The sequence below is a fragment of the Leptolyngbya sp. FACHB-8 genome, from assembly GCF_014695575.1.
In the GTDB taxonomy this organism is placed as follows: domain Bacteria; phylum Cyanobacteriota; class Cyanobacteriia; order Elainellales; family Elainellaceae; genus Vacuolonema.
The window spans coordinates 1-57,671 of sequence record NZ_JACJOO010000049.1 but is presented as its reverse complement, the minus strand read 5'-3'; the positions used below and the strand labels follow the sequence as shown (position 1 = coordinate 57,671).

The following is a 57,671-nucleotide window of genomic DNA, read 5'->3' as shown; positions in this document are numbered from 1 at the left end:
ACCATCCCACCTGAGTAGGTACGGACCAGCCGACTCGCCACATCCTGCAATCCCATAAAATGAAGAGCTTCTCGAATACGGGCATCGCGCGATCGCCGTGGAAGGTCGTACAGTTTTGCAAAGATGAGTAGGTTTTCGTAGCCGGATAGTGTGCCATCCGCCGAAAGCGCCTGTGGCACATACCCAATCAGGCGACGCACCTGGCTTGCCTGCCGAGCGATATCAAATCCAGCAATACTGGCCCGTCCAGCGCTGGGCGGCAGCAGGGTTGTAAGCATTTTAATGACAGTACTTTTACCCGCTCCATTAGGGCCTAATAACCCAAAAACTTCTCCTGCCTGAACAGAGAGATTGAGACCGTTGACAGCCGTAAATTTATCAAAGGTACGGGTTAAGTCGTACGTTTGCAACATTGTGGGTGTAGTTGCAAGAGATATTTCTGGGGTGCCATTGCACCGGGATGGTGTAGTCATAGTAAATTTTCTAGCTTTATCACGGCAGTTCCGGTTGTATAGCTACTGCCCTGGACTTCTCCAAACACGTTTGAAGCGATCTCACGATTTTGAGAACAGGCTGAACGAGCACAAGCAGACTTTCCACTGAGCAGAGCGCCTCATAGGAGCTACTGCCAGCCTATTCAATCTGAACCAGCCAATAATGTTCTGCTTAAGTTGCCAAGCAGATAGTTAGCCAAGCTAACTAATACTTTGCCATACTTTTAGAAAGGTGGAATACTTCTTTAGGTTCAATGTCAATTTCCATCCCTCTGGCTTACCTGTCGTCCTGCGTTTATGGCTTCCCCATCCCCCAGTCCAATTACTCCTGAGAACTGTGCAGCTGAACTCATGGAAACCATCCATCCCATCATGCAGTTCATCCGCACTGAAATGCGTAGCCAACGAGAGCCGTCCCTCTCAGTCCCCCAGTTTCGACTGCTACGATTTCTCAGCCGCCATCCGGCTTCTTCGTTATCGGAGGTGGCCGAGCACCTGGGCGTGACACGAGCTACTGCATCCGCCATGACCGATCGCTTAGTGAAGCGGGGGCTGGTCGATCGGGCCGAAGATCCCCAGGAGCGGAGACAGGTGATGCTCAAGCTCACAGGTACGGGACAAAAACAGTTAGATCAAATGCGGAATATGACCCGGCTCAAAATCTCTGAGTTGATGGGTGGGCTGACATCCGAGGAACTCGCCAGTGTATCAAAAGGATTAAAGATTTTAGGAAACCTGTTTGAGGAGCCCAGTGACAAAAACTGACACCGATACCAAAGCAAGAGAAACGGCATTGCATAAAGAGAATAATATCATCCTCTTTATGCAATGCCTGGGTAAATAGCTAATCTTGACCGGTTGATCCAAGCTACTGAAGGCTTCAGCCCGACCACCTGCAGCGGTTTCAACAGAAGGGGCCGTGTTGCTGTTCTTGAATGTGGCAGGCCAATCTGTGATAAATGCTTGGCATTTAAGCAGTAGAAGGACCCAGAGGAGAGGGGCACTTTGCGCCCTTCTCCTCTGGGTCCTAAAACACATTTGCAATCTACTGAACTTTAGTAGATCGCAGATTCTCTAGAAAATATCGTCCTGCGTGTTGATCGTTTCATTCGAGTTGGTAAGTTCAAATACTTGCGTTCAATCTTTTGCGCATCGTGTATACCGAATTAGCGATACCCAGTTGCGGCTGTAGATTGAATTTGGCTAAATTATACAAGTTCTATATCTAAGCAACTGGAAGGGCACACTTGACGGAAGAATCTGAGCCTTCAGTGAGTAAAGAATTGTTGCCAATGGAGAATAGCCAGGCTGGGACATCAACAGTGTTTGAAGTTTCAGGGGTAGCACAAGCTGACAAACCTCTGCCAGAAGTTCCATACTATGAAGCTGTTGAAGCATTACTTAGAAAGCCCACGCCACAGGGGTGGGGCGACCAAGCAAATTCCATTAAGTTACCGAAGCGAACGATTGAATCTTGCTCCCAGTATCACGGCCAATTGGTCGACAATGTTCTATTTCATCCATTTGTTGAAGCAGTTCATATAGCTTTTAGTGATCATCGTCCCTTGTGCTTATCACCGGATATGATTTGGCTGCTAATAAGTCAGGGATTAGCAAACCACATCAATAACAACACGGAACAACTCAGACACCAATTTGTCAAACATCAGGGCAAGGTCAAGATCAAAATTCAGCAGAATGGTTTCGTCAAGGGATCGCCAAAAAATCCTTGGAGCGAAGTCTTTAAAGAATTTTCAGAAGCAATTCGACAACACATTGGAGACGAAACTCATGAATTACTCATTCCCACTTTTTCAACAACTGGTTTAGTTGAGAGAGCAGTATCAGAAATTGTTTTATTGGATGCAGTACAGTCCTATTTCGACTATGAGTTGGATACGAGCTGTGGAATTCCTAAAATAAAACTTGAAGGTACTGTTGCAGACTGGCAAGAGTTACGGCAACGAACAGAAAAACTCGCTCAGTTTAACCTGCACTGGTGGGTTGACCCACTGATTCCAATTTTGGAACAATTTATTAGAGCCGCACAAGGTAATCCAGATCAAAATTTTTGGCAAGTAATATATAAGAGGACTTGAATGAGTGGAGGAGCTCGTATAACAGGCTGGATTACCGCCTTCTTTCCGTATTTGAAGGATCAACAAACCGGCAAGATTAGCCGACGAAATTATTGGCTAACTGAAGGTGGAGAAAGACTACAAAAGCTTTTATACCTTGATGATCCTGAGGAATATTTTTTGGGAATAACAACCAACGAGTTTCCAGGTAGTTTGGCAAAAGCTCCCTTTCTCTGGCAATGCTCCCGTTGGTGGTACTTAACATCTTCTTACAAAATGGAGTTCCTTGGTGGATTTGCCGGTGTCAAACAAGATCGAACTACTCTTTTCTTGCGCCCTGAAATTGGATGGGCAGTCCGTGAAGCAACTACTCCATAGCTTGAGATTTATTTCTCTTTTATCACCCTGGCTCCAGAAAAATGTTATCAGCCATCCGGGAAAATAAGAGAAGAAGTAGGAATACTAAATAACAGAACAGGTATAGAAAATAGATACAAAATGAATGCTTGCGAGATGCCTGAGAGCTTTATATGGCAATCATTCTATTCTTCTCAAATTGGTGCTGCCTTACCATGCCTACCACAAAAATTTGAGGTTTAGAAAAAAATTTTGTCTGCCAAGCTGGTAAAGGAGAGATATCCGGCAATAGCCAATCAATCCATCAACGTACCTGAGGCGGGTGGTGCAGTTCAAGGTACTGGATCTATCGGGTTACGGGAAACTCGACTGATCTAGTAGGATTTATACAGAATGGAGGAGGGTTAAATCTCAATAGTTCTGTCTCTGAGTATGTTTCCCCTCAGATTACGTCGTTGACCTAAAAGACGGGTTGAACGAAGTTAATTTTTCGTGCACTTAGCGCACAAAGAATTAACTTCGTTCAAGACTGCCAATAAGCAACTCATACAGTTCTTTTACTTCCGAGAGTGACTGATGTATCCAGAAATTATCGTGGCGATCGCCCTTCTCATCCCCCGTCCTCTATCACTCCCTATGGGGCCAACAACTCAAGTTAGCGCCCCTGCGAATCTTTTAACAACGACAAAAGCTCAGGTCAGCACGCAGCGCTTCTCTATCACGTATCCCGACCATTGGATGATTACCCAACAGAGTACCGATTTTCTCATCATTTTTAATCAACCCCTCATCCCCGGTGGTGGATACGCTCCGCCCTACATGATCAAGACCGATATTGGTATTCAGCCCTTTCCCATGGAAGAGTCACTTCGCGGTCGTGAATCTGGGGAAAGGATGCCCTCAGAATTTGGAGAAACCCCTGTATCCCGCCGGATGGAAACAGTGGTCGTCAACGAAAGAGAAGCCGTACGTGTTTGGCAAGATGGCGGTGAAACGTTTAGAAATATAGTTATAACCTACATCCCCGTGAGCGATCGGGAAACAGCATATTTGAGTAGCTTTTATAACGTCCAAAACCAGGCCGCAGAAGCCGCTATTCTTCAAGTTCACAACTCATTTGAGTTTCTAAAATAATGCACTTCTTAGGAGATTTCTGCATAAGAATTTACCCGTGATGTGGATGCTTGCCCACTAAGCGGGCAAGCATCCACATCACGGAGGTAATTTTATTACTGGAAATCTCCTTATGCCAGGATCTCTAACAACGCAGACATTAATTCAATATATTGATAATGCCTTCGCAGACAAAATGTTCAACTTGGCTTTAACCAACTTTTTCCTGAGTCTTGAGTAAAGGAATTTCTAGTAAGCGAAATGGAGGCTGCTCAGGAAAATGCTTCTTTAACAATGGCATAGCAACGTTATAGACTGGAATGTTTTGGCTGGTTCGTCCCTCTATATACCCATGGTGAGCATGGCCATGTAATGCAGCCGCAACCGAAAAGCGATTTAAGGGATCTTCTAAACGACTAGAGCCTAAAAATGGCACGATATCACAGGGTTCTCCCTCAACCGTCTCTTGAATGGGAGAATAGTGCAACACCGCAACCTTTTGCTCCGTGTCCAACTTCGCTAAGGCAGACTCAAGCTTGAGAGCTTCTTCTGCGGCTTCATGCACAAATTGTTTAACAAGTTCTTCACCCCAAGGTTGTAGCATTCGGGAACCAAACCCTCCAGCAAAGCCTTTCACGCCAGCAAAGCCGATTCCAGCAACCTCACATGCCTCCCCATCCAGCGGCTTGATTCCCGCTTCTGCCAAAATTTGCCGTACTTCTTCTGGCCGACCCGATTCATAGTCATGGTTGCCCAAAACGGCCAGAGTTGGAATGGTTGTCGTCGCTAATTCGTTAATTAGGACGTGTACCTCTTCTGCTAGTCCATAGTCAGTCAAATCACCGCAGAGCAGTAATACGTCGGCCTGCTCATTAGCTTTAGCAAATAGAGGCTGTAATACTCCCTGTGAGGTAGTAGTGCAATGAATGTCGCCAACGGCCGCAATACGAACGACATCTTTCGTAGTTGACATATTGCCTCTCCCTGATCTTCTCTATCAACATCATGGGCCGCCAATAGATGGCTTCCCTGCCTCGTTGGGTACATTTTGGCCATGGTTTGTACAGCAATTGATGGTACAAGTTCTTCATTCTCAAGCCATTCATTAAAAGTTTTTGATAAATTGCTAAAATTCGTTCTTTAGGCCGATGAATTATAGATAGCGATTGCCCACCATAGAGAGTTATTGAAGTTCTAGTAAATCGTTAGAGTAGTCGTCAAAAAACTAAGTATGGTATTTTCTCAACCCAAACTCGCCCCGGAAACTCGTGAGTTTTATTGTCAAGCTCTGAATATTTTGAATCAAGCACAGATGCCATTTCTCATTGGTGGTGCTTATGCTTTTGAGTGTTATACAGGAATTTCCCGGCATACAAAAGATTTAGACATTTTTGCCCGTCCCAGTGATGTGCAATCTATTCTAGATGTCTTTGCTCAGGCAGGTTACCAGACAGATATTGCTGTATCACATTGGCTAGCAAAAGCTTATTGTGGTGAAAATTTTGTTGATATTATTTCTAACTCTGCCCACGGTTGCCTTCCTGTTAGTGATGCCTGGTTTGAGCATGCCGTTTCCGATGAGGTGTTTGGCATTCCAGCAAAAATTTGTGCGCCAGAAGAAATAATTTGGTCAAAGGCGTATGTCATGGCACGCGATCGCTTTGATGGAGCGGATATTGCTCATCTAATTCTGGCCTGTGGCGATCGCATAGACTGGTCAAGATTAGTCACTCAGTTTGGCGATCACTGGCGAGTTCTGTTTAGCCATCTTGTATTGTTTGGGTTTATCTACCCAGGAGAGCGATCACGTATTCCAGCATGGGTGATGCAACAGCTAAGCCAGAAAATTGCAGAGGAAAGCAGCCACAACGGAACATCCGAGAAACTTTGTCAGGGTCCATTGCTTGCTCCCCTCCAATATCGAACAGATGTGGAGCAATGGAATTACGAAGATGCGCGACTACAACCAAGAGGAAATTTAACGAAAGCAAACGTAGTGGAGTGGATTGAACACTTGCAGCAAGAGAAAGATACCAGTGAAACTTGTGAGGTATAATCCTCCATCCTTTCATCCATCCTCTCTGTATTCAGCACTTCAGGGATTATTCACTTCAAAGGTTAATTTCCCATACTTTTAATGCATGGGAAATTAACCTTTTGCAGTTGGTCCGTGAATCCATAACCTTAAATACAAAACTCAAAATAAGTAGGGGGTTGCAATTAAATAGGAGACCGAAAGGTTATACCGTCATGAAGCGGTTGACCCAACCTTTTGGATCTTAGTTTAATTCGGCTGAGCTACTTATGGTGCTGCTCTGAAGCGGACAGCACAGTATTTTGAGTTTTGTGTTTAATTGAGTTGAGCCTATTACTCCGCGTATAGAATAATAGAAGGGGATACCGTTGGAAGCCGAACAGCTAGCTAAACAAGGATCTGCATTAAACTTCCGCCACACAAGATCCTCACATCCTTCCCTCTAAAATTAATCCATAATAGATTATGGACAACGTATGAATTGCGATCGCGTTCCTTCACACAAGGATATAGGCAGCCGTCCTGACATGCTCCAGATTTTCCTCACGCCACAGCATCCATGCACACGGTCTGTTCCGATTCGTTGCTGTACCGCCACAACGACTAAACTCTTTCATTAATTTCCGTGGATTCACAGATTCAATTTTCTGTCGCCTGTGCGTAACAATTTTCTCTCTCGTATAAAACTACCCTCATGATCCGTTAAGGGCTTGAAACAACGGAGTAATCAGCAAGGGTGATACAGCTGAGTTATTACGATCAATGACATATACCACTAGAACGTGATGCAGCAATCATCCAAGGGGTATGTTGAAGGTATAGATGGGTGAAAGGTAAAGCTACCAACTTGAGACAGCTTCAGGCGATCTAGAAAAGCAGACTAGAGAACCAATCCTCCACAGGGTCCTTCTAGTGGAGCTAACGACAGCGAAGGTAGTAGAAATTAATCATTGCATCTTTTAACCCTCTGCGGCTGGTTATACACCTGCTATTGTGCTGCATCAGGCCGCTACAAGGATTCACTCTGCCAGAGAATTTCATCATGCCTGTCCTATTACCTCATAACGAGATTCTGCGATTGAAAGCATTGGAGCGGTACCAGATTCTTGATACCGATGTAGAACAAGCATTTGATGAGTTGGCCTCTCTAGCAGCACAAATTTGTGCTACCCCAGTTGCTCTGATTAGTCTGGTAGATCAGAAACGGCAATGGTTCAAGTCCAAAATAGGACTATCCGTTTCAGAAACAAGCCGAGACTTAGCATTTTGCGCCCATGCAATTCTGGATGATAAGCCTTTCATTGTAGAAGATGCGGCAGCAGACGAACGGTTTTCGAGTAACTGCTTAGTCACAGGTGCCCCACATATCCGGTTTTATGCTGGGATACCTCTGGTGACTCCTGACAACTACCGGCTAGGAACAATTTGCGTCATTGACTGGGTGCCTCGGCAGCTGAATGCTGAGCAATTAGCAACCCTTCAAGTTCTTAGCCGCCAGGTGGTCAATTTGTTAGAGTCACGATGTCACTTGGCTGAGCGCCAGCGCGTGGAATCTCTGCTAATGGAACAAAATCGAATTCTAGAGATGATTGCAACGGGTGCTCCTCTCGTGGATGTGCTCAATACGCTCATTGGGGCGATCGAGAGTAAGTCTGCTGGAATGATTGGCTCAATTTTATTGCTTAACTCCCAAGGAACCCACTTACGGCACGGAACGGCTCCTAATTTACCAAAAGGCTATTTTCAAAGTATCTCTGATTTAGAAATCGGGGCCAACAGTAGAACCTGTGGTCGAGCCGCATTTTTAAGAGAAGTGGTGATTGCCTCAGATATTGCTAGTGATAGCCGCTGGGAGCAGTTCCGGGATTTGGCGCTTTCCTATGAATTGAGATCCTGTTGGTCTACCCCTATTTTTTCTTCTACGGGTCAAGTGCTCGGTACGTTTGCCATGTACTATCGAGAACCTCGTAGCCCTAATGCTTTTGAAGAAGAATTGATTGGGATGGCAGGTCGCCTCGCAGGAATTGCGATCGAACGTCAGCAAGCCCAGGAGAGATTACAACAGGATCTGATTCAACGAAAACAGATCGAATCAGCATTGAAAGAGTCATTGCGAGACTTAACAGGTGTCAAGTTTGCGCTAGATCAGTCTGCAATTGTAGCTGTTACTGATGTAAAAGGAATTATTACCTACGTTAACGATAAATTCTGTGAAATCTCGAAATATACTCGGGAAGAATTGATTGGACAGAGCCACTGTCTCATTAATTCCAGTTATCATTCCAAAGAATTCTTTCAGCAGATGTGGTTCACGATTTCCAAGGGTGAGGTGTGGAGGGATGAGATTAAAAACCGGGCGAAAGACGGCAGTTTCTATTGGGTAGACACCACGATTGTTCCATCTTTTGATGTTGAAGGTAAGCCTTGTCAGTTTGTCGCGATTCGCCATGACATTACGGCACGTAAGCAAGCTGAAGAGTCATTGCGGGAGAGTAAGGAGCGATTACACTTTATCCTGCAAAATATGCCGGTCATGCTTGATGCAATGGATGATGAATGGAATATTGTTTTTTGGAACCGGGAATGTGAGAGGGTTACAGGTTACAGTGCTGATGAAGTCATCAAAAATCCAAAGTTGATGGAATTGGCCTATCCAGACGCAGCTTATCGCGAACAGATGATGGCTCAATGGGTGGAACAAGGGAACAACTATCGCAACTGGGAATGGGACATTACCTGTAAGGATGGAAGCATCCGAACGATCGCCTGGTCAAATATTTCTGAGCAGTTTCCAATTCCGGGATGGGCCACTTGGGGAATTGGTGTCGATGTGACAGAACGCAAACAGGCAGAAGCCGCCCTGCTGCAACAGGCCGAACGAGAGCGGTTAGTCAGCACGATTGCTCAGCGCATTCGTCAGTCACTCAATCTTCACCAAATTCTAGACACAACAGTATCCGAGGTTCGCCAGTTGCTTCAGGCTGACCGCGTGTTAACCTATCGAGTTAGCTCAGTCGGGATGAGGTGTGTTACGAATGAGGCCGTTGCCCCTGAGCACTTGCCGCTGATAGATCAAGTCCTGTCAGAAGACATTCTTCCACCCAAGTGGCTTGAACTCTATCGGCAAGGACAAGTTCGTGCCATTACGGATATTGAACAAGATGACCTTGCTCCTTGTTTGATAGAAACCTTACGAAATCTCGGTGTGCGAGCCAAGCTTGTTGTACCCATTCTTTACAGAGAAGCGTTGTGGGGCTTGCTGATTGTTCATCAGTGTGAGCAACCACGAGAATGGCAGCCATTAGAAATTGAACTGTTAAAACAGCTATCGACGCAAGTGGCGATCGCCATTCACCAGTCAGAACTCTACCAGCAAACCCAGATTGAATTAGCTGAACGTAAGCGAGCTGAACAAAAAGTTCGAGAGCAGGCAGCCCTGCTGGATGTCACCACTGATGCAATTCTGGTCCGGGATCTCAATAATCAAATTATCTTTTGGAATAAAGGGGCAGAACGGCTTTATGGCTGGCTAGCCTCAGAAGTCTGCGGTAAAAAAGCGACTGAGTTTCTATACCGGGAAGTACCCATTCATACAGACGAGATTCACCAGGCTGTGCTGCGGCAGGGGATGTGGCAGGGCGAATTACATCAATGGACAAAAGCAGAACAGGAAGTAATCGTTGAAAGCCGTTGGACATTAGTTCGTGACGCAGATGGAGAAGCAAATGCCATTTTGATGGTTAATACAGACATTACCCAAAAGAAACAGCTAGAACGCCAGTTTCTCCGGGCTCAACGGATGGAGAGCATTGGTACGCTAGCGGGAGGGATCGCCCATGATCTCAATAATGTGCTATCGCCCATTCTGATGTCTGTACCACTACTAGAAATGCAGCTGCGTGACCCCAATGATTTGAAAAGCCGACAGTGGTTGGATATCGTTGAAAACAGCGCCCGACGTGGAGGCAACCTGGTGAAGCAGGTATTATCCTTCGCCCGTGGCATTGAAGGAGAGCGATCGCTGTTAGAAGTGAAGCACCTCATCTGGGAAATTCGAGAAATCGCTGAAGAAACCTTTCCCAAATCCATTAATTTCTCCACGAACCTTTCACGGGATATTGGTCTTATCTATGGAGATGCGACCCAGTTGCACCAGATTCTCATGAATCTTTGTGTGAATGCTCGTGATGCCATGCCGGGGGGAGGTACTTTACAAATCAGCGCTCAAAATGTAGAGCTTGAAGAACGGGATACTCAGTTGCATATCGATGCCAAAGTTGGGCCTTATGTCGAGATCACCGTGTCAGATACGGGAATGGGCATTCCGGAGGATGTCATTGATCGTATTTTTGACCCGTTCTTTACAACAAAAGAAATGGGCAAGGGCACGGGGCTAGGGCTTTCGACAGTCATGAGTATTACCAAGAGCCATAATGGATTTGTGCTGGTTTCCAGCCGAGCCGGTGTAGGTACAGAGTTCAAGGTCTATTTGCCTGCCTTAATGGAGGGCGAGCACCTAAAAACACCAGACACAAATCTGCTGCTTGGGTCTGGTCAACTTGTACTGGTGGTTGATGATGAAGAGGCAATTCGAGAGATCACCAAAACAACCTTAGAAGACAGTGGATATCGTGTACTGACAGCAAGTAATGGCTTAGAAGCTATTTCTCTCTATGTTCGACATCAGCATGAAATTCAGGTTGCTCTAATTGATATGATGATGCCGTCTATGGATGGTGAGGATACCATTCGCACCTTAAAAGTAATGGATGCGCAGTTCAAAGTTATTGCAACTAGTGGATTGTATACCTCTGATCAATTAGTTGAACTACACATTGAACAGTTTTTGCAAAAGCCGTTCACAACGCAAGACTTGCTATCAGCCCTTTACCAAACACTGGTGTAGCCCATAAACCTCAAAGGGCTGTGCCGCCTACTTCGAGAAATGTAAACTTCTGTATTTACATGTTCAGGGAAAACACGTGTTGTGAATACTGAAAGGGGAAGCTATAGCTGTTTTAGACAGTTTGTTTACGCAAACTGAACTGGGTATAGAGCCTCAAGCATTCCACCAAAAGTGTTTTTTGTGGGCGATCGCGATATGACTAACCCAAACATGAAGGGGCAACCGACTGGTAAAGAGTATTTACTGAATCAAATCAGCATCCGTATCGGTCAGTTTCTTAACCTGCAAGATGTTTTAGAAACAACTGTTACAGAGGTTCAGGCTCTTTTAGAAGTTGATCGCGTTAAGGTTTATCAATTTGATACAGATGGTAGCGGTGCTGTTGTTGCAGAAGCGATCCAGCACAACCGACTCCCCTCGCTGTTAGGGTTACATTTCCCTGCAGAAGACATTCCGCCACAAGCGAGAGAGTTGTTTGTTAAGGCGAAGCAACGGGTAATTGTGGATGTTGCTTCCCAGCGTAAAACCCTGAACCAGTTTAAATCTGTACGATCGCTCGACCAACCCGTACAGGGGGATGTTCGTTACTTAGCCGTCGATCCCTGCCACTTGCAGTATTTGACTGCGATGGGAGTGGCCTCTTCCATTTCGTTACCGATTCTCTACCAGAATCAACTCTGGGGATTGCTGGTCGCTCATCACAGCGAGCCACAATCCTTTAAAGAATCGCAATTACAGACTGTGCAGTTATTGGTAGATCAGCTGCCTATTGCGATCGCTCAGGCAGATCTGATGCAACAGGCACAGCAACAGGCCCTACATGAAGCAGCTCTAAATCAACTCAATCAACTACTCAACGGACCTCAAGATAAGACAGGCATGTGGCAAACTGCCTTAGAGCAAATCAGCCACACCCTATCTGCTATTGGTGGCAGGCTGTACATCACGGCCAGCCCAACAGGTCAAGCGATGCAACTGTACACATGGGGAGAGCAGCCTACCCAGGCGTACCTGGAAACTTCGCCGTTCTGGCAAGCCTTAATCGACTGGCAGGGCGTATTGGCAACCAGCCATCGTCAAGTCACCGAAGTAAGCCACACAACCGAAGTCACGAGTGCAGCCTCCCTTCACGGAAGGACATCAGAAGTTAGCTATACCGGAGCAACATACACCTATCAACTTCAAGATTTACAGAAGGATGCTCGTCTGCAAGCTCTGGTTGATGCCTGTGAACCCACATCAATCCGCTCGCTGCTGATCATCCCACTTCAGTATCAACAGTATGTTGGCTGTCTTACCCTGTTTCGGGCTGAGATTGAAACAGAGCGGTTATGGGCAGGACGTTCCAACCCCGACGAGCGCAATGTCCTACCGCGTCAGTCGTTTGAGGCATGGCGTGAAATTAAATCGGGACAAGTAGACCTGTGGACACCCGCCCAAATTAAGCTGGCACAATCCTACGGGTTGCATCTATATATTACGGTTTTGCAACAGCGGGTGGCAGACCTACTGCATCACCATGCTTCCCACGATTTGCTAACCGGATTACCTAACCGATTGCTATTTGACGAATTACTGTCTCTGGCACTGGTCAACATTCATCATCAGGGCAACATGTTAGCGGTGATGATGCTGGATTTAGATCGGTTTAAGACAATCAATGACACGCTGGGTCACATTACAGGCGATCGCCTCCTACAAGCCGTAACGCAACGGCTGCGGGATTGTTTGCGCGATAGCCATACCCTTGCCCGCTGGGGAGACGATGAATTTACGGTATTGTTACCCCAGATCTGTTCAGCAGAAGATGCCATTCAGGTTGCACAGCAAATTCTGGATACACTCAAAGTTCCCTTTCAAATCGATACCCACGAGTTGCACATTACCGCCAGTATTGGCATTGCCCTGGCTCCCTATGATGGGGAGGATGTTGGAACATTACTCAAATGTGCCGACATGACGCTCCATCGAACTAAACAGCAGGGCAAAAACAGTTATCTGCTCTATACACCGACGATGAATCGGCGATCGCTCGAAGGCTTATTGCTAGGCAATCATCTTTATAAAGCCCTGGGTCGGCAGGAATTGTTGTTGCATTACCAACCCCAAATTGACTTGAAAGCCGGAAAAGTCGTGGGAATGGAAGCACTACTCCGGTGGCAACATCCTGAAATGGGAATGATTCCGCCAACGCAGTTTATCCCATTTGCTGAAGAAACGGGCTTAATTTGTGACATTGGCGAATGGGTTTTACGCACTGCTTGTACACAAAATCGTCAATGGCAAGAGGCGGGGCTTCCCCCCTTACGCATTTCGGTCAATCTATCAGTACGTCAATTCCAGCAACCCAATTTAGTGCAAACAATCGCCAGAACTCTACAAGAAACTGGGTTGGAGCCGCACTATCTTGAATTAGAAATCACTGAAAGTTTGATCATGCAAGATGTAGAGCTTGCAGTGGCAATTTTGCGGGACTTGCAGCGATTGGGCATTCACATTGCCATGGATGATTTTGGTACAGGATATTCATCGCTCAGTGCGTTGATGCATCTACCAGTTAATACACTTAAGATTGATCAGTCCTTCATTCAGAATTTAAACAAACACACCAGTAATCGAGCAATCATTTCATCGGTCATTGCCCTTGGACATGGGCTGCACCTGAAACTCATTGCTGAAGGCGTTGAGACGGTAGAACAACTAGAATTTTTACGGCAAAATCACTGTGATGTCGTGCAGGGTTATTTATTCAGCAAACCGTTGACAACGGATGGGGCAACGCAGCTGCTTTATAAGAAAGCAGCACCATCCCAGATGGAGTTACCCCGACCCACTCAACCCGTGACAGCAACTTTTCCCATTCCCCCTAATGAAGCTCAGCGATTGGCTGTTCTATCTAGATATCAGGTACTGGATACACCACCGGAAGCCACGTTTAACCAACTGACCCACCTGGCTGCACAGATATGCCAGACCCCCATGGCCTGGATTAGCCTCGTGGATGAACAACGCCAATGGTTCAAATCTATTCAAGGTTTAGAACTCACGGAAACGGCTCGTACTGATGCTTTTTGTGCCCATACCATTCTGAAGCGTGATCTGCTGCTTGTACCCGATACACAAGTAGATCCACGATTCAAGCACTACCCGGTGGTAACAAAGAAACCTCATCTGCGGTTTTATGCGGGTGCCCCCTTAGTGAATGCAGAGGGTTTCATATTGGGGGCATTATGCGTTGCAGACTCTACACCACGGATTTTGACATCGGAGCAGCAGGAATCGCTCAGAGTGTTAGCAGAGCAAGTCATGACCCAATTGGAACTGCGACGACATCTACTGGACCAGCAACAACGACAGGAACTGTTGCCACAGTCAGCAATAGCAGCCACACAACCTGCAATGGCAATCTCTTACCAATATCGTGAAGCGCTAACGGAGCAAATGCAGTTAGCTCAATTGGTCATGGAAATTGGAGAAATCCTAAATCGCAATGAGCCAATATTCACGTTACTACAAGCCTGTGCAACGACGCTCACTCACCATTTGAATGCAGCATTTGTTGGATTTTGGATGCGCCATCCTACAACAGATGTGTTGGAACTACAAGCCAGTGATGGAACACCAGCTCTGGATTCGATTCGTTTGTTTAAAGCAGACTGGATTGCGGAACAGGGGCAACCCTTCCAGACCAATCGTTTGCTGGAGCATCTGCCGCTATCCGATCGCCCCACAGCAATACAAGAGCAATTGGTTGCCTTCACGGGGTATCCGTTAGTGCTCGATCACGAAACCACTGGTGTACTATCCCTATTTCTGCGTCAACCCCTACCACAGGCTATCATCGCGCAGTTAGGAGCGATCGCCCGGAGTATTTCCCACGCGGTTGAACGCCAACGGACAGAAACGTTGCTGCAACAGCAGGCAGAACGAGAAAGATTAGTCACTGCGATCGCTCAGCGCATTCGCCAGTCGCTGGATCTGGATGAAATCTTGAATACAACTGTGCATGAGGTACGGCATTTTTTACAAACAGATCGGGTGATCGTCTTTCGGTTCAAACCTGATTGGAGCGGTGTAGTCACAATGGAATCTGTGGCAGAAGGTTATCCCAGGATTTTGAGAACAGTGATTGATGAACCCTGTTTTCGAAATGCTTATGTGCCACAGTATCAACAGGGACGCGTACGAGCCATTGAAGACATTTACAACGCGGGTCTACATGAGTGTCATATCAACTTATTGGCCGAACATGGGGTTCGTGCCAATCTGGTGGTTCCCATTCTGCAAGGCGATAACCTGTGGGGTCTGCTGATCGCTCACCAGTGCAGTGGTCCCCGCCACTGGAAAGAGCTGGAGATTAGCTTGCTCAATCAATTGGCAACCCAGGTAGCGATCGCCATTCAACAATCGGAGTTATATCAACAGGTCCAACGATTGGCAATGGTGGATGGGTTAACCCAGGTGGCCAACCGTCGCCACTTTGATCATCACCTGGATCAAGTCTGGCAGCGCATGAGTCTGATCGGGTCACCGTTATCTCTCATTTTATGTGACATCGACTTCTTCAAACTTTACAACGATACCTATGGCCACCCTGCTGGGGATGAGTGCTTGCAGCAGGTTGCCGCAGCGATCAAGCACACCGCTAATCGGGAAGACGATTTCGTTGCGCGGTATGGGGGAGAAGAGTTCGCCATTATTCTGTCGAATACGACAGCTGAGGGAGCATTTAAGGTGGCTGAACGCATTCGTACTGCGGTGAAAGCACTCCAGCTTAAGCACCAACAATCTTCTATTGGGGTAGTCAGCCTGAGTCTGGGTATTGCGACTGTCACACCCCATGAAAAATCGTCACCTCCTCGATTGATCACCGTTGCAGATCAAGCACTTTATCAAGCAAAACAACAAGGACGCGATCGCGTAATCTCAGCTCCTGGCTAACTCAATTGTGCGTCACGAAACCAGTACGCTGAGGCGGAAGTCCACCACTTATGTTTTGTGTGAGGTGCTTCGCACCTCACACAAAACATAGGTTGCGTTAAGCCGCAGTCTACTAGGAAGTGGCTGGACGCAGTAAATGAATAACGGCTTGTACTAACCTTTCGGGTTCGACCGGTTTTGAAATATGGGTTTGAAACCCAGCAGTTAACGCTTGCTGCTGATTAATCTCTCCGGCATAGGCTGTGAGGGCGATCGCCGGAATATTTCCACCCTGCTCAGGGAGCCACCTTCTGATTTGCCGAATTAAGGTGTACCCATCCATCTCCGGCATACCAATATCGCAGAGCAGCAGATCGGGTACCGATTGGTTGAGCAGAGACAATGCTTGCATTCCTGAAGCCGCCGTTATGACCTGCGCACCAGATTGGGTTAAAACGAATGATGCTAATTCCCGCATGTCTGCGTCGTCATCGACGACTAATATTTGAATATCGGTTAAGTCTGCTCCGGCTTCTGAGGGCTTATCTGAAGAAGACTGTTCCTGCCCAACCAGGTTAAGTGGTAATCGAACAGTAAATGTTGCTCCTAAATTTTGCCCCGGGCTCTCGGCCGAAACCGTTCCTCCATGCAGTTCGGTAATCTGACGTACGATCGCCAACCCTAATCCCAATCCACCAAATTTTCGGGTGGTGGTACCATCCTCCTGACGGAAGTAATCAAACACATAGGGTAAGAAATCGGCACTGATTCCTCTGCCCGTGTCTTTAATCTGAATTTGAGCGTACATGCCAGTTTGCTCAAGCTTAACCGACACGTGCCCTCCGGGTTGCGTAAACTTTACGGCATTCGAAAGCAAATTCCAAAAAACCTGCTGCAGACGGTTCGTATCACCGAGAATACTTCCAGCAACTGGATTCAGCGTGGTTTGAAGTTGAATACGTTTTGCTTCAGCCGCCAGACGTACCGTTTCTAAAGCCGCTTCAATGGTCGTGACTAAATTCACAGGCGCAATATTCAGGGTCATCTTGCCCTGGAGAATGCGGGAAACGTCCAACAGATCTTCAATGAGCTGGGCTTGTAGCTTCGCATTGCGCTCAATGGTTTCTAACGCTTGCTCTGTTTTCGTTGCATCTAGTCGCTTCCTGCGTAACATATTGGTCCAACCCAGGATTGGATTGAGGGGCGATCGCAACTCATGGGACAACACCGCTAAAAACTCATCCTTAATACGGTTAGCTGATTCCGCCTTGGCGCGATCGCGTTGCGCAGTTTGGTAGAGCTGGGCATTCTCAATCGCTAAGGAAGCACGATGCGCTAATTCTTCGGCAAATTGCACATCTACTGGCGTATATCGCCGTCCAGATTCAGCCGAAATAAAGGAAATGACACCCATAATTCGGGCCTGAATACGCAGGGGAACACACATAAAAGAACTGAAACCGACCTGTCGCAAAATTTCTAAATGCTCTGGGTCATGGGCAGCATGTACCAACATTTCGTCGGGAATTTCTGGCACAAAATCCGATTGCCCCGTGCGCAATGTCAGTGCGGCACCTCGCTCCGCATTGGGATCTAACGGGTACTTCTCGCGAATTTGATGAGCCCATGCCAGCTTATCAGGATTAATATGGGCGACCGCAATTTGGTCGATAGTGCCATCTTCCTCAACAATATGGACCGTACACCAATCAGCTAATTCCGGCACCGTCAGCTGCGCAACTTGCTCCAACGTCGTCTGGTAATCCAGAGAGGATGCCAGCACTGCGCTGGCTTCGGAGAGGAAACGTTGCGTTCGTTCTAACCGGATACGCTCTGTCACATCGACCACGTATACCAGCACGCCTTCGACTTGATGATTTGCAGTTACTGTTGGCAGATAGTAGACGTTGTAGTAACCGGGACGGCGATCGTTACGCCCCGGTATATTGACCGCAAAACTAGGCGAGATGAAAGGTTCCCCGGTAGTATAAATCCGATGAAAAATTTCAACCAATCCGGAGTCAGAGTGACCAAAAAGATCCGCAATCGAAACGCCCAAGTGTTGCTCACGGGTTAACCCGTTAATCTCTGCCAGGGCTTCGTTGATAGCCACAAATCGCTGTTGAGCATCCAGCAAAGCCAGCCCGATAGGAGACGTTTCAAAGATGTTTGCGAGTTGCTGCTGAGCCACTTCTCTTTGCGATCGCGCTATGCGTTCGCGCTCCAGCAGTTGTTCTCGTTCCTGTTCTGCTTGCTTGCGTTCTGTGATGTCGATGACCGCACCAATGGAGTGCTTGGGGTGCCCCTGAGTATCATAGGTAAACTGCCCTCGTGCTCCAACCCAACGGAGCGAACCATCTGGCCAGAGCATCCGGTATTCGTGCTGATATTCAGTTCGTTCGTCCATCGCATGCTGGAGTTTTGCCTCCGTTTCAGCCAGGTCATCGGGATGAACACGGCTGGCCCAGATTTTATAACTCGGTTCACATTCATTGGGTTGCAGACCAAGAACCGTGAAATATCCCTCTGACCATCGTGTTGTTCCCGTTTGAACGTCCCAATCCCAGGTACCCATGCGTCCAATGCGCAGGGCTAGCTGCAAGCGTGATTCACTTTCGCGCAATTGTTCCTCTACGCGCGATCGCTCCACTGCCAGCCAGGTTTTCTCGGCAATGCGTTCCATTAATACGACATCTTCTACCGTCCACTGACGAGCAGCCATGTGGTGCAATACCATCAATGCAACAAATTTTCCTGCTTTCACCAAAGGAACGCACAATAGCGATTTTGTTTGAATTGCATCAAAAGCCGCTGCCCCTGATCCGACCGTGCGAGGGTCTTGATCCACATCATCCACAGCAACAGTTTTACCTTGCTTCAATTCTGCGATGATATCAGGCCCAAACGAATTCATATGATGGCTACCAACGATACTGATAGCTCCATTGCAGTAATCACGATCGACCATCACATATTCTTGTGTAGAATCAATTTCACCATAAGTACAGCGGGTGACATTGAAGTATTCTCCCGTAGCACAAACGACCTGCCACATGATTTCTTTTGAGTCTTGAATGGCACGCATCGTATCATTCAACTCAATTAAAAACTTTTGCTGTCTTTCTTTCCGTTGAAGTTCTTCTAATAATTGCTCAATTTGCTGCCTTGCTTTTACTTGCGCTGTAACTTCAAAGTTGTAGATTAATACACCCTGAATGTTTCCCTCAACATCTCGCCAAGCTGGGAAATTGCAGGTAAAAAATGCTTCTTCCAACACGCCATCACCGTTCCGATCCCAACATACCGGTGATTCCTCTCGAACAAAGGTTTCTCCCGTTTGATAGACCTGCTTCAGCACATCAAAATAAATAGGTCCTTCCAGATCTGGAAAAGCTTCCTGAATCGGCTTACCAATCATGTCAGAAGTCTGACCAGTGATTTGCAGATACGTGGGATTAGCAAATTCATACACCAGATCAGGCCCTTTAACAATGCCAATCATGGCAGGGAACTGCATCAGAATGTCATATAATCGCTTGCGTTCGTTTTCTGCCTCTAGCCTTGCTAAACGTTCTCGTTCTAGCAATTGAGCACGTTCTGCTTCAATCTGCTTACGCTCCGTTACATCCACCGAAACGCCCAGCATTCGCACTCCACGCCCCATGTCATCCAGATAAATCCGCCCCTGGCTGTTGAGCCAACGTACAGTACCATCTGGGCTCATCACTCGATATTCTTGCGAGTAAGATGTGTCTCCTCCGGCCATGGCCCGTTCGACTGCTTGTAACACCCGCAGGCGATCGTCTGGATGGATCACCGCAACAAAATCTTCTCCTGTACCTTCTTGTATGCCCCAGATCTGTTGCGCATTTGCAGAAACAACCATCCAATTGCTCTGCAAATCCATATCCCACACCATCATATGAGCAGCTGTAAGTGCCAGACGCAAACGTTCTTCGCTTTCTCGTAAGGCTTCTTCAACCTGTTTATAATCTGTCACATCACGAGCAATTCCTAACACTGTTTCAACAGAGCCATCGTCGGTGAATTCAGGAACAATACGTGCTTGATACCACCGTATTTCTTGAAGAGTGGGAAACTGAAATTCAATGGTTCGTTCTTGTCCACTATCAAATACTTGCTGAACACTGTCATGCCAGAGGCAGTAGATCTGCTCGGGCATTCCTAATTCAGCATGGGTTTTACCCATAAACTGATCGGCTGGAATGCCTGTCACTCTCTCTACAGAGGGGCTAACATATACGTGGCGAAACTTTGTATCAATACGGCTAATAATGTCTGGCGCATTTTCAGCCACCATCTTGTAGTGTTGCTCTCGCTGCTGTAGCGCTGATTCCAGACGTTTGCGTTCAGTGAGATCAATGAGGAAACCCACGCCTAAATCATCGGGGCCTCCCAAATAAGCAGTTCCAATCAGAACAGGAATGCGGCTACCATCTTTACGGATGTACTCTTTCTCAAATGGTACATGGTAACCCACTTGTTCCATTTCGGCCATCGCCTGCTGATCTAAATGCCGAAATTCAGGTGGGGTAATCTCAAGAAAATTAACGGCCCCCGACACAACTTCTTCCCGGGTATACCCTAAAGTATTGAGCCAGGTATTATTGACTTCCAAAATATTGCCTTGAAAATCACCAATAATGATGCCAATAAAATTTGCGTTTAATAGTGCCTGCAACCGAAAGTCATTTTCATGTAAAACTTGTTCTATAGATCGCTGCTCGGTCACATCATGGAAGACCGCTACTGCTGCGACAGTTTGCCCCTGGTGATCGAGGATGGGAACCGAGTTAACGGTGATGAAAACAGGACTACCGTCACTGTGGCAAATTTCCATCTCTTCATCGGTAATAACCTCACCGGTTTTTAGCGATCGCACCAAAGGATGCTCATCCGGTGTATAAATCTCTCCATCTGGGTGAAACGCTTCGAATGGAACAGTAGCAACATCACTTTCAAGCTCTAATAATTCTTTATAGCTGTACCCCGTGATTTGTTTAGCTTGTTCATTCGCCAGCATTAGCTTGCCAGACTTCGCATCGGCAATTAAGACACCCACAGGCATCTGTTCTAAAACAGCTTCAAGCAAAGGATTGTCTGGTAGAGCCATTAATGGTTGCTGTTGACTGCGTAAAGCTGCGATTTCATGCTGTTGCTCAAGAATTTGATGTTGAAGTAACGCAATTTGGGAATACAGCCCATCAGCATCATTAGAATGTTCAGCACCGAGACTGCGAGCAAAGTGCTCAATCACTTCAGACCGAGAAATTCCCCGTTTTTGGGCCTCCTGATCAAGCGATCGCTGGGCAGTACGGGTGAGTGATACACCCACCCGATATTTTGTCTCGGAATTCCAGTTGTTCACAAACTTTCCGGCAGCATCGCGTCTCATGAAGCGTTAATCCGTATGCATAAACGGGTATCTCCATTCAAGCGAAGTTCACAATGAATGAGAATCTACCTTAAGATGGAGGCTTCAACCTAACTTCGTACTCTAGCAATATTTGCAAACTTTATGTCGAAAGGTACAAGCTATCCAGTGATAGTTGTGTATAAATCTCTCGGTACATGACAAAACTTCCAGAACCCATAATTGGGGGTGTTCTAGACCTGTGGATGGGATGTGGTAGAAGGGGCACGAAGTGCCCCTTCTACCACATCCCATCCACAGCTTTACAGCGCTTTGCAAACGCTTGAAACATAACCGACCCGAGTCTATCCAAATGTCCATGCTTCCTGCCAGTTCTCAGGAATTCCTTCGGATAATAACATTGTGATTTGCTCGCAATAGAGCTGAGCCGTTTGGTCAGTGGGATGAATTGATAAAACTTTCTCAAAACAAGCTTTAGCTTCTGTAAAGACGCGATGGCGATAATACAAAATACCCTGTTCAAAGTGAGGCAATGTTTGTTGTTTCAACTCGCGGATTGTTTCAGTTTCAGCATCTAATACTTCATAAACGGCGACTGCCTCTGTTCGTCCCTTCACCAAGGCATTTGCCAAAAAGCGAATTTGGTAGGTCTCAGGATTGCTAAGGTGATCGACGGTTTGTCCGGTAATCAGCATGGAGCTTCCGTACACTTTGGTCAACCCCTCTAAGCGGGCTGTCACATTCACATTATCTGAAAATGCATCGCCTTGAATGCGGTGGTTTTCTCCAACCATGCCCAGCATCATGGGGCCCACATGAATACCAATACCGACGTGAATGGGTTGTTTACCTTTTGCCTGACGCTGATCATTGTATTCTTGCACCCGTTGTTGTTTGGCGATTCCTGCGGCAATCGCATCATCAGCACCATCCGGGAAAACCGCCATCATGCCATCTCCCAAGAACTTCACAATAATGCCGTAGTGATTGCGAATTTCGGGGCTTACTCGCTTTAGATAAGCATTGATAAAATTAAAGTTTTCGCGAGGTGTCATCCCTTCAGAAATGGTGGTAAATGAGCGAATATCGCTAAACATAACAGCCATGGTTTTGCTAACAAAATCCCCCAGTTGCACATCAATCACGCTGTCTTTACGCAGAAATCGCAAATATTCATCTGGGAAAAATCGTGCCAGAGAATCTTTCAGTCGCTCCAATTCTGCTTCGCGCACTTTTACCGTTTTGACCATCTGGGTAAACACCCGTGCCAGTTGCCCAAGTTCATCTTTACGAGCAGAAACATCGTCTAGCTGGGTGTCTTCAAATATGTTTTGCTCAACAGCAGAAGCTGCATTTGTAATTTTATTCACCTGTTGAATGTAGAGAGCCTGTTGCTCATTTTCCTCGCGGAGTAGAGCTTCAGCTTCCTGCCGTTTGAGCAAGTTATTATAGGCTTTGGAGTGGTAACGAATTCGAGCCAGCAACTCAACGCGATCGGGCAGTTTCACTAAATAATCATTCGCCCCATATTCAAAAGCTTGCGCTTTGATAACAGGGTCTTCCTCACTGGACAAAACGATTAGAGGAACTTGATAGGTAGGGGCATCAAGCGATCGCAACAAACGCACCAATAAAAGCCCATCTATCTGCGGCATCATCAGGTCTTGCAAAATCACCGTGGGTTGGCAAGACTTTGCCACTTTGATAGTTTGCAGAGGATTATTACAGTAATGAAAGGTGATATCCCTTTCGTTAACCAGCATTTTCCGTACCGCTTCCGCGATGATAGTTTGATCGTCAATCAGCAGGACCGTAATGGGGTCGTTCATAGTTTGGAGGATACGTGTAGCAAATACTCGGCAATCTCCTTAGGATTGCAAACAGCCACTGCTGCGTCTAATTCAACAGCTGTTTTAGGCATTCCATACACGACACTACTCACCTTATCTTGGGCGATCGTATACCAACCCCGTTGGCGAAGCTGGCTGAGCCCCTCTGCACCATCCCGCCCCATTCCAGTTAACAGCATCGCCGTTCCCTGCAGACGCCAATGGCGGGCCAGGCTCTTGAAGAAAACATCGACGGAGGGGCGGTAGGGATAGTCGCTGGGTTCTTTCACATAAGCGAGGGTACGGTTTCGCTGTAGGCATAGATGGTCGTTGCTACAGGCGACAAGAGCCGTTCCTGAGGTGGGGCGATCGCCAGTAACCGCTTTTCTAACGGTGAGAGCCGTTTGATGACCCAGCCATTCAATCAAACCTTCTGCAAACTGAGCGTCTACGTGCTGAACGATAACAATCGCCGCATCAAAGTCCGCAGGAAGAGGGGCGAGAATTGTGGCGAGGGCTTTAGGGCCACCTGTGGAGGCTCCAATGGCGACCAGGAGGGGGGTGGAGAAAAGGGTGGATGGGCGGATCGGCGGATCGGTAGATGGATGGATGGGTGGAGATTTGGAATTCAGAGGGTTGGCTAAGTCACTGGGGGAGCGATCGAGTGATCGAGTGCGACGTTGTGTCGCTAAGTGATGCGTAAGGGGGAAGGAGGAAGGAGACACCGAGTGGCGGGTAAGTTTCTCGATGGTAGCAATTTTGTGGAGAAGGATTTGCGCCGATTCTGGGTCGCCCTGAGTTCCAAGAGTGGGAGTGTTGACCGCATCGAGCGCACCGCAACTCATAGCTTCAAACACCTTGGCAGCATTTTGTTTGACATCGACAGTGACCACCAATATAGCGCAAGGAGTCTTCTGCATGATCTGTCGAGTCGCTTCAATGCCATCCATTTCAGGCATGATCAGATCCATCAGGATCAGATCAGGAGTATCTTGAGCACATTTGGTAACAGCCTCGATACCGTTTTTTGCCACCCAAACGACCTGGTGCTCAGCAACGGTTAATAACACCCGTCGCATTGCTTCGATCGCTAGCACCATGTCATTGACAATTGCAATTCTCATGCCACATTACCATCGTTCAGGAAGTCCATCTGCCCAGCTCATAACTTGCACTGTTCAAACCCAAAACTTAGAATTCTGCTTTTGCCGTCGCTGAGCAACCATAAATCTTGGATTGTGGGAATGTAGGGTACTCATTTTATTCACCCACTAAATCAGCAACGGCTCGAATTAACGTGTCATCGTGAAAACTATTCTTTGTAAGATAGTAGTCGGCTCCTGCTTCCAGTCCTTGAATGCGATCATCCTCGCGATCGCGATAGGAAACCACAATGACGGGAATTGACTGTAAGCGCGAATGTTTTTTGATTTCTTTAATTAAGTCAATACCGTTCATCCGGGGCATATCAATATCACTAATGACCAAATCATAGGGATAAGAGCGAACAGCATTCCAGCCTTCCATCCCATCAACAGCCACATCTACCACGTAACCATGATTCTGTAACAGTTTACGTTCCATTTCCCGTACAGTAATTGAGTCATCCACCACCAGCACCCGTTTTGCATCGTTACCTTTGCGCGATCGCGTTTCCCCTGTCTTTGCTAGCCGCCCATCGACCAGCAATGTGTTGAGCGATCGCAACAAATCAGACACATCCAAAATCAAAATCAGCGACCCATCTCCCATCAGTGCCGCCGCCGCCACATCTTGTACGTTGCCTAAGCGTGGATCAAGGGGACGCACCACTAACTCACGTTCCCCCAGACAACGATCGACCGCTAGACCATAAGTGGCCGATTGATCACTGATAATCACGACCCATAAGGGATCCGGCACGGCAGTAGGTGGTGGCAAATCTAGAACATGATAGAGGGGAAGAAGACCAACGTTTTGGTGCTCCAGGGTAAAATATTGTCGATTCTCAACGGTGAAAATATCTTCTTGCTTCACCGTGACAATATGGTCAATGCGCGACAGGGGAAAAGCATAAATTTCTCCCCCAACTTCTATAAGTAGTGTCCGGACGACGGAGAGGGTTAGTGGCAACTGAAAATGAAAACTGGTGCCCTTTCCTGGCTGAGATGTCATCCGCACAGTACCACCCACTTCCTGAGCCATGCTTTTCACAATATCCAGCCCAACACCTCGCCCAGACAGTTCCGTTACTTGTTGGGAGAGGGAGAATCCAGGTAGAAACAGGAACTCCATAAGCTCCGCATCTGACAGTTTTTCGGCTATTTCAGGAGTCGTAAGCTGACGGGCGATGGCTTGCTCTCGAAGCCGTTGGATATCAATTCCCGCACCATCGTCTGTGGCTGTGATAGCTAGCATGCCGCCTCGATGGACCGCTTCCAGGCGAATCCTTCCTTCCGGGGGTTTCCCTGCGGCAATGCGGGCTTCGGGTAACTCAATACCGTGACCAATTGCATTTCGAAGAATATGCGTGATGGGGGCTTCTAGCTTGCTGAGAATGTCGCGATCGACGGATGTAGACTTGCCAACGATTTCTAATCGAGCTTGTTTATCTAGACTACGAGCCAGATCACGCACCATGCGCGAGAAGTTTTGCACACCTTCCTCAAAAGGCCGCATGTGCGAGGTAATAACTTCTCGATACAGGCGATCGGATAGATGAGTGGTACGACGAATAAACTCTTCCAGATCCGAGAGGCGATCGCTCAACAAAGCGCGACACTGCTGCTCCTGACGACGCACCATTTCAAATAAGGCTTGGTCAGCCTGTCGAAAATGAGGTAAAGCTTGTTGTTCCAGTACTTCCAGACTGGTAGCTAGCTCGATTTGATGCGATCGCACCTGCATCAAGGCATCCGCAAAAGCAGGCAGTGCATTGGCTTCAATCAGTGCTTCTCCCGCCAGCCCCATAATCCGGTTCAGGTTATCTGCGCCAACCCGCACAACCCGCTGAGCTCCCTTAGAGGCATCATAGGCAAGTTGCTCGCTTACACTGCTATTAGCACCAGACGATTGGCTCGAAATACCAACCGGGATTTGATGTGCAGCATCGGATATTCCATTGGAAGAACCCTTCACGGCCGGGTGGTTAAATGAGTGCTCGGATTCATCAAAGGATGCAGGGTTCTCAGAATGAACAGAGGATTGATGCAGAGCTTCAATACCAGACTGTACGGATAGAATATTGATATTTTGCTGAGTTAACCAGGTGGAGAGATGGCGATCGCTCACCTGGCTTAAGCCTTGCAATAAATCGACGCCCCGCAGTAGTTGGTCTATCAGATCGCCACTCAATGTAAGCGTACGGTTCTGGGCTGCAACAAAACAATCTTCTAGAGTATGCGCCAGGCTAACAGCAGCATCCAGTCCAACAATCCGTGCGGCCCCTTTAATCGAATGAGCTGCCCGCATGAGAGCTTCAAGGGGTTGAGTGGCTGTGGGTTGCGTCTCCAGAGTCAGCAAACCATCGTTCAAAATATTTGCCTGTTCCTCCACCTCCATACGGAACAAATCCATCATCTGAGGATCAACCAGGGGTAGGTGAGCCTGAAGGGGTTCCGGCACGGAATCTGCTACTGAATCTTCCACTTCGGGAAGATTCTCATCCTCGGACGATGCAATGCCAGCCACGGAACCGGAGGAAGGATCTGAATAGTCTGATTCAGACGTTACTGGTTGATAGACAGATTGAATGGCGGCAATACTCTCGCGATGACCGGACAACCAACTTTCCCACTGGGGTTCATCCAATAGGCTAATGTCCAAAAGCCAATGAGCTGCTTCGAGCAGACGATCAACCTCAACAGCGCTCAAATCTATACCCTGTTGAACCGCTCTAAGTCTTGACTGAATAGCTTGAATGACAACAACAGCAGCTTCTACGTTGACAACTTGGGCCAACCCATCAAGGGCATGCAAAGCCTGCAACGATCCCTGAATATCTTGCGCCGATTGAGACTGTTGCTGGAACATCAGCAAGTGTTGCTTCAGGTTCTCCACCTGAGCGATAACCTCCTGACGAAATAGATCCAGCATTGAATAATCGGGCATTTTTGTTGAGTTACATAGAATTAGGGAGGAAACAGCTCAAACACTACAAGAGGCGGCGATCGAGCGTATTCAGCAAATGGTCAGCATCCAGATAATTCACTTTTTTGTCTTGCCAGTCAATGATCCCCCGGGTATAGGATTGATGGGCTTTTGCAATCACAACAGGAGGTTTCTGAAGCTCATCTGGATGGAAGCGATAAACTCGATGCACCTCGTCTACCGGAAACACCCAGCGGCTCTCCTGCTGCCCAATCACCATCATGCGCCTGAGGTTAATTCGACTATAGGTGGGGTCGATCGGCATTTCTACCCCAATAAATTGGCTTAAAGACGCACAGGGCAGGATTTCACCGCGAATATTCACCAATCCCAGGAACAAATCATCACTGCGATGGGGAAGAGTATGAATAGGTACAGGACGGGTAATTTCTTGCAGAATACTAACGGGTAACGCAAATCGCTCGCTGCCGAGCCGGAAAACCATAGCCGATAGCGTTGTACCCTGGCCAATTTTGAGAGAATCTTGCTTGACGGCAGTAGACAGAGTTCCCATTTGAGCTTCTGGCGGCTGAGCAAGAATTTCTGTCCATTCCTGGAGATAGTCGAGTGGAATTTCGCGGTTAAGGAGGCCGCGGCCTGCCTCATGGTAGACCGGGCAATTGATGCAGTGTCCTACCGACTCTAAGCGATCGCACGATCGATCGCCCTCTATCCCAATCTCGCTCCAACAATACTCGGCATTCATCACTGACACTTCATCATGTAAAACTACGATGGCTACACTTTGAACTGTGAAATCTCCTGCTGCAACCCCTGCGCTGCATCATCCAACTGTGTTAACGCATTATTGGTTTCTTGAAGGGATTGCATGGTTTGGAGGGACGCATCACTGAGTTGGGCGATCGCCATACTAATTTGCTCGGCTCCCCGATATTGCTCATCCATCCGCTGGCTAACAGTAGCAAACTGTGGCGCAAGCCCCTGTACATCTTGAATAAAGCTGGTAATCTGCTCACTGACATTGCCAACTTCTTGAACGTATTGGGTTACCTCGCGACTAAACCGATCCATCTCTACAACCCCTGTTGACACCGAGGTTTGCATGGCTTTCACCATCTGTTCAATTTCCAGGGTTGCAACAGCGGCCTGATCCGCAAGCCGCCGAATTTCACGCGCTACGACGGCAAACCCAGCGCCATATTCACCAGCCTTTTCGGCCTCAATGGCAGCATTCAGAGATAGTAAATTCGTTTGATCTGCGACTTTCGTAATCGTCGTGACAACGTTATTAATATTATTGGCTTTTTCATCAATCACTTTGAGCTTTGCTGCGATCGATTGGGTCGCTACGACCAAATTTTGCATAGCCCCTTGAATTTTATCGAGATTCTCCTGACTGTTAGCCGCAGCACTGGTGGTTGTCTGAGCCGTATCCGTCACTTCATCCATCGCCTGGGCTAATTCACCCGCAGTAGAGGCAATTTGGCGAGACGTGGCTTTGACCTCGTGCATGGAAGCTACTTGCTCATTCACCGTCGATTCCAATTGCCGACCAGCCGCCGCAATTTGTGTCGTCGAGGAACTAATTTGAATTCCGGAGCGCTGAGCCTGAGCAATTAGAGCATTTAAGCTTTTAACCATTTCCTGGAAGGCTCTTAGCAATTGCCCAACTTCCGTGGGATCTTTGGTGGGCGGGATAGATTGGGTTAAATCGCCATCAGCGATCGCCGTTGCTGCATCGACAATGGGGGGCAACTGGCGTCGTAGCGGCAAGGTCGTGAGTAGCCCTGCTGCCAGCGTCAATAAAATCGTCAGTCCTGTCCCGATAACAATCAAACGCAACAGAAAGTTTTTTGAATTTTGGACAGCCTGATTATTGCGGTTTAACTGGTTCTCTAGTTCGCCAACAACGCGATCGCGTTGGGCAACCGCATCACTAATACGAGGCCGGCGTACATCCGCTTTGGCCTGAACCAGGTTGTTTTGATCAACCAGGCGAAAGATAGTTTGCAGCGTGCGATCGTATTCTTCACCTAATTCAATCAGGTTGCTAATGTCTGCCTGAGTCTGCGCATCAGATGTTGCTATCGCATTTTCGGCATTTTCTGTAAAGGATTGGCGAGCATCGGAATAAGCATCTATAGCACTCTGATCGCTTGGGAAAATCAAGTAGGTCCGGGTAATACCAATCATGCGATTGAGCCCATCAATCAACCCATTAACGTTGCGAATTTGGGTTTCGATGCGATCGCTTTCCTGCTGAAGCTGAAAAGTACGGGTAGTGGAATCATAAACAATCGCACTTAATCCCAATAGGGCTAACAGCGGAATAGAGTACCCCAGTAAAATGCGATTTGTAATTCGATCCCAGATTGATTGAACCATAGTGAATCATTTATTTAAGATGAATGATAGCCTTGCTCTACAAGCCGTTGCGCCCGTTTCCTTAGTTTTTCCGAAGCAGCTTGATTACCCTGTTGCTCTTTCAATAAAGCAAGATGTATCAAGGCTTCATAGGCAGATGGATCGAGATAAATAGCCTTTTGGAAATAGGTTTCTGCCTGTTTATTTTGACTCAGTCCCTGACAAATCTCACCCAATAGCAAATAGGCCGAGGCCTCCGCTGGGTTAGCCCGCACATAGGATTCACAAAGTTGAGCCGCTTGGGTCAGTTGTCCCTGATCGGCAAGCTGCTTAGCCCTTTCCAACAAAATGGGTGGCCCTTGATCTGATTGAGTTTTCGATAGAAACCCATTGCTTAAACCCTGATGAGCATCGAATGTTTTTTCGGATGGAGGATTAAGGTATTTTGTCTTTGGGAAAGTTGCTTTGTTCAATGGGTGCCGGATAGATGACTGATTTGTATTCAGTGCAGGTGAACTATTAGAATCTGTTTTATCCAATAGGGTAAGTGATTGTTTTTGGTACGCAAATGCAGAGGAATGCTCAATTGACTTGTAATTTTGTTTACCCGAAATTTGAGATGTTTCGGCAGCTCCCAAAAACAATAATCCTGTGGGGAACAGAGCATGATCGAGAGTTGCCATCGTGCGATCGCGCGCTGCTCCATCTAAATAGATCAATAGATTGCGGCAAAAGATAACGTGATACGTCTTACGAAGAAAATGAGGTTGCAGAATGTTGCCGTGAATAAAATTCACGGATTTACGCACCATTGGGCGCACTTGATGTCCCCTAGCCGTTGGTTCAACGTAACGCTCTAACGCTTCGGCCGTAACACCTCGAAAGGAGCTTTTTCCATAAACCGCCTGCTCGGCTTTTTGTAAGGCGCGCTGACTGACATCAACGGCATCTATTTGAAACTGAGCCGTTGTTAGCCCCGCGTCTAACAAAGTCATGGCGATCGAGTAGGGTTCTTCCCCCGTAGAGCAAGGCACGCTGAGAACATAGAGAGGCTTAGTGGTCCGTTCCCAGGCGTGAATAGCTCGTTCCTTCACGTAATACCGTAGATACTCAAAAGGTTCTTTGTCTCGGAAGAACCAGGTTTCAGGAATTACAACCGCTTCAATTAATTGATTGAGTTCCTCGGGAGCGGAGCGGAGAAGAGCCAGGTAGTGGGAGCGATCGCGCACACCATTAGCCGCCTGACGTTGGGCAACAGCTCGTGCAATGATTCGCGAACCTACACTGTTCGCATCTAGCCCCAACTTCTCCCTGAGAATAACTTCAATTGCATCCTGCACCGTTCACCTGCCCGCTTCTCTCAGTAAATAAGGCTGGATCAAGGCCATCTGCAACCAGTTGTTCCCAGTTCACCTTTTGAATAATGCCCTTACCATCAATAAATAGTTCTCCCATCACGGAAGAATCACTCATATTTTCCGCATTTTTCAGGGTATTGATGGGCACCTTTAAAGTTTCTGTTACTCGTTCTGCCAAAAGCCCCAACTGGCGTTTTTGATACGGTGAGTGTTCCCCCTGGCAAGAATTCGCCCCATAGTTCACCATAATTAAACGCGTGCTATAGGAAATTTTGCAGGATGTCCCCCGAATAAGTTGGCAAAGATCGATAACCGGCACAATGGTATTGTGATAATTAAAAACACCTGCAATATACTCTGAAGCTGCCTCAATCTTCCTGAGCAGGACTACTGGTGCGATCTCAATAACATTACTCGTATCAATCGCATACAGATTCTCTTCAATATGAAATAGTAGTAGTAACGCCGTTTTAGACGTAGCCTGCGCGGCTGTATTAACCTGCATAAACTCCAAAAAATTGAGGCAGCTAACTGACTGTAGTGCAAGTGACGACAATTAGCATCTCCCCTAGGGCAGGAAAATCTTTACGTCAAGAAAATTAGGATTATATATCCTGCGGAACAGGCATTTAATACTCATCTCGAAATAGCTAATTCGCTTCCTTGGAGAGTTTTCTGCAACCCTCAACTTTATGGGTGCTGAGGTTTATACAAGAATCAAGGGCCTCAGAGAAAGCTCTTCAATTAGCGTCGACTGTGTATTGTTAATAACTTTACAAGTTGACCTTGATGCCATTCAACTAATACAGCTATGCCCGAAGTAAGAAGTTACTTGCTGAGAAGACAGGAAGTCCCGCAGAATTCTATAGGATAAACACAACAAAAATAGATCTACATTTTATAGGTGACTACCATCGCACACGCCAAATCCACTACTAACCCTGTCATCTCCAACGCCATTGCAGGTGCCATTATGGGGCTGTTAGCGGTGACAAGTGCTGTATCGTTTGGAACGGTCATCTTCTCAGGAGACCTGGCACCTGTACTGACATTTGGGATTGGGTTGTTACTCTTCAGTTCTGTCATCATCAGTGCCTTCGGCACAGCTATGAGTTCCTACCCCGGCATGGTGGTAACAATTGCCGAAGTCACCGTTCCCATTTTTAGCTTGATTGCACGGCAGGTTGTTACGGCCATGCCAGATGCCCCCGTTGAGCAGAAGCTAATGACGGTTGTGGCAACATTTGCCCTTAACAGTCTGATAACAGCCGCAATTTTTTGGGCTTTGGGTTGGTTCAAATTAGGAAGCTTTGTGCGGTTCATTCCCTATCCCGTCGTAGGTGGTTTCTTAGCCGGGATTGGTGCGCTCCTACTCATTGCAGCCTTTCAGTCGGTTTCAGGATTAGATTTACAGCCATTCACGATCGCCGCTTTCTTCCAACCCAACGTCTTTTTGCAATGGTTTCCGGGGCTAATCTTTGCCGCTGTCATGTTCATGCTGCCTCAGCGAATTACCCACTTCCTGATATATCCCGGTATCATCGCCTCTGCCACGGCCCTCTTCTACATTGTCCTGTCCGTAACAGGAATATCCATGGCAGAAGCGACAGAACGGGGCTGGTTGCTGGGCAATATTCCATCCGGAGGGTTGTATGACTTTGCCACGTTACAGGCAATTCAGCAGGCTGACTGGAGCGTTGTCTTGCAACAAATACCAACTATGGCAGCGCTATGGCTAATATCGGCGATCGCGCTGTTGTTGCACGGCAATGGCATTGAACTGGTTGCGTCACGGGATCTGGATTTGAATCGCGAGTTAAAGTCTTCCGGGATTGCCTGGTTTTTATCGGGCCTTGGTGGGGGAATTGGCGGGTTTCCAAGTGCCGGGGAAAATACACTGGCTTACCAATTAGGGGCAAAAACCCGCCTGGCAGGATGGATGGTGACCCTGATCTGTCTCGCCATGGTGGTAGGCGGTGCACCGCTCCTCGCGCTGTTTCCCAAATTTATCCTGGTTGGGATGCCGTTACTGGTCACCATTGAGTTCTTCAATGAATGGCTTTACGAAGCCTGGTTCAAGTTCTCCCGCTCAGATTACGCCATCATTGTGTTGATTGTGTTAATCACCGTTAGTGTTGGCTTTCTCCAAGCAATCGGCGCCGGATTGGTCGCGGCGATTGTTCTGTTTGTAATTCATTACAGTCAGCTAACCGTTGTGCGCCATGCGAGCTATGGGACTTACCGCCATAGCAACGTACTACGAACTTCGGAAGAGTTGGAAATTCTGGAAGCAGAAGGGCAGCAGGCATACATTGTCGAATTACAGGGTCTAATCTTTTTTGGCACGGCGAATAAATTATTGAATCAGGTGCGCGATCGCCTCAACAACAGCGAATTAACTCCGCTGCGCTACGTGATTCTCGACTTCCGTATGGTGAGTGGACTGGATTCTTCCGCTGTTCTCAGCTTTGCAAAACTCAGACAAGTAGCAGACCAGAAACAAGTTCATTTGCTCTATAGCAATTTGGACCCTCAGGCTAAACAACGGCTACTTCGAGGAGAGTGCTTAGAACCAAACGATCCATTTTGCCACTTGTTTCCCGACTTAGATCGGGCATTGGAATGGTATGAGCAGCAGATTCTAAAGCATTACCAGCCTTACAGACCTGATCCGATTCCTGCGCCCGAAACAGCGCTGGCATCGCATCTGCAAACCCATTTTTCTGATCCCAGGCAGGTAAACCGTCTGATGGCCTGCCTAGAGTTACGCCAGCTAGCCGAGCATGAATATCTATTCTACCAGGGCGATCCATTTGATGGGCTATATTTTGTGGCATCAGGGCAGGTTAGCGTTGTGCTGGAATTGAATGACGGCCAGTTTAAGCGCCTTCGCACCTATACGGTTGGAAACACAATTGGTGAAATGGGGCTTTACCGTCAGACTGATCGTATGGCTTCAGTAGTCGCTGACAAACCCAGTTCACTCTATTTTCTATCTGCTCAAACCTTCGAAGAAATTGAAGCATCCGACCCAGTTCTTGCTTCCAACATTCACCGTTTTATCGTCAATTTGTTGGCCGAGCGGCTTCAACATCGTGAGGAAGAATTAAAGCATTTAATCGAGTCCGTATAAAACTTGTTCCATTTTTTTACTTACATCTTGTACCTTTCTAAAACCAAACCCCGTAATCTCTATTTTTCGTGTGCTTTGCAAAAAAAGGGATTACGGAGTTTGCTACAAGAGCTAATTTGAAGCAATTCACCTCAGTTCGGGTTAAGTTTTTTTTCCGAGTGCCGCGCTTCGCGCGGCACTCGGAAAAAACTATTATTGCGTGCGCGACGCGCACGCAATAATAGGCGGTTCGGCTTATCCCGAACTGACGTTAATTCGTGTTTGAAAGAATTCTTAAAATGAACCTTATAGCGCTTTTCAAGCGCTTAAAATCTGGTTGTTTTTGTGAGAGCCGCGCGGAGCAAGACTCTCACAAAAACAACCTTGGCTGATTCAAGTGCAAAGTGCTGAAAGAACTGCTATGGAAAGATAATTCAGGTTAGATAGTTCTCCAGCCTAAAAAATTTAAGCAGACTGTTCAAATCTGTCTTATCCTGAGTCGGAGTGGTAGCTTCAATCACCTGAATCGTCGTGGGTGTTAAATACCGAAATATCTTTTCAATTAAAACAGGAATGACATCTTTTGGAAACCCTTGAAGTTCCTGTTTGAAACGAGCTAAGCGGCTTTTTGCAAAACTGACTTGAAAGCGCGCACGCTTCAACAAACGTTGACGGATATTTTCTGCAATGGCTGGATCTTTTACTTCCAATTGATGAATCGTACCATCGCGCAGAAAAGGCACTACATCAGGATTTTCCTCTAAAAATAACAGGCTACCTTCCTGAGAGTAAGCCTCTACTCCATCCATTCCTAGTGCCCCTAAATCCGCTAAGGCAAGAATCTGAGCAACTGTCGATGGAACATGGTCAGGGCTGTGAAGTAGTGGTTGGTGAATGGCATTTTCGAGGGGTACATAAATGCAAATTGTTGCGTTAATAGCTTCTTGGATGACAGCAATATCCGCATCTGTAAATGTAGCTGTACTATTCGGATCGTGCTGCTTTATTAATCGATTTATCTGTTGGATATAGGGCATGAGTTGCCCAAGGGTTGCGGCCTCGCTTCTGCCCGGTAGACGCCGCCGAGCCGTATTTTTCTGGGTATTCTGCTCAAATAATTGAACCATATCGTGAGCAGCAGCACAGAGATCAAGCAATAACCCTGTGCGGTCTAAATCTAATGGAGTTGTATGAGTTGTGGCTTCTGCCTCAGAAGTGTTATAAAGGGTATCCAGAATTTGATGCGATCGCCGTCGAACGCCCTTTACATGGTCTTCCGTATGGTAATAAAGTTTTTTTTGAATAACTTCTTCACGTAAGCGCTGTAAAGCAAACGCCTCAACGTAAGCAATTGTTTGGGCAAACGTTTGGGGGAGCTGAGATAAACCACGCGCCTGCAGTGAATTCGGGCGATCGTCCCCATTCATAAATCTCGTTCTCTGAAGGGAAGTTCAATTATCGGCTGCAATTCCTTTGATTGCATATGCCCAGAGTCTGTTTTAAAGGTTGGACTTTTCGTATGCTTTGTCACAGACGATGACAATTAGGTGAGACAAAACACTGGCAGTACATATGTTTTGGTCGCAATCAAACGCGTAGGTTCTCAGATAGCTTATGCGATCGCTTATTTGAGGCAACGGGCTGGAGGCTCTTGTTAACTGATTTGGTAAGTACAGCGGCGTTCTCCGGCGACAATGTGTTCGACACGCCGAATACTCACCTCATTTCCCAATACCGTTTGAAAGGTTTCCAGTTCTTTCGCGCAGAAGCCAGTGCAGACTGTGGCAGCAGCACAAATCGGACAATGATTTTCCACCAAGAGAAATGAACCATCTGGTTGGGTTTCAACCTCAGCCATATAGCCTTCCTCAGTACGAAGCTCGGCCAGTTTCTGCAAACGTTGCTTCAAGGAGCGCTTTCCCTTCATCTGCTGGGTGTAACCCTCAAGCTGTTGGCGGGTACGGATTTCTAACAACCGATCTAACCCTGCTTCCCCAAACGCTTCTTTCACAGAATTTAACAACCCTAGCGACAGCTCAGCATAGCCATTGGGAAAGAAGCGATCGGCCGCTGAAGTCAATTGCCATAGCTTGGCAGGCCGTCCCATCGAGCGTGGCTCCTCCTGGTACGTCACCAAGCCTTCATTCTGTAAAGCATAGAGATGCTGTCGCACCGCCATTGCTGTAATCTTCAAGTGAGAAGCCAGGGTTTCTGCATCCAGGTTGCCTTCCCGCTTCAATAGCTGGACGATCGCCCGTCGTGTTCGAACAGCCACTTCTTCGGTTTTCGCTTTCTTTACCATCATTTATAGCTAAGCTCAGTTGTGGTGCAATCGAGGGAAAAACTGGAATCAAGCCCCAGTCTCTCGACCACAACCGAGGAGCAGTATAGAGTTTTACCACTTTATAAAGTAAAGAAATATCTTTATAAAGTCAACGGTAATCAGCCAGGACACTCATTCTAGTGCCGTAGTTGCAGCGGTAAGCTCAGATAAGCAGCTAATTTTTTCATAGTAAACTTGCATCTTGCACTTTTTCAAAACCAAGACCCAGAATTGTTTTTTCGTCGCTTCGCAACGAAAAAACAATTCTGGGTCTTGATGCAAGGTATGAGCCGATAAACTAAGGAGATTTCCAGATAAGAACTTCCCCATTATTTGGAAAAAAGGCGCGGCTTCGCCGCGCCTTTTTTCCAAATAATGGGGATATTGTTTCTCAGAAATCTCCTAAGCATTGGGAGTCAGCAAGCGATTTAGAACGTCAAGCGTAATTTGAGCTGTTTCGCTCAGAAGTTGGGCGTTTACCTGGCGATCGTTGGGCGAATGATAGTTTGGCTCCATACCCCGGGTCAGGAACAAAACAGGTACATCAACAGCCGCAAATGAAGCATGGTCGCTGCCTCCAGCCTCACCGAATATAGAAATCGAAGGATTAACGGTTGTTGCCAGACGGGTCAGTTCGGATGTGCCGCTAGCTTGCAGGCCTGCATTTACGCCGACCATATCAAGATTGAGCATGGCGCGGAGCTGTTGAAGAAATTGGGGTTGGGCTTCACGCACAAAAGTTCGTGATCCCCTGAGTCCATCTTCTTCGCCATCGAAGGCAACAAACCAGACTTGACGGCTGCTTGGAGTGTCTGCCATTTGCCGCGCCAAGTTGAGCAGAACGGCCGTACCAGAAGCATTATCGTTTGCACCTGGTGAACCCGCAACCGAGTCGTAGTGAGCACCCAGCAATACGTCTGGTTGCGTTACACCTTCCATATAAGCAATGACGTTGCGCCCCGTTACCATCTCCTCAACAGCATTTACATTTAGTGTTACGGGGGACGCAGCCGAGTTGGAGAGCAATGCTCGTCCGTCCTCACCACCCAGCGACAAAACTGGAATGCTCACCCCACTACCTAGTGTCCCTTGAAAGTTATTGTCATCCGTGTTGACAATAATCAGCCCCAAAGCACCTGCTGCCGCCGCATTTCTCGCCTTTTCGAGAAAGCGGATTTCGCCACGTTGCACGATCGCGATCGCACCACGCACATCCACTTGAGCAAAATCTTCACGACGTCCCACATTAGGCACAACAACCAGCCGCGCAGTCAGACGGCCAGGGTTCGAGCCATTGAGGGCGCGACCTGAGAGAGTAGAGCCGTTGATGGTTAGGGTGGAGCCACGATCCGTAAATTTTGAGTAGGTGAAGGTTTGTACCTCAGTGACATATCCAGCCTGTTGAAATGCCTCTTCTAAGTACCGACTGGATTGTTCAGCGATCGGTGTTCCTGTCACTCGCGCCCCCATCGCCACTAACGCTTCAACATCAGCAATGGCAGGGCGATCGCCCTCTAGGAACTGCGATCTATCCAGTTGTGAAAATGGCGTATGAGCAGCCTGCTCAGCCGCTTGCTCCATGCGGGTGGGCAACTGGCTACATCCTGTTAGCCCGACACCTAAAATAACCATGAGCCGAACCCATGGTAGCCGCTTGGGTTGAGCAGAGGATAATCGGCTATTTACGGAGTACATGCGACTTCTTCCTAACCTTTAACTGCCATTATGAGCGGCAAAAATGACACCAACATGTCACGTTCATAGCGGCCGTTTGACCGCAAGGGCCAATCCTTGATCTACAGCGATTTTCAAACGCTGTAAATCTGGTTGTTGTGAGAGCCGCGCGGAGCGCGGCTCTCACAACAACCATGGCTGATTCAAGCGCAAAGCGTTGTAAGACCTGTTTTAAGAGATCACTGTGGTCATGCTCTAACCTTCATTACACAACAAAACCCTGATGCCATCGCTTTATGCGGCGAGATCAGGGTTTAGTGTGCCAGAGTAAAAATGTGAGTAAGGTTACTTGGAGCCACGAAGGGCCGATAGTAAACCAGCCAATGCTGGTCTAGCAAAGCATTTTAGATAGAACTGATGACCTCGCTGGCAACGAGTTCCGTTAAAACAGAGGAAAGGGGAAGAGTGGCTCTAATTCAGGGTCGTAGCGATCTAGCGCGTATTGCATCACCTTATCGGAGATACCACCTGCTTCATAACTCTTGAGCGCGCAGTACACCTCAGCGAGGCGCTCTCGGTAAAGAACCCCAGAATACATCAGATTTAAAGCGCGTTGAGAGAAATATTCTAAGTTCATTTTGGTTACACCAATTAAAGTATTTAACTGCTTTACAAATGTTTAAAGATGTTTAGCTTCGCCGTCTCAGGAGAACTACTTCAACATTGCCAGGGAGCAATCGCCCACGCCATTATACAAGCAGAAACTGCACCTCATCATGGGTGACGCGTGGGTTATTCGGTGTATGTCCCTAAGAGGGGTAAATCTTTGTGGTTTCCAATGGTTCCCAACTGGAGATTAGCATACCCTTTCGGGGAATAGTTGGGAACATCGGCTGGGAGCCGCGGTAAAAGCTAGGAATAAGGGTCGACATAGACCGTAAGTAGTTGAAAACACTTAGATTTAGAATGCCCAGGAATTCTAAAAACGCAATAATTTCAGCAAAAAGCTTTGCAGGTCTGTCGGACTGTCTAGTGCAGCTAATCGGCGGAATTACTCTATTGCCAGGGTCGGCGGAAAGCAACTCGCTGTCATGACCCTATTCTAATCACATTTAATTCTGCTGGGAATAGGATCTGTTTGTCGAATTGTCTAGTTTTTGACTTTATAGCATTGTGCGCGTTACTTAAGTACGGTGGTGTGGGGGACAAAGTGCCCACACCACCGTTGCTGTACCTAACGCACTTGTACATTGCTATATGTTGGAAAATCAGGGCTGAGTACTGCGCGCGAGAACATCTCGATGAAGAAGTGTTAAGAGCTTATTCGAAAACCCAAGGTGTGAAGGGTGAGGTACGTACGCACCCCACCCTTCACACCTTGAGTTTTCAGTTCCGGGGTAGATTTTAGACTCTATGGCGAACTGCAATACCATCATAAGCCGACATTATTTTTACCCCATTAGCCAGCAGCCTCCGATTCCGTTTCCTCAAACAAACGATCGCCCCGATGCAAGCGATAGGCCATCTGATAGGTTTGCTCCTGCGATCGCATTGTAGGAGCATGAGCGGCTAGATACCGTGCAGTTGCGACAAGCACGAATACACCCTCTTGAGAATCATCAAGCAGGGAGTAGAGACGAAATGCAGCTTCAATAGATTGAATCACATGAAAATCTCGGTTCTCCCGCAGCATCAATTTCGCCAACAGTGCCATCAATGTTGCAGGCTTGCCACCACTATAAAGGTATTGCGCAACTAGACGCCCCGTTTCATTCACCTGCTGCTGACGGTCAAGTAAGTCAGGCAATTGTTTCAGTAAGGCGTCTGGCTCGGCAACGTTATCTTGGGGTTCGGGCAAGCGAGCCGGAGGCACGTTGAGAAATCGATTCAAGTAGACACTCATCGCTGCATCAAAAACGCCACGCAGAAGCTCGATTGTCGGTACTCGATGGATGCCCTGCTGTACAGCATTGGCAAAGGTAAAGGGATGGTGAGCACTGTTCCAATCTCCATGGTCATTGTTGGTATGGAACCGGGCCACTCGCAAAGCTGCTGCATAGGTAACAACTTGGGCTAACTGGGCTTCTGTGCATCCGGACCGCAGCGCATTGAGAAGACTGTCTACGATCGCCTGAGCATCTTCCCCTAAAAGCACTGGAAGTAGCTCGGCAGGTTGCGTCCACTGTCCTCGATAAGTGTGGCCTATCTCTACAACAGCAGGCAATTGCTCAAATGCTGCTTCCAGAATTGCAACCAAATCTACAGGGTATCGCCATGAACTCGCTTCTTCCATCCGAGTTGCATTTGCCAACCCGGCCACTAGACTTGCCAGCACGGGTTCAGCCTCCTGCCAACCAATCGCATCCAGAGCTTCCAGGGCTTTATTGATAAAATCCAGCACATGACCAACATCCAGGTAACGGTGGTCGGTTGCCGCCGCAAACAGCATCTCAGCAATTTGAGTACGGCTCATGCCGGCCTGTAATGCAGTTACCAAACACCGCTCAGCCGCTTCGCGATCGCGCTGTTCAATAAACTGACGAAACCAGGCTTTTAGGGTGGAAAAATTCAGGTCTGTTGTTGGTAGAGGATGCACATGAAAATGAGGTGGCGCCTCTGCACTATCCCGAGCCACGGCAGAAAGCCCTTGATATAGGGCACGGGGGCGATCGCTTTCCTCTAAATAGGGCATCAGATTCATCATGCAAGTCAGCATGGTGAGCCCTGTATCCCATCCTGCTTTGTTGTAGCGTGTTCCAAAAGCTAAGCCCATTTGAAAGGGCTCTGTAGGGGCAACCCCCAAATCAAGCAGGGCAATCACAGATTTTGCGATGACTAACGAAATACCTTGCTCCAGGCCATCCTGCAATCGCTGTTGCTGGTGAGTTTTAGGGTTCGCTGGAGGGGCAACATCAACCCAAATTTCTCCATCTTGAATTTGCACCGGAAACGCGCGTACATCATCAGCCCAGGAATCGAAGGTCCCTCCACTGGCCAGGTCAAAGCGCGCATAGTGCCAGGGACAGGTCACAATTCCGTCTTTGCATACGCTGCCGTGGAGCGGAAACCCCATGTGGGGACAACGGTTATCGATCGCGTAGACCCGCTCCCCACTGTAAAACAGTGCAACAGGTTGCTGGTTAATACGAACCAGTAATTGCCCTTTTTCCTGGAGTTCTACCAGGCTGGCAGCGCGAACAAGAGATTGAAGCTGGCTTGTAGTGGAGGTCATACTTTTAAAAGAAATATCTTTAGAAAGTATCCTAGCAAGTCCTCTTAGTTTGTAAAGGTTTTTCTTTATCGTTAATGGCTCCTGGGCTTAATCCAAATTGAAACGTTCAGAATTTGTAAAACTCGTATTTGTCAGAGACTGGAACACGAACGATACAAAACCTTGTGGTTCTTACGGCGCTTTTCAAGCGCTTCAAACCTGGTTGTTTTTGTGAGAACCGCGCTCCGCGTGGCTCTCACAAAAACAACCGTGGCTGATTCAAGCGCAAAGCGCTGTATGTTTAATTGAGTTGGAGTTATTGAACGGATTCTGTTGGAATCTATTTCTCTCATTGCTCGTCTAATAAAGCTATGACGGCACATTCCAACCCGGCGATCGCTCCCTACGACCAGACTAATGGTATCTCCCCAAAAACTGGCGCAGCATGCTTTGATATTTGCCCTCAATCTGGAGGTTCTACGCAATTTGTAATCTTTGAGTTGTAGATCCCTCAGATTGTTATTGAGGGTGATGCTTCCACAACGTGTCACCTGAAAGCGTCCTATCCATTCCTAAATAGAGGCATGTCATGCTTCCCTTCAAAAAAGTTACGGTCATTCCAAACGTGTGTTCCATACAGCCGTGGATGGTATCCATCCTCGTTACCGTACTGACTGCGATACCTGTCACTGCAGCGACAACCCCGAACCCTTCGGATCTGTCAGACGGCGATTCTGGCTCTGCGATCGCCCAAACCACTGCCCAGTCAAATCCCGCCACGCAAGCCTGGACGTTAATCCAGACAGCACGGCGGCACGCGGCTCGTGGGGAGGTTGCCAAAGCCACAGAAGCCCTTTTCCAGGCCGAGCAAACTGCCGCGCTTCTATCCAATTCCACGACCCTTGACCAACTCTTTGCCACCATTGCAGCAGAGCAGGCGAAATTGGGCCAGTATGACCGGGCGATCGCAATTGCCAACCGCATGAGTTATACCTCCCTCCCTGCTCTAGGGTGCTGCGTACCTGTGAGAACCGATGCAGAGGTAGCGATCGTCCAGGCCTATTTGAGTGCTGGCCAAGTCGAGACAGCGCAGCAGTTTGCAGAGGGAATTCAGTTTGCCTCATCTCGTGATGTAGCCCTGGTGCCTGTGATTTCTTATCTAGCTGAACAGGGGCAGTTTCGGGAAGCGATCGCCCTCAGCCAGCGCACCGAAGCTTATACTGATCTGGCCCACCAGGCTATCCTGAAAAGCTATATCAACGCCGATCGCTTTACTGACGCATTAGCGTTTACAGAAACAATTGCAGACCAAAATGAAAAATCTGTTCTGCTGACAACTCTGGCCCAATGGGCGTGGCGCAGTGGTAAGACGGATCTGTCCTACCAGATTGCCAGCGAGATTCCGGAATCTAGCAGTCGCGTCCAGCTCTGGATCGAAGTTGCGTTAGCCTATGCCAAAACTGGAGCACAAGAACGGGCGCTTACCATTCTTTCAGAAGCTTATGAACTGGCCAAAATGCAACCAGATTCACAGGTGTTTGCCCAGTGGTCAGGCTACTTTGCTCAGGTTGGAGCGTTTGATCGCGCTATAGCCCTGGCTGACGGCTTGACCGGATATGACCAGGCCCATGCCAGAGTCATCATTGCTCGTGTCTATTCCGATGCAGGGCGATATGACGAAGCGATCGCCCTCGTGCAGCGGGTACCGGATGGGGTACTGCAACCCTTTGGCGATATGCCGGACCTGAAAGCGGAAGCACTGCAATACATCGCTCAGCAAGCCGTAAAGGCAGGGCAGTATGGTCGGGCCGTGCAGGCCGCGAATGTTCTACAGGAACAGGGACGGGTCAAGGCACTGCGGGCAATTGCCCAACACTATCAACGGGCCAATCAATCTCAAGAAGCGATCGCTACCCTAGATCAAGCGCTTGCAGTAGCCCGTACGGTGGATAGAACGACCATTTTCTACGATCGCAATACCTTTGTCACCGTCTCCAATGCAGGCTTGTTGCTAGAGATTGCCCAGGACTATGTCGCGTTCAACCAACCCAATCGAGCTGTAGCTGTTTTAGATGAGGCACTTGAGTCAGCCCAGGTTCTCAAGGTTGAGAGTCAAGATTCGGTACGGGAACAGGTGCGGTCTATAGGAGCGATCGCCCGATTGTATGACCAGCTAGGGCAGGGCGAGCGGGTACGGGCAGCGGCAGAAGGCGCGTTTAATCTAATTAATCAAGCCCCCGGAAGTGAGCGATCGTCGGTCTTCCCTGCCTGGACTGTAGAGCCCCTGGCTGAGGTGGCTCAAATGTTTGGCATTGCCGGCGACAGGGAGCAGGCGATGGAGATGCTGTCAGGATTGAAAACAGCCAGCAGCACGATTACAGAGCCCATTCCACGACTTTGGGGAATGAACGCGATCATTAAAGCTTATGGAACCCTGGGGGCAGAATCCCAGATGAAGGAAACCGCAGAAGCCGCCTTAACCCTGGTTCAAAGCCTCGAACCGGCTCAGCGGGACTGGCTGATAGGACTTATTGCAGTCGCAGCCGCATCCTCGGAACCGTCTTATGCCCTTCAGACGATCCAAAATCAGCCCCAGCAAGCAGTATATATCCCAACACTGGCCCAAATAGCCGCCAATTATTATGCCAAAGGCCAAGATAGCCAGGCGCAAGCCGTTGTTGCTCAGCTTCAGCAGATTACTGAAATGATTCCGGATGATAGCCAGCGAGAGCAAGCCTTAAATGATGCTATTCGTTACTACTTCGTCCTTCCAGGAAACCAGGATCCATCGATTGCCCAATTATTGCAAGCAGGGCAAATCAATGCCGACATTCAGTCTGCCAACTTAAGAGCGTACAACTGGTTTCTAATTGCGCAAGCCTATACACGTCAGGGAGAAACGAACCGCGCAAATCAGGCTATTCAGTTTTCGTTAGATACCGTGAAAACGATGGGCGATCGCTTTGCGCAACGTGAGCTCCTCTGGCAAATGGTTGAGCAAGCCTTAAGTACGGAAGATCGGGAGCTGGCAGAACAACTTGCAATGGGTTTTGAAGAAGAAGCTTACCGGGCGATCGCCCTACAGCGGCTGACTCCCTAATAGGTTGCCCAGGTTTTGTTGAGGGGTTGTAACCCCTCAACAAAACCTAAAGATTAGTTTCTATAGATCTGAGAGGTACCTCAGATCTATCCTGACGGGCCACGAGAGCGCGTTCTAAAACTCGTTGAAAGGGTTGTTTTTCCCTACGCTTCGCGCACGAAAAGCAACTTCTAAAACAGGCTCTAGTACTCATTAACTGAATGAATGGGGTGGAATGTAAAGCACTCCACCCCATTCAACATAGGTTAATTTTCACTCTCTGAAAGCACGTCTAGAAGCGACGGCTTTCAGACCACCATCGCATTAGACAGCGAGTTGTTCGCGCTCAGCAACAAGAAGCGCTAAAAGCCGGTCATCACCTCGCGCCTGTGCAACCTCTATTCGATGCTGCACGTTGTTCAGCAGGTTTTGTTGGTGCACATTGGCTACGTTGGTTTGAGAGGGTGCAACCTTGGCAGCAGGTTGAACATTTGACCCTACCTGGTAAGCAACACCCCGGTACTTCAGCGTGTATGACAATGCTGGAGCAACCTGATGAGTCGGCTGATAACGAACACCGCGATAGATTAAGGGAACAGAAATAACAGTCGGGCTCGGCTGAGCAGGGCTGTAAGTGTAGTTTGTGCCACGATAAGTAAGCTTCGTCATGTCGCTTCTCCAATGTTATTCGCTTTGAGAAGCGCGTTCCTTCAGGCGCGATCGCCCTACTTCCGTCCCACTCATGGTGTAGTGAATTGAGGGGATGAACGATTTGTCTTCATAGTTCTAATTTACCTAAGGTAAGCGTGTTTAAGCTCACCCAGTCAGGTGAATATCAGTGCTTGCAAGGGTAGCGAAAACCGCTCTTTGCTACTACGGTAATCCTGCCAAACTCGATTTTGATGTTAGAAAGAAGATGTAGAAAACTTTATAGCGCTACGCGCGTTGATTAAGTACGGTGGTGTGGGGCACGAAGTGTCCTACACCACCGTTGCTGTATTTAACGCACTTGCACATTTATAGGACAGAACAAAATTTGAACGCCCTCTAAAACCCGAATTTTTCTGTTGCGGCGACTTCGCTACTGTAACGAAAAAACTGGGTTTTAGAGGTTCTGTCCTGTACTGAGATAGGAAGTCTATACGGATGCAATCCAAGTGCCATGGAAGCCGTAGGGAACTCGCTGTGGCATTAGAATACGAGCAACGGGTGCATCCGTCATGGCCTGAGTATTGATGATCACCAGTTCAGACGCGTTCTGAATTTCATCATGGACAAACGTCATTAACCAGCCATCATCTTCTGCGATCGCTCCAGGTCGTGGCACAAACACACCCTCCCCACCATACCGTCCTGCGCCAAACGCATGGGTTTGAGCACTATCGTCCTGGAAGTCAAACTTACGCAAACCGTCGAACTTTGGCACCTCTGTCGGTGCACTACTCCCCACATATCCGTAGCGCGTTTGTCGTCCCAAATACTGTTCGTTGATGCGGGGAAACTCACACGGGCGATCGTCCAGGGGTCCCTCCTGTACCGTTCCATGTTTCAGGTTGAACTGCCAGCGATACGGTAATGGGACATCAGCCTGAATTTGGCGATTATCTCCCTCATGAGAGCCTGGAGAGCCTCCACCTAAGACATCGGTGCTGCTCATACGACAGGCAATTAGAACGATGTCATCCCCTGCTTCATAGGCATTGAACGTATGAAAGATATAACAACTGGGTGCTTCAAACCATTGAATTGACTCGCTCTTTCCATGCCGGGGCAAAATCCCGAAACGGCTAGGGCGATCGCGCTCAAAGGCAAATGCAGGTTCTCCCCGCTGGAGTCGTTCCAATCGGAAGGTGAGGGGTAGGTCCATAAAAATGGTGTAGTGCTCTGTGATGGCAAAGTCATGCATCATCACCCCCACAGGCAAGTCGATAGGAATAGTGCGTACAAGTTCTCCCTCAGCAGAAACAATACTGTATTTAACGTAGGGAGGCTGAGCTAAAGAATAGCCAAAGAACATCATTTCCCCTGTAGAGGGGTCAACTTTGGGATGGGCGGTGACAGGAGAGGCTAGTTTGCCCTTAAAAGTGTCAGTACCCCGTGTATCCAAACTTGGCACCTCAATAGCATGAGGCTCACCGCCCTCCCAGAGGGCAAGAAGGCGATCGCCATGCCAGGTTAGAGCCGTATTGGCAACATTCTTGAAGCCTTGAGGTGATGGCTCTAGCAACCCTCCAAACAGGGCTCGCCCTGCCTGCTGCTCTTGCTGAAACCCTTGAGTTCGAATATATCGATTGCGGTAGCTAGCCTTACCATCGTGAATATGAACCCCATGCAACATTCCATCACCATCAAACCAGTGATAACGGCCCAATGGCGGAAATTGAGGGTTAGGACCATTGCGGACAAACATTCCATGCAACTCAGGTGGTATTTCACCCAGGACTGGAAGATTATCTACAGTCAGCTCTGTCCCAACAGGAGCAAAGTTATCGGAAAGATACGGGTTGAGGGTAGCAACCATGGGCTATACCATATAGGTGCTCCTCTCTTTTATCAAATTACATTGTCCTTGCACTGTCACTTAAGAAAGGCTTTGCAAAAGACATGCCGATCAACCTGAGCTAAAACAGAATTCATGCCCCTAAGGATCCTTACAAAATTAAAACCCATCATTTTTTTGTACAGGGCTTTGCGCTTGAATCAGCCACGGTTGTTTTTGTGAGGGCCTGTAATGTTCCGTTTTAGGGATTACGAAACTTATTTAGAACAGTTTGAGCCGAATATATGGGTGCTTTGTCCTCGTTGCGATCGCCCTGTGCTCTCGCGATGTCTGGATGAAAAGCTGACCTGGCGAATCGCGTGCCCTCATTGTAGCTATACGCAAACCGCATCAAGAGTAGGCAAGCATCGGAAGCCAATGCCCTGGTGGAAAGGTACCTGGTGGCAACAGTATCGTAAGTACAATGGTGCCGTTGATCCGCTATTCGGGCTTCCCCTCTGGTTGCAGGTTCCCTGTTGTGGAGAGGTGCTGTGGGCTTACAACGAAGCCCATCTAGATTTTTTAGAAATGTATATCAGTGCCACAATTCGAGAACGGCAAGGAGGTAAAGGGAACCATCATGGTATCGCAGTTCGTTTACCGCGATGGATGAAGCTTGCACAGCATCGGACCTCACTGCTCAAAGGGATTCAGAAGTTACGCAATAAGGTGAACACGGGGTCATTATCATGATCCTCAACTTCCCATCGATGAACGTTCATACGCACGCTTGTTGCAGGCGATCGCCAGCCCCACCCATGCTGGCATTGAAGGCAGTACTTGGGCACAGGTATGGGCGGTTCATTGGAACTACGGCTCTGTAGTATCAGAAGGGCAATGAACAAACGTGAGAATAGCTTTCACTAAAGCTTCTGAATTAACAGGCTTAGAAATATGTTGTTGAAACCCAGCTTCCAATGCTTGTTGTTGGTCAGACTCCCCTGCATAGGCCGTGATCGCGATCGCTGGAACAAGCCCCCCTTGCTCCGGTGGCAAGCTTCTTATCTTCTGGAGCAGCATATATCCATCCATATTAGGCATACCGATGTCGCTTAACAGCACATCCGGTTTAGATTGTGTAAATGCTGATAACCCTTCAAATGCCGTCGAAGCAACGATCACACTGGCTCCTGCCTGCTCCAACGCAAACGCTAAATATTCTCGTGAATCCGCTTCATCATCAACGATTAATACTTGTATCCCACTCAAGCTTAATAATGGTGCGGTTGTGGAGTATTCTGAGCTGATAGAACTGGAGATGGGGATCGATGGCAGTTTGACAGTGAAAGTAGAGCCTAAACCTTCTCCTGGGCTTTCCACTTGAACCGTACCACCATGAAGTTCCACTAAATGACGCACAATTGCCAGACCCAGGCCTAAACCACCAAACTGACGCGTTGTTGCTCCATCTTCCTGCCGGAAATGATCAAATACATGAGGAAGAAATTCAGGGCGAATTCCTTTTCCCGTATCCGTAACCATAACTTGAACATATTCAGTAATAGGTAATGAACAGTCCAATAACAATAGTGATCCATTGGGTTGGGTTTCATTTCCTCTGTCATCGACGACTCGCTGGAGGTGTACTTTTACTTGTCCTCCAGGAGGCGTAAATTTCACGGCATTCGAGAGCAAATTCCATACGATCTGCTGCAATCGCCCTGCATCCCCATGAACTTGTCGGACGTCTGGTTCAAAGTAGGTTTCAATTTGAATCGCTTTTGCTTCAGCAGCCAAGCGTACGGTCCCAATAGCAGCCGAAATCACCACTGCCAAACTGACAGGGGCTGCATTCAGTGCCAGCTTGCCTTGCATAATACGAGAAATGTCTAATAGATCTTCAATTAACTGGGCTTGAAGTTGTGCATTACGTTCGATGGTGATGATCGCTTCACGAGCTTTAGCCTCATTTAATCTGCCACTCCGCAGTAACTTTGCCCACCCTAAAATTGGATTGAGAGGCGATCGCAACTCATGAGACAGCACCGCCAAAAACTCATCTTTGATGCGGTTTGCCTGTTCGGCAGCCTGTCGTGCAGCTTGTTCGTGTTGCAATAGCTGTTCTCGTTCAACTTCAACTTGTTTTTGATCGCTAATATCCGTACAGGTGCCAAACCAGCGAATAACATGGCCTTGCTCATCAAGCATCGGGAGGGCTCGGGTTAGATGCCAATGGTAGCTACCATCTGCTCGTCTCAGACGATGTTCGATGTTGTAGCTGGTTCCCGTGTCGATGGCATGATTCCATACCTCAATATTGCGGGTGCGATCGTCAGGATGGATCACATCCTGCCATCCTGATCCCTGAGTTTGTTCCAGGGTCGAGCCGGTGTACTCGAACCAACGCGGGCTGTAATAATCAATCCAACCCTGAGCATCGGCTGTCCAAACTATTTGCGGGATTGCTTCGGCTAAAAAGCGAAAGCGTTGTTGACTGGCTGCCTGACGCGATCGCCCCAACTCTAAACTGGTTGCAACACGGGCCAGTAACTCTCGGGCACTAAAAGGCTTGACCAGGTAATCATCGGCTCCCGCTTCCAATCCCTCGATCGCGGCTTCTTCACCCGCCCGCGCAGAGAGTAGCAGAATCGGAATTTCACGGGTTCGCGGATCGGCCCGGAGTTGGCGGAGCAACTCAAAACCGTCGAGCCTGGGCATCATGACATCTGTCAGGACTAAATCAGGCAGTTGGAGACGAATCGCTTCTAGCGCTGCCTGACCGTCAGCAACCGCCTCTACAGCATAATGTTCGCTCAAGAGCCGTTGCAGATAGTGACGCATATCGGCATTGTCGTCAGCCAGCAGAATCCGCGTGAAAGCGTGGGGAGATAAAACGGCCTCTTTAGCTGGAGGAGCTCTGTCCTCTACAACCCACCCCAAAGCTTCTTCGACATAGGCTGTGGAGTTTAGAGCGGTCGAAGCTTGAGTACGAGCCGCCTGGATTTGTTCCGATGGTAGGTGAGCATATCCCATCAGTAGCCGCACAACAAATGTACTTCCTTTCCCGACCACGCTGCTCACCGTTACCGTACCCTTATGCAACCTAACCAACTCCTGCACAAGGGACAATCCAATACCTGAACCTTCGTAGGAGCGTCCTGGTGCCCCGGCTACTCGATGAAAGCGTTCAAACAGATGGGGTAACTCATGAGCTGGAATGCCTGTTCCTGTATCTTGAACGACCAGTTCAACCGAAGCATCCACAGGGCGCAGTGAAACAGAAATTTGCCCCTCGAAGGTAAATTTGAAGGCATTGGAAAGCAGGTTGAGCACAATCTTCTCCCACATTTGCCGGTCAACATACACCGGTTCAGGCAGGGGTGGACAGTCAACAACGAGTTGCAACCCGACTTTTTCAATGGCTGAACGAAATACGCCAGCCAAATCTATCGTGAGGCTGGCTAGATCCGTCGGTTCATAAACAGCTTGAATTCGGCCCGCTTCAATGCGAGAGAAGTCGAGTAGGGTGTTGACTAACTTTAATAAACGATGACTATTACGATGCGCTACGGCAATTTGTTCTCGTTCTGGAGTGGGTAAATTGCCATTTTGAAGCACATCCTCCAGAGGATTCAGCATGAGAGTCAGCGGCGTGCGGAATTCATGGCTGACATTAGAAAAGAAAGCTGTTTTTGCCCGATCGATTTCTGCCAGCATCTCAGCCCGGCGGCGTTCTTCCTCATACGCCTGAGCATTGCGGAGGGGCACGGAAACTTGCCCAGCTAGAAGTTCATAGAATGACTGATACCCTTCATCAAGAGCTCGATTCGGGCTGATACCGCAAATTAGTACCCCCAACGGAGCGGCTACGTTAGAGGATGGAATCGGTAGGGCGATCGCTTGATGTACGCTTTCACCCCAGGGGCCACCGGGAATGGCAATGTCCCGATCCAGATCTGTTGCAATCACCGTTTGACCAGCCATAACGTTGGCTAAAGACCATCGATCCGTTGATTCTGCAAGCAAGACATGGGTTGGTGCCAGTTTGGGATGAGTACCTATCCGAACACTGCCGCCCAATTGCAGGGTCTGGCCATCTGGATCGCGCAGGTAGATGAGGGCAAAGGGTACATCGAGAGGATATTCAGCGATCGCCGCTAAAATATCGTGACAGGTCGCCTCCACACTACGGGTCTCACCGGCCCGTGCGGCCAAGTCCCGTTGTAAACGTAAGCGCCGCTCTCCCAACACCTGCTGGGTTACTTCGCTACAGACACAGAGCATGCCGCGAATCACCCCTGCGTCATCTTCAACCGCACTGTAGGACAGGCTGAAGTGCGCTTCCTCGTTGTAGCCAGAGCGGTTCACCGCTAGCATCTGGTCTTCAACCCAGTTGGGAATTCCAGTCGTCATCACTTCAGTGATCATGGGTCCAATGACATCCCAGGATTCAGCCTGGGTGTCCCGGATGGATCGCCCCAGGGCATAAGGGTGTTTGGTTCCAATTAAATTGATATAAGCGTCGTTGTAAATCTGAATGAGTTCTTGCTCCCAGAGCAGAATCATGGGGTAGCGCGAACCTAACAATGTGCGAACGGTTGACTTCAAACTTTGTGACCAGGATTCGACAGAACCTGCTGGAGTCTCTGCCCAATCCAAGGCCTGCATACGTGCCCCCATTTCCCCAAATCTGGAAAAGGGACTTGTTCTTTGTCCATCCATTCGCAATCCTCCCTCTCCTCTATGTTAAGCATCGACTAACGGTTCTAGGAAGAGGAGCTGGGTTATAGAAGCTGAACTGACCTGCATCTGGGAGCCAAATCTACAATTAGATTGATGTATCGATCTATCTTTCGTTAGTTGACAATAGGAGAAAATGCTATAGCACCGTTTTGGAGCGACACAGCATTTTGGGTTTTATCTCTAATTGGGTTGAACTACTGAGTGTATTTGATGCCGTTATAACAGGTAAGATTAAACGCCGATCATAAAAAGTGGTGCGGCGCAAAGCGCCGCACCACTTTTTATGATCGGCGTTTAACCCGCTATGATATTAGCCACCTCGACTATTGAAATTGGCATCCCTAACAAATGTTCCGTCAGTTGCAATGACGCGATAGTTATACTCACGAGGAGCAACGCTCCAAAATGGTAATTGCCTTGCATCATTACCGGGTGGAACATTGATTTCAAAATACCCCCCCTCAGGAACCCAGGCGATCCAGAATCCATTGGCAGCCTGGTTGTAACCAACAGCATTCCAGAAGCGCAGACGCACACTACTTTCTTCCGCTGCTGAAATTGGACGCTGCACCAGCCGCCAGGAGGGAGTTCCAGCATTTCTCAGAGCAACTGGATTCAGGTTAGTTGGGAGGTTGCGCCCAATACTATTGTAATACCAGCTATAACGGGCCCGTTCCGTTAGCATGGTCATGCGAGTACAGCCATCATAAACGGCTGAAACTAAACGGCCATCTCTCGCATAGACAGAATAGGGAAGAGCACCGATAGTACCTTGCTCAATGCCTGCTTGTTGTTCTTGAGGAGTGATAATTTGCTGCCAATTCGGGTTGAGCAGTAAATCGAGCACTTGTTGTTTTTGAGCACCATTGAGCCGGTCGAAATCGGCAGTGAGGGTAATGCGATCGCCCGAGATCTCAGCATAAGGGCGGCTTTGACCCCAAGGATAATCAGTACGCTGCTGCAATTGCTGCCAGTGCCGCTGCATAGGAGACTGCCAAAACTCAACACGACCAACAGAATCATTGCAGTTAGCCCATGCAGGAGGAGCTGCAATCATTAAATTTGTGGTAAGAGCGATCGCACCAAGCCAAAACAAACCTTTGAATTTCAACATATCCTCAACCTAAAAAGCAAACCGACCAACGATTGGAAAGACGATGTAGTAACCTACCACATCAAAATAGTGCTACCCATTAACTGACTGTAATTCCCCACGGATTGATTCCAAGGATGTACCACAACATTTTTCGTCTATTCGAGTTCGAAGGGCGATCGCCCTTAACGCCTATCGAGGAACGTTACAACTCTATTGAAAAAACTAAGCTTTAAACTATTAAAGAACTTTATGTACGTTATCAATGCAATCGCCCCTGGCCACTAGTGACATTGAAACTCAAGCCAAAATTATTGGCAGTTTTATCATACTCATCTGGGTGTTGGAGATTGTAGACCAATTGTTGCTGCAGCACCGTTTAAACCGTTTAGGCATTTTGCCCCGTACTCAGGTCGGGCTGCGAGGCATTTTGTTTGCACCACTACTGCACGGTACCTGGAAGCATTTGATAGCAAACACGCTACCGTTTGCCGTTCTAAGCTGGTTTACCCTACTGCGTGGTGTTACAGAATTTACAATCGTGACAGCCGTTATCTGGTTTGTCAGTGGTGCAGGTGTTTGGCTCTTCGCGCCATCTAATACACTTCACATTGGTGCTAGCGGAATAATTTTTGGCTATTTTGGCTTTCTCCTGTCCCGCAGCTACTTCGAACAGGACTTCCCATCCGCCGCCGTTTCGGTTGTGGTTGCGTTGCTCTACGGTCCCCTCATCTGGGGCATTTTGCCCTCGCGAAGACGCGGCATCTCTTGGCAGGGACATTTGTTCGGCTTTGTCGCTGGTATCCTCACAGCACGTTATTTACCGGAGTTGAGGCAATGGTTTGAACAAAACTTACTGTGACGAATGGCAACCTAAGTTGCAAAATTGCAAAGGAAAAACTAATTTCGAGTTTTAACCTTGATTTCACAACGAGTCTAATCCTCAGAAGCTGCCCATATTGGGGAAGGAGCACACATTACGCAGCCCTTCCCCAATATGGGCAGCTTCTGGAGCAACGGTATTAACCTCTAGAAAAGAAGTATTTCTCTTATTGCAATGTGCAAGTGTGTTAAGTACAGCAACGGTGGTGTGGGGCACCTCGTGCCCCACACCACCGTACTTAATCAGCGCGCCAGCGCTATATGTTGAAAGGGGGTTATCTTCTATAAAGAAGTAGCTATGAGCCGTCCTGTAATGCCTTCCTTCCTCTATAGGTTTTCCCTGACAGCTTTTATTCCATATGGACACTGCTATCCGTGGAAAGCAGAACTGGCTGAGCTTCATATCCTGTCTGATGGGTTGTTCGCACTCGCTTATTACTCCATTTCAGCAGCATTGTTTTACTTCGTCCGTAAACGGCAAGATTTACCGCTTTCCTGGATATTTTTGTTATTTGCAGCCTTCATTGCTGCCTGTGGAACGACTCACCTATTGGAGATCTGGGCTCTTTGGTATCCTCCTGGTTGGGTATTTGATGGACTTGAAGCGGTACTTGCTCTAATTTCTTTCGCAACGGCTGTCTTGTTAGTACCCCTCGTATCCAAAGCATTAGAACTGCCGAGTTCAGAGCAGTTACAAGCCGCTAATCAGGCCTTAGAGCAAGAAATTGCAGAACGGCAACAAGTCGAAGCGGCGTTACGTGAGAGTGAAGAAAAATATCGCTTACTGTTTTCCAACGAGCTCGACGCTGTAAGCCTCTTCGATACGGAGACTGGGGAAATCTTAGATGTTAATGAAGCATTTGAAACGTTATATGGGTATAGCCGAGTTGAAGCCATGCAACTCAAAGTTGCAGACGTGAGCGCCGAACCGGCTCAATCCCAAGCTGCTATTCGTACAGCCAATTCAACAGGAAAAGCACGAATTTATTTACGATGGCATCGCAAGAAAAATGGCGTGATCTTTCCAGTCGAACTGTGTGTAGGCCGCTTCACCTGGAACAATCGACCCGTGATGTGTGCAGTAGCCAGAGACATTACAGAACGGCAACAGGCAGAAGCCGTATTAAGAGCAAGTGAAGAGCGCTTTCGTCTCCTACTTCAGGATCTACATGTCGGTGTTTTAGTGCAAGGAGCGGACGCTGAAATTCTGTTGAGTAATTCCAAGGCCCTGCAACTACTGGGATTAACTGAAGATCAACTCCTGGGTAAAACATCTTTTGATCCAAGTTGGAATGTCATTCACGAGGATGGCTCTCCATTTCCTGGAAATTTACATCCAGTTCCTCAAGCCATCACCACAGGTCAGCCTGTTCGCAATGTGGTAATGGGCGTTTACCATCCCCAAAATAAGAACCGCATGTGGCTGTTAGTCAGTGCTGAGCCTCAGCTCGATGAGGAGGGAAATATCAGACAGGTAATTTGTACTTTCAGTGATATTAGTGAACGTAAGGCTGCTGAGGAAAAGCTCAAAAAACAGCACGAACTCCTACAAACAATCATGGACCACGTGCCCATCATGGTTGACTTTATTGATTCACAGGGACAGGTTCAATGGGCCAACCGAGCATGGGAAAAAACGTTAGGGTGGACGGCTCAAGAGCTACAAGAACAAAACCTTTTAACAAAGCTCTATCCTGATCCCCTCCACTGCCAACGCGTTCTTGAGTTCATTCAAACTGCAACGGGCAAATGGCAAGATTTCAGGACTCAAACTCGAAACGGCACCATCATTAATACAACTTGGGCAAATGTACGACTATCGGATGGCAATACCATTGGTATCGGTCAGGATATTACAGAACGCAAATTGGCAGATGAAGCCCTAAAACTAGCGGATTTTTCTTTTGAACGCGCGGCGATCGCAGCCCTCTGGATCGGCAAAAATGCACAGATCCTACGGGTCAATCAGGGGGTATGCCAGATGTTAGGCTACTCTCGCGAAGAGTTGCAATCAATGCATGTGTATGATATCGATCCCAATTTTTCTTCAGAAATTTGGTCAGAGCATTGGAAGAGGCTGAAACATGAGAAAACCCTGACGTTGGTATCTCAGCATCGAGCGAAAGATAGCAGCATTATTCCCATTGAGGTCACAATCAATTACCTTGACTTTAATGGGGAGGAATACAATTTTGCCTTTGTAAAAGATATTACTGAGCGCCTAGAGACAGAAGCTGCCTTACGACAACAGCGGGAACGAGAGCAGTTGTTGGTAAGCGTTACTGAACATATTCGTCAATCATTGCAGTTGGAGGAAATTTTAGATACAGCAGTGGCAGAAGTCCGGCAACTTCTACAAAGCGATCGCGTCGTTATTTACCGCTTTAATCCTGGTGTGAGTGGCACCATTGTCGCTGAATCCGTTCATTCACCTGATTTATCAATTTTGCATCAGCAGATTTATGATCCATGTTTTGAAAGCGGATGGCAACAACCATATCAGCAGGGACGTATTAGTGCTATTGAAAATGTAGAGAGCAGTGATGTTGAGCCCTGTTACCAGCAACTTCTAGCCAGTCTTCAAGTACAAGCGAATCTCGTTGTTCCTATTCTGCATGAAACTACCCTCTGGGGGCTGTTGGTGGTACACCATTGCTTAGCTCCACATTCCTGGCAAACCTGGGAAATTGACTCGCTGCAACAGTTAGCTGCTCAACTTGCAATCGCCATCCAACAATCTGAACTATACCAACAGGTCCAACAATTTAACGCCCGCTTAGAACAACAGGTGGAAGAACGAACTGAGCAATTAAAGCGATCGCTCGATTTTGAGGCACTCCTAAAACGGATTACAGACAAAGTTCGGGATTCTCTGGAGGAAGCCCAGATTTTGCAAACGGCAGTCCAAGAACTTGCACTAGGGTTGCGAGCCTATAGCTGCGACGCAGGTCTATACGATTTAGGGCAGAATACCTCAACTATCCACTACGAAACCGTGCGTTGCGAGGTGCCGCCTGCAAAGGGCGCCATCATTGCTCTAAGTAATAGACCTGAAACTTACGATCCCTTATTGCAAGGGCTCACGCTGCAATTTTCCTGGATGCCTGAACACCCCAATCCTATCCGTCCAGTTGCTAAACGGTTGACCACTCTCGCTTGCCCCATCATCAATGATCACTCGGTGATCGGGGATTTATGGCTCTACAAAGCTGGCGAACAATGCTTCGAAGAACTGGAAATTCGCTTGGTACAACAGGTGGCTAACCAGTGTGCGATCGCTGTTCGGCAGGCTCGACTCTATCAAGCAGCACAGTTACAAGTCGAGGAATTAGGGCGGCTCAACCAATTGAAAGACGATTTTCTGAGTACAGTTTCTCACGAGCTCAGAACCCCCATCTCTAATATCAAGATGGCAACCCATATGTTGGAGTTCATCCTCAAGCCCCTTGGGCTCCTTGATCCTGAATCCGGTTCAGCCAGCCGTTATTTCGAGGTTCTTCAGCATGAATGCCAACAGGAGATTACGTTAATCAATGACCTTCTAGATCTCTCTCGGCTTTCAGCTAAGACAGAACCACTGATGCTCGCAGAGGTTGAACTAGAGCTTTGGATTCCTCTTCTTCTCGATCCGTTTGAAGCACAGGCCCGAAGTCAACAACAGCATCTGTCTGTTCAGATCCCAACTCAACTTCCCACATTAATGACCGATCTGGGTTGCTTGGAACAAATTTTGGCGGAACTCCTTACTAATGCCTGTAAATACACCCCTAGTGGTGAAACGATAACAATTTCAGCGATCGCAGAAGCAGACGGCTTAGAGATACGCGTGAGTAACTCGGGTACCGAAATCCCCACCAACGAGTTAGTGCACGTCTTTGAAAAATTTTACCGCGTTCCGAACAACGATCCCTGGAAGCATGGCGGTACTGGCCTGGGCTTAGCTCTTGTACAACGGCGAGTAGAGTTGTTGCAAGGAAGCATTACTGTAACCAGCAAACAAGGTTTGACAACGTTTACGCTATTGCTTATCAAATGTCAAGCGGGTTGAGGTGTCGCGACAGCAGAGTTGACGGGTTAAAGACATAGACCGCAACGACAACATCAGATCGCAACGACAATTTCGGATCGAAATGACAA

The 57,671-nt window shown here is 47.9% G+C and carries 29 protein-coding genes, 1 pseudogene and 1 riboswitch (1 of these 31 running past the window's edge); of the genes and pseudogenes, 11 read left to right on the top strand and 19 right to left on the bottom strand.

Features of this window, described 5'->3' with window-relative positions; genetic code table 11:
* Positions 1-473, bottom strand: the 5' portion of a protein-coding gene (locus tag H6F91_RS11200) for an ATP-binding cassette domain-containing protein (protein WP_190770853.1). It extends 379 nt beyond the left edge of the window; the window shows 473 of its 852 coding nt (coding positions 1-473); it begins with the start codon at positions 471-473; its stop codon lies off the left edge, out of view.
* 318 nt (positions 474-791) lie between these two features.
* Between H6F91_RS11200 and H6F91_RS11195 the strand changes: the two genes are divergently transcribed.
* The 3 genes and pseudogenes from H6F91_RS11195 to H6F91_RS11180 all read left to right on the top strand — a co-directional run bounded on the left by H6F91_RS11195 (position 792) and on the right by H6F91_RS11180 (position 4,063).
* Positions 792-1,259 (top strand): MarR family transcriptional regulator, encoded by a 468-nt coding sequence (locus tag H6F91_RS11195; RefSeq protein ID WP_190770852.1) that lies wholly within the window; start codon positions 792-794, stop codon positions 1,257-1,259.
* A gap of 527 nt (positions 1,260-1,786) precedes the next feature.
* Positions 1,787-2,950, top strand: a pseudogene (locus H6F91_RS11190) (DUF4419 domain-containing protein).
* Positions 2,951-3,505: 555 nt separating this feature from the next.
* Complete coding sequence (locus H6F91_RS11180) at positions 3,506-4,063, top strand: PsbP-related protein (protein WP_190770849.1); 558 nt, start codon at positions 3,506-3,508, stop codon at positions 4,061-4,063.
* Between the two features lie 190 nt (positions 4,064-4,253).
* On the opposite strand, the gene H6F91_RS11175 is transcribed toward H6F91_RS11180, so the two are convergent.
* Entirely contained in the window at positions 4,254-5,015 is a 762-nt protein-coding gene (locus H6F91_RS11175) for a metallophosphoesterase (RefSeq protein WP_190770848.1), read from the bottom strand.
* A 258-nt stretch (positions 5,016-5,273) separates the two neighbouring features.
* Here H6F91_RS11175 and H6F91_RS11170 point away from each other — a divergent pair, with 258 nt between their 5' ends.
* The 3 genes from H6F91_RS11170 to H6F91_RS11160 all read left to right on the top strand — a co-directional run bounded on the left by H6F91_RS11170 (position 5,274) and on the right by H6F91_RS11160 (position 15,924).
* Positions 5,274-6,098: a nucleotidyltransferase gene (locus H6F91_RS11170; protein ID WP_190789322.1), complete on the top strand. Its 825-nt coding sequence runs from the start codon at positions 5,274-5,276 to the stop codon at positions 6,096-6,098.
* Positions 6,099-7,119: 1,021 nt separating this feature from the next.
* A complete protein-coding gene (locus tag H6F91_RS11165; RefSeq protein WP_190770846.1) occupies positions 7,120-10,983 on the top strand; it encodes a GAF domain-containing protein in 3,864 nt (1,287 codons plus the stop codon).
* 195 nt (positions 10,984-11,178) lie between these two features.
* Positions 11,179-15,924, top strand: coding sequence for a diguanylate cyclase (locus H6F91_RS11160; protein ID WP_190789321.1), 4,746 nt, complete (start codon positions 11,179-11,181; stop codon positions 15,922-15,924).
* A gap of 112 nt (positions 15,925-16,036) precedes the next feature.
* On the opposite strand, the gene H6F91_RS11155 is transcribed toward H6F91_RS11160, so the two are convergent.
* The 8 genes from H6F91_RS11155 to H6F91_RS11120 form a co-directional block, all read right to left on the bottom strand.
* Entirely contained in the window at positions 16,037-21,319 is a 5,283-nt protein-coding gene (locus tag H6F91_RS11155; protein ID WP_190773944.1) for a PAS domain S-box protein, read from the bottom strand.
* A gap of 323 nt (positions 21,320-21,642) precedes the next feature.
* The gene (locus tag H6F91_RS11150; protein ID WP_190773943.1) at positions 21,643-23,127 is read right to left on the bottom strand and encodes an adenylate/guanylate cyclase domain-containing protein; all 1,485 of its coding nucleotides are present in this window, start codon (positions 23,125-23,127) and stop codon (positions 21,643-21,645) included.
* Positions 23,124-24,251, bottom strand: coding sequence for a chemotaxis response regulator protein-glutamate methylesterase (locus H6F91_RS11145; protein ID WP_190773942.1), 1,128 nt, complete (start codon positions 24,249-24,251; stop codon positions 23,124-23,126). Before H6F91_RS11145 ends, H6F91_RS11150 begins: the two co-directional genes overlap by 4 nt.
* Before the next feature lie 136 nt (positions 24,252-24,387).
* The gene (locus tag H6F91_RS11140) at positions 24,388-27,216 is read right to left on the bottom strand and encodes a hybrid sensor histidine kinase/response regulator (RefSeq protein ID WP_190773941.1); all 2,829 of its coding nucleotides are present in this window, start codon (positions 27,214-27,216) and stop codon (positions 24,388-24,390) included.
* A 43-nt stretch (positions 27,217-27,259) separates the two neighbouring features.
* Positions 27,260-27,961 (bottom strand): chemotaxis protein CheW, encoded by a 702-nt coding sequence (locus H6F91_RS11135; RefSeq protein WP_190773940.1) that lies wholly within the window; start codon positions 27,959-27,961, stop codon positions 27,260-27,262.
* Positions 27,962-27,993: 32 nt separating this feature from the next.
* Positions 27,994-29,601 (bottom strand): methyl-accepting chemotaxis protein, encoded by a 1,608-nt coding sequence (locus tag H6F91_RS11130; protein WP_190773939.1) that lies wholly within the window; start codon positions 29,599-29,601, stop codon positions 27,994-27,996.
* A 14-nt stretch (positions 29,602-29,615) separates the two neighbouring features.
* A complete protein-coding gene (locus tag H6F91_RS11125; RefSeq protein WP_190773938.1) occupies positions 29,616-30,920 on the bottom strand; it encodes a protein-glutamate O-methyltransferase CheR in 1,305 nt (434 codons plus the stop codon).
* Positions 30,904-31,443, bottom strand: a complete 540-nt coding sequence (locus tag H6F91_RS11120) for a chemotaxis protein CheW (RefSeq protein ID WP_190773937.1) — start codon at positions 31,441-31,443, stop codon at positions 30,904-30,906. The genes H6F91_RS11125 and H6F91_RS11120 overlap by 17 nt, the downstream gene beginning before the upstream one ends.
* A gap of 399 nt (positions 31,444-31,842) precedes the next feature.
* Here H6F91_RS11120 and H6F91_RS11115 point away from each other — a divergent pair, with 399 nt between their 5' ends.
* Positions 31,843-34,071, top strand: a complete 2,229-nt coding sequence (locus H6F91_RS11115) for a SulP family inorganic anion transporter (protein WP_190773936.1) — start codon at positions 31,843-31,845, stop codon at positions 34,069-34,071.
* A gap of 413 nt (positions 34,072-34,484) precedes the next feature.
* Here H6F91_RS11115 and H6F91_RS11110 read toward each other — a convergent pair whose 3' ends face one another.
* The 5 genes from H6F91_RS11110 to H6F91_RS11090 all read right to left on the bottom strand — a co-directional run bounded on the left by H6F91_RS11110 (position 34,485) and on the right by H6F91_RS11090 (position 41,279).
* The gene (locus tag H6F91_RS11110) at positions 34,485-35,477 is read right to left on the bottom strand and encodes a hypothetical protein (protein ID WP_190773935.1); all 993 of its coding nucleotides are present in this window, start codon (positions 35,475-35,477) and stop codon (positions 34,485-34,487) included.
* Between the two features lie 227 nt (positions 35,478-35,704).
* On the bottom strand, positions 35,705-36,352 hold the full coding sequence (locus H6F91_RS11105; RefSeq protein WP_190773947.1) for a metalloregulator ArsR/SmtB family transcription factor: 648 nt from the start codon (positions 36,350-36,352) through the stop codon (positions 35,705-35,707).
* A gap of 423 nt (positions 36,353-36,775) precedes the next feature.
* Positions 36,776-38,068: a M28 family peptidase gene (locus tag H6F91_RS11100; RefSeq protein WP_199307765.1), complete on the bottom strand. Its 1,293-nt coding sequence runs from the start codon at positions 38,066-38,068 to the stop codon at positions 36,776-36,778.
* A 421-nt stretch (positions 38,069-38,489) separates the two neighbouring features.
* Positions 38,490-38,684: a hypothetical protein gene (locus tag H6F91_RS11095; protein ID WP_190773934.1), complete on the bottom strand. Its 195-nt coding sequence runs from the start codon at positions 38,682-38,684 to the stop codon at positions 38,490-38,492.
* Positions 38,685-39,506: 822 nt separating this feature from the next.
* Positions 39,507-41,279, bottom strand: a complete 1,773-nt coding sequence (locus tag H6F91_RS11090; RefSeq protein ID WP_190773933.1) for a Rieske (2Fe-2S) protein — start codon at positions 41,277-41,279, stop codon at positions 39,507-39,509.
* 625 nt (positions 41,280-41,904) lie between these two features.
* Between H6F91_RS11090 and H6F91_RS11085 the strand changes: the two genes are divergently transcribed.
* Positions 41,905-44,358, top strand: coding sequence for a tetratricopeptide repeat protein (locus tag H6F91_RS11085; RefSeq protein ID WP_190789320.1), 2,454 nt, complete (start codon positions 41,905-41,907; stop codon positions 44,356-44,358).
* 303 nt (positions 44,359-44,661) lie between these two features.
* Here H6F91_RS11085 and H6F91_RS11080 read toward each other — a convergent pair whose 3' ends face one another.
* Entirely contained in the window at positions 44,662-45,006 is a 345-nt protein-coding gene (locus H6F91_RS11080) for a DUF4278 domain-containing protein (RefSeq protein WP_190773931.1), read from the bottom strand.
* Positions 45,007-45,036: 30 nt separating this feature from the next.
* A riboswitch (Glutamine riboswitch) is annotated at positions 45,037-45,109 on the bottom strand.
* 366 nt (positions 45,110-45,475) lie between these two features.
* Positions 45,476-46,858, bottom strand: coding sequence for a carotenoid oxygenase family protein (locus H6F91_RS11075; RefSeq protein ID WP_190773930.1), 1,383 nt, complete (start codon positions 46,856-46,858; stop codon positions 45,476-45,478).
* 396 nt (positions 46,859-47,254) lie between these two features.
* Here H6F91_RS11075 and H6F91_RS11070 point away from each other — a divergent pair, with 396 nt between their 5' ends.
* Positions 47,255-47,569 (top strand): hypothetical protein, encoded by a 315-nt coding sequence (locus tag H6F91_RS11070; protein WP_190773929.1) that lies wholly within the window; start codon positions 47,255-47,257, stop codon positions 47,567-47,569.
* 117 nt (positions 47,570-47,686) lie between these two features.
* On the opposite strand, the gene H6F91_RS11065 is transcribed toward H6F91_RS11070, so the two are convergent.
* Together H6F91_RS11065 and H6F91_RS11060 are read right to left on the bottom strand one after the other, a co-directional pair.
* Complete coding sequence (locus tag H6F91_RS11065; RefSeq protein WP_199307764.1) at positions 47,687-51,484, bottom strand: ATP-binding protein; 3,798 nt, start codon at positions 51,482-51,484, stop codon at positions 47,687-47,689.
* Between the two features lie 385 nt (positions 51,485-51,869).
* The gene (locus H6F91_RS11060; protein ID WP_190773927.1) at positions 51,870-52,673 is read right to left on the bottom strand and encodes a phosphoribosylaminoimidazolesuccinocarboxamide synthase; all 804 of its coding nucleotides are present in this window, start codon (positions 52,671-52,673) and stop codon (positions 51,870-51,872) included.
* A 244-nt stretch (positions 52,674-52,917) separates the two neighbouring features.
* Here H6F91_RS11060 and H6F91_RS11055 point away from each other — a divergent pair, with 244 nt between their 5' ends.
* Both H6F91_RS11055 and H6F91_RS11050 read left to right on the top strand, forming a co-directional pair.
* The gene (locus H6F91_RS11055; protein ID WP_190773926.1) at positions 52,918-53,514 is read left to right on the top strand and encodes a rhomboid family intramembrane serine protease; all 597 of its coding nucleotides are present in this window, start codon (positions 52,918-52,920) and stop codon (positions 53,512-53,514) included.
* Between the two features lie 318 nt (positions 53,515-53,832).
* Positions 53,833-57,582 (top strand): PAS domain S-box protein, encoded by a 3,750-nt coding sequence (locus H6F91_RS11050; protein WP_190789319.1) that lies wholly within the window; start codon positions 53,833-53,835, stop codon positions 57,580-57,582.
* The last annotated feature ends 89 nt before the right edge of the window (positions 57,583-57,671 follow it).

What these genes read in the sequence shown, in the direction of transcription:
- H6F91_RS11195 (WP_190770852.1), top strand. Translation starts at nt 792, where the DNA reads ATGGCTTCCCCATCCCCCAGTCCAATTACTCCTGAGAACTGTGCAGCT.
- H6F91_RS11180 (WP_190770849.1), top strand. Translation starts at nt 3,506, where the DNA reads ATGTATCCAGAAATTATCGTGGCGATCGCCCTTCTCATCCCCCGTCCT.
- H6F91_RS11175 (WP_190770848.1), bottom strand. Translation starts at nt 5,015, where the DNA reads ATGTCAACTACGAAAGATGTCGTTCGTATTGCGGCCGTTGGCGACATT.
- H6F91_RS11170 (WP_190789322.1), top strand. Translation starts at nt 5,274, where the DNA reads ATGGTATTTTCTCAACCCAAACTCGCCCCGGAAACTCGTGAGTTTTAT.
- H6F91_RS11165 (WP_190770846.1), top strand. Translation starts at nt 7,120, where the DNA reads ATGCCTGTCCTATTACCTCATAACGAGATTCTGCGATTGAAAGCATTG.
- H6F91_RS11160 (WP_190789321.1), top strand. Translation starts at nt 11,179, where the DNA reads ATGACTAACCCAAACATGAAGGGGCAACCGACTGGTAAAGAGTATTTA.
- H6F91_RS11155 (WP_190773944.1), bottom strand. Translation starts at nt 21,319, where the DNA reads ATGAGACGCGATGCTGCCGGAAAGTTTGTGAACAACTGGAATTCCGAG.
- H6F91_RS11150 (WP_190773943.1), bottom strand. Translation starts at nt 23,127, where the DNA reads ATGAACGACCCCATTACGGTCCTGCTGATTGACGATCAAACTATCATC.
- H6F91_RS11145 (WP_190773942.1), bottom strand. Translation starts at nt 24,251, where the DNA reads ATGAGAATTGCAATTGTCAATGACATGGTGCTAGCGATCGAAGCAATG.
- H6F91_RS11140 (WP_190773941.1), bottom strand. Translation starts at nt 27,216, where the DNA reads ATGCCCGATTATTCAATGCTGGATCTATTTCGTCAGGAGGTTATCGCT.
- H6F91_RS11135 (WP_190773940.1), bottom strand. Translation starts at nt 27,961, where the DNA reads ATGAATGCCGAGTATTGTTGGAGCGAGATTGGGATAGAGGGCGATCGA.
- H6F91_RS11130 (WP_190773939.1), bottom strand. Translation starts at nt 29,601, where the DNA reads ATGGTTCAATCAATCTGGGATCGAATTACAAATCGCATTTTACTGGGG.
- H6F91_RS11120 (WP_190773937.1), bottom strand. Translation starts at nt 31,443, where the DNA reads ATGCAGGTTAATACAGCCGCGCAGGCTACGTCTAAAACGGCGTTACTA.
- H6F91_RS11110 (WP_190773935.1), bottom strand. Translation starts at nt 35,477, where the DNA reads ATGAATGGGGACGATCGCCCGAATTCACTGCAGGCGCGTGGTTTATCT.
- H6F91_RS11105 (WP_190773947.1), bottom strand. Translation starts at nt 36,352, where the DNA reads ATGGTAAAGAAAGCGAAAACCGAAGAAGTGGCTGTTCGAACACGACGG.
- H6F91_RS11100 (WP_199307765.1), bottom strand. Translation starts at nt 38,068, where the DNA reads ATGTACTCCGTAAATAGCCGATTATCCTCTGCTCAACCCAAGCGGCTA.
- H6F91_RS11095 (WP_190773934.1), bottom strand. Translation starts at nt 38,684, where the DNA reads ATGAACTTAGAATATTTCTCTCAACGCGCTTTAAATCTGATGTATTCT.
- H6F91_RS11090 (WP_190773933.1), bottom strand. Translation starts at nt 41,279, where the DNA reads ATGACCTCCACTACAAGCCAGCTTCAATCTCTTGTTCGCGCTGCCAGC.
- H6F91_RS11085 (WP_190789320.1), top strand. Translation starts at nt 41,905, where the DNA reads ATGGTATCCATCCTCGTTACCGTACTGACTGCGATACCTGTCACTGCA.
- H6F91_RS11080 (WP_190773931.1), bottom strand. Translation starts at nt 45,006, where the DNA reads ATGACGAAGCTTACTTATCGTGGCACAAACTACACTTACAGCCCTGCT.
- H6F91_RS11075 (WP_190773930.1), bottom strand. Translation starts at nt 46,858, where the DNA reads ATGGTTGCTACCCTCAACCCGTATCTTTCCGATAACTTTGCTCCTGTT.
- H6F91_RS11070 (WP_190773929.1), top strand. Translation starts at nt 47,255, where the DNA reads ATGCCCTGGTGGAAAGGTACCTGGTGGCAACAGTATCGTAAGTACAAT.
- H6F91_RS11065 (WP_199307764.1), bottom strand. Translation starts at nt 51,484, where the DNA reads ATGCAGGCCTTGGATTGGGCAGAGACTCCAGCAGGTTCTGTCGAATCC.
- H6F91_RS11060 (WP_190773927.1), bottom strand. Translation starts at nt 52,673, where the DNA reads ATGTTGAAATTCAAAGGTTTGTTTTGGCTTGGTGCGATCGCTCTTACC.
- H6F91_RS11055 (WP_190773926.1), top strand. Translation starts at nt 52,918, where the DNA reads ATGCAATCGCCCCTGGCCACTAGTGACATTGAAACTCAAGCCAAAATT.
- H6F91_RS11050 (WP_190789319.1), top strand. Translation starts at nt 53,833, where the DNA reads ATGAGCCGTCCTGTAATGCCTTCCTTCCTCTATAGGTTTTCCCTGACA.